A 57671-nucleotide genomic window follows, 5' to 3' on the forward strand; every position below is an offset into this window, starting at 1 on the left:
GGCGACCATAGCGTTGCGGACCCACCTGATCCCATGCCGAACTCAGACGTGAAACGCAGCAGCGCCGATGGTAGTGTGGGGTCTCCCCATGTGAGAGTAGGTCATCGCCAGGCTTTAATTGCCTATCTTGGTTTTTACTTGCATCTTTTGATACTTGCGATGCTCATGTGCTAATGCACACTGCGCTTCTCAGATTCAAAATCTGCATCGCATAACACAAGATATCTTAAACAAAGCATTGTAAGAGTAAGACTTTGTTGGGCAGAAAAATTGAGTGGAGCGGTAGTTCAGTTGGTTAGAATACCGGCCTGTCACGCCGGGGGTCGCGGGTTCGAGTCCCGTCCGCTCCGCCACTTTTTAGAGAAACCCAGTCAGCAATGACTGGGTTTTTTGCTATCTGGCGGTTGCATGCCTCCTTAACCCCAGAGCAACAAGAACAGCTTCGCCAATATCTCGAAGATAGAGCTCATAACCCGCAAGGCGGTAGACTCACGGGTGCCGATATCCATGCATATATTGTCCATAAGTTTGATAAACACTATCACCCTGATTCCATTTACTATTTGCTCGATCATATGGGATTTTCATGGATAACATCCCGCTCAAAACACCCTAAACAATGCCAAGCAACGCAAGAAGCTTTTAAAAAACTTCCTACTGGAAACGATCCGTAACATCCCGGGCCATATCAGCCTTGAGCAAGTGGATGTCTGGTTCCAGGATGAAGCCAGATTTGGCCAGCAGAATACGACAACACGGCTTTGGGCACCGCGTGGAACACGTCCCAGAGCGGTTCGGCAGCAGCAATTCGATTACGCCTATTTGTTTGGCTCTGTTTGCCCAAGCCGAGGAATCGGTGAAGCGATTGTTGTTCCTGGGTCAATAAAGAAATCATGATCGAACACCTCAGGCAAATCTCAAGCGTGACAGAAAAAGACCGACATGCCGTCGTGATCATGGATGGTGCGGGATGGCATACTGATGACATCGCGAATCCATTTGAGAATATCAGCATCATCAAACTGCCTCCCTATTCTCCTGAGCTTAACCCGATAGAGCAGGTATGGAGTTGGTTAAGACAACGCTGTTTAGCCAATCAAAGTTTCAGAGATCATGACGATATTGTTGATAAGGTTTGCGCGGCATGGAACCAATTTCTGCAATGCACTCAGCGAGTCAAAAAGATGTGCTCGCGGCAATGGATTGACCTGACCAGTTAATTTTCCAGAATGGTATTAGAGCAAACCAGTCAGCAATGGCTGGTTTTTGCTACTTGGTATTTACTCCACCGCTTGTAGAGGAAGTTGTCTACTTACTTGCGAGGGGCTGGGCTAGTACCATCAGAAATAGGCCTAGATTACTGGGTGGTGCGTAAACGCATCACTTGTAACGATAAAATGCTTATTGAGGAGCTCAGTCAGGTGAATTTTATATTCTTCATTACGGTGATTTCCAAGTAGCTGAGCAATCTCCTGACCGACAGGAGAAAAGCGGTAATATAGCAAGCTTAAGCCATTTTGGGCAGGCTGGATTTGATACTCATTCCCCTGATAATGAAAAGGCAGGGGCGTACCATTCTGGAGTTTCCCCGACTCTAATTCAGTGTTTAATATCAACCCCAAACCCATTAGCTCCAGCAAATGTGAATACGGTAACTGGTAGTGTCCCAGATTGAGCCTGTCGATGGATGGCTGCTTAAGAAGGAAACCTGTACGATACTTCAGACCTGTTAGCAGCTTTTTGCTGCTATCTTGGCCGAAATGGCAGGCTAACAAGCAGGCTCGCCGAAATAATTGAGCGTCACGCTGCGTCATCTGCTGGAAGGTTATCATCGCTTTTAGTGAAATAGAGCCAGGGGTAATAATTTCTTGACGAAGGATACGGCTCCATAGCTTCTGCATTGAGGGGCTGTAAATATCCTGGGCGATGGTAATGAAATGATGGATCCAGTCAGGATCAGGCTCTCCTGCTGTTTCATCTGAGCAGTTGTCATAACAAAGCCTGAAGATACGCTCTAAATTCTGTTGCTGCCGCTGTCGTATGTTTTGTTGGCGATTTTCACTGCGTTCTTGTAGCGTTTTATCGTGATCTTCGTCGATCTGAGCATTCACGTCATTATGACGAGCTATGGATTGAACCCGAAAGCGGCTACTTTTTATGGCATTCTTTGAATGACTTTTCTTATCTGTTACCGGTACTACATGGCTTGGCTCATTACTGGCCTGACTTTCGGTTTGCATACAAGCTTCACTCTCAACAGTTATACCTATAGTTTTTACATTTGATCGTAATCTTTGGCAAGAGGCGTGACTTTTGTGTTAATAGATGGTTAAATTTATGGGTCGCCCGGTGTGATGAAGCTGTGCTATCAAGGAGGGGCTGATGACGAAAAAATTCAGTAAGCGATTAACAGAGGTGTTATTACTGCTTGGGTATGTCGTGATTTTGGCTTACCTTGCTGCGCATGTGTAAGATAAGCCAAATGTCAGTAAGGTTATTTATCCGGCATCGTCGTATTCTTCAATCTGTGAGCCGTGGAGCAGGTAACCGGTTTCAGCCAGCTCGTGCTCCATGGTTTGTACATTTAACTTTCCTACAACATAGACAACATCCCAGAGTTGCTGAATGGGGGCGCCTTTAGGAAACTTCACATAGATGATTTGGTTCGGTGGTGGAGGTGGTACGTGGATGCAGGCACCAAAATAAGGTACGAGTAAAAATTCGGTAATGGTGTTTTCATCGCCTTCCAGAGGAATGACAAAACCGGGAATTTTCACCAGACTTCCGTCCAGTTCAGTTCGAACTGATCCTATCTGTTGCTGAATAGCCGTTTGATCACCTTGATGATTCGTAACAGGCATGCCTTGCTGATTAAACAGGTTTCTTTCTTTCTCGGGTATTAAATCTAACCAATCCAGCGTGAGTGGTTCCTGGGCTGCAACTGTCAGAGGGAACCAGCAGCATAAAGCAAACAACCAGTATTTCATGTGATCTCCTTAAATGCGAATGGTCATGCCATCGGCTAATGAAAAATGGTATGCACGAAGTGCCGGAATCAGGCTAGTGAGCATGCCTGCCGATAAAATAAGGCCCATCAGAATCCACTCGTAAATGCTCGGTGGACTGAAAGGTAAGAAGAGGCCGAAAGTTTCAAGCAACCAGTCATGGCAGAGCCAAAGGCCGCTATACAGTAACCCCATTCCGGTAACGATCCCTGTTAATGTCAGTACGCTTGCTTCCAGAAAGAGCAACCCTGCTATCCAGCCCGGTCTTGCTCCTGTTGCACGTAAAATAGCCATTTCGCGTCGTCTTTCATTCAGGCTGGTCAGCAAACTGGATAACATGCCAAGTAAACCAGCTATGACAACGAAAACAGACACAACCATCAGTGCCTGCTCCGCAACTGACATCATTCCCCACAGTTCGTGAAGGGCGACTCCTGGCATAATGGCGCTTAAGGGCTCATCTGGGAAATTATTGATGAAGCGCTGCAGTGCGAAAGTATGAATTTTCGAGTTAAGTCCCACCAGAACAGCAGTGATCTGTTTCGGTTCGAAATATTGTTGATCCAGTGCTCCGATTTGGGAGGCATTTGTCAGGCGGGTTCCGGTCCCCCATCCCACATGAATGGCTTCTATGGCACCTAGCGACACATGTACACTACGATCGACCGGGGTGCCGGTTGGCGCCAGTATACCGGTCACCACGAAGGGCAGGTTATCGTGGCGAGTAAAAGCTTTATCACTGATCCCATGCGCAATGATTATCTTGTCACCGAGTTGATACCCCAGTTTTCGCGCAACCTCAGATCCGATCACTGTCTCAAACAGGCCGTGAAACATTTCACCTTGACTAAAAGACAGTGGCTGCTTGCTGCCATAACGATAATGGCGGAAATAATCTTGATTGGTGCCGATAACACGAAAGCCTTGATGAGAGTCCCCCAGTGAAATGGGGATTGTCCATTTCACATTTTTCTGTTCGCTTAGTGTCTGGTAGGTTTTCCAGTCAATATTATTGGTGGCATTACCAATTCGAAAAATGGAATAGAGCAGCAGATTGACCTGCCCTGAGCGTGCGCCAACAATCAGGTCTGTGTCTGAAATGGTTTGTGCAAAACTGGCTTTGGTCTGAGTACGGACTTTTTCTACACCGAGCAGCAAGGTGGTGGAAATGGCGACGGTGAGAATAGTCAGTAACGCTGTGGCCCTGCGGTTAAGCAGGCTTTGCCATGCAAGGAGTATCATGGTTTTCAAGATCTGTCCCCCGGCTTATGCATATTCATATCGGTAAGATCCAGCACACGGTCAAAATCTGTCGTTAGTGTCGGATCATGACTGACAAAAAGCAGACTGGTATTGGCTTGCCGGCACTCTTCCATGAGTAATCGGATGAAGTGATTACGGTTTTCATGATCCAGTGCCGATGTCGGTTCATCCGCTATAAGCAGGGCTGGCTGGCCAATCAAAGCACGGGCGGCGGCAACACGCTGTTGTTGCCCGATACTGAGCTGTGTGACAGGGCGGTCCAGACACTCGGCAGGTAATTGCAGCGCTTGCAGCAAACGGCGCGCTTCCCGGGTGGGGTGCTGAGTCGCCTGCCTGCGGCGTGCTGAAAAATGACAGGGTAGTAATACATTGTCCAGAACGGATAAATAGGGAAGCAAATTAAACTGCTGGAATATATAGCCAATATGATCAGCGCGTTGACGATCCCTTTTCGAAGAAGACAGATTGCTGAAAGGCTGATCCAGCAAGTGAATGGAACCTTGTTGTGGCTTGTGTATCCCCGCCATGACACTGAGCAGAGTGGATTTCCCGCTGCCACTGGGCCCTTTAAGAAAGACTTTCTCCCCTTTTGCCAGAGAAAATGCCGGAATGTTAAGGGTGTCGGTGTCTTGATCTGGCCAGCGAAAACGTATTTTTTCCAAAGACATGACAGTCATGATTGTCTCCGATGCAAGGGAGCCTGCAGACTCCCTTGCTGTAAGCTAACTTAAAAACGAAATACAGGTTGAGCAGCATTCAGGGTTGTGGCTTTTTGGCCCTTATCGCTGATTGCTTGAACCTGGATGTTTTCAGTGGCGGGAAAATGTGAGAACCAGTTCAGTGTCAGCTGCCCTAGCTCTTGAATCTGCTCGCAACGATAAACTGACTGGACACTGAATTCGGCGTGGCCATGATGGTCCTCATGCTCATGCTCATGCTCATGCTCATGCTCGTCATGACCTTCATGTTCATCATCAGAATGTGACGGTAATGTGTGAGTGATATGACTGTCTTGCAGTGAGCATCTGGCCTCCGCCGGCAGAACAAACAGCGAGGCGGGTTGCTTGAGTTGCTGCAGCGCGGTGCTCAGGGCTTGTTGCTCAGCCTCTGTATGGGGTGCATGTTCAAAACCAAGAACATCAGATGCCGGTGCTGTGATTTCCAATAAGAGATCGTTCCCATCCTGAGCAATGTTCAGTTCAACCTGACCGTGCACATGTGCATCATGCTGGGTGTTGGCCCAAGAGGGCAAAGAACAGACAGCTGTAGACGCCAGCAGCCAGGAAGCAGCACGTAACTTGTGAGTATGCATGTAAAACTCCAATAATAAGAATAATGTTGAGGGCTAAATTGCCGGATTATTGGACGTTGACGGGGGGATCTCTGGCTGTTGGAAACGGGCTCAGCCAGTCGGCATGCCAGAGGCTGATAATGCTGTGCTGTATGGGGATCGCAGAATCTGGCAGTAAGCTAGGGGTTGCCGTCGGTAATCCTGCAGGAAATGCGTGGCAGTATGGGCATGGATGTTCTGAGTGTACCGCTGGATTCAGTGCGTTGAAATCGTGCAGGATCTGGATGGGGCTGGCCAGAATGAACAAGCCGAAGACCAATGCCAAAATGCCTTTATGCCATGCCTTATCGACCCGGATATGCACTTCCCTGTTCCTGCCATACGTAAAAGAGGGTGTAATGATATATTATTACACCCTTGCTCGGAAGGCAGATTACAGCAAAGACTGAATTTTTGACATTGCCTGATCAATGTCACTGCGGCTTAACTCGCCTTCTTTCACAAACACCACTTTGCCCGCTGGATCCAGCACGATAATGGCAGAGCTTTCTTCTTTCAGCTCCCAGCGGGAACGAACCTGACCGTTAGCATCAAGGACAATAGATGACCAGGCAAATTCCTTTTTACTGTCTTCTGCTGAAGACTTAACGAAACTGCCGGTCCCCCAAATTGCATCATCCTGATTGATGATGGTAGTGGTCTGGTACTTATCATTGGGCAGGTTGGCGGACTTGATGGTTTCAATAAAAGGGGCATTGAGCGCTTTGGCTGAGCTTCGTCCGGCAATGGCTTGAATCACCCTGACTTTACCGCTCAGCTGGCTGGTTTGCCAAGGCTGATAGACAATGTCGTTGCCTTGCAGAATCAGCTCACCTTTATCAGCAACGCTGGTGCTGGGTAAAGGCTGACCGACTGTCAGATTATGGGCATGAGCCGGTAACGTGAGTGCGGGTAACAATGCGCAAAGTGATAGCAGTGACTTCATGGTCATGAATGTTATTCCTTGTTTATGGTTGTGCTGCCTTATAGTAGTTGAGTTTTCAATAACTGGTAGAACCAGTTTGTTATCCTTGAAGCGTATCACTGTTTTCATCTGTCAGTTGCCAGAAATGTGAGGAGTGAAATACCGCCCTGGCAAAGAAATTGGGCAGATTGAAGCGTCATGTCCTAAAGTTGGGCGAGTCAGTCGCGTCGCATTAAGAACAATAAAATACAACTGGCAGGCGTTTTGCATATTTTTGACACAAACGAGGCAACTTTTTTGTCTATTAAGGGTCACAGGTTCTGTGTATTGAGGGATATTATGCTGAAAATATTTAAACAATATCGTCCAAACCAGATTGCACGTTATGTGAAAAGCTACTTTCGGGGCCGGTTGTTCATCGTAGGTATCGGGGCTTTCGAGTTTGACTGCGGACGTTTACTCCCCCCTGCCAGTCGCAATAAAAAAGCATTGAACGTGTTGTCGGAAGTGAACAAAGAAATTCAGGTACTGGCAGCCGCCAGTTATAGCAGCTAGCGCCAGGGCTGACCTGACGCTGGCTGAGAAATTTACTGAGGAGGCATGCAAACACCGGTTCCGCCCAGGCCGCAGTAGCCCTGCGGATTCTTCTCCAGATACTGCTGGTGGTAATCTTCTGCGTAGTAAAATGCAGCGGCAGGTAAGATTTCAGTGGTGATAGTGGCAACTCGCTGATCTGCCTGCAGGGCCGACTGGTATTTTTCCTTGCTGCTTTCTGCCTGAGCCTGTTGCTCCTGGCTGGTGGTGTAAATAACAGAGCGATACTGGGTACCAATGTCGTTACCCTGACGCATGCCCTGTGTTGGGTCATGGCTTTCCCAAAACTGAGCAAGCAGCTTGTCCAGTGTGGTTTGTGTCGGGTCGAAAATTACGCGGACCACTTCAGTATGTCCCGTTTGTCCGGTACAGACTTCCTGGTAGGTCGAATTGGGGGTAAAGCCGCCACTGTAGCCTACTGCTGTGTTGATGACACCAGGCTGTTTCCAGAACAGGCGTTCCGCGCCCCAGAAACATCCCATCCCCAGCACGATTTCTTCCATACCATCAGGTACAGCAGCATCTATTCGGGTGCCAAAGATGGCGTGAATTTCAGAGGGGATCACTGGCGTTGAACGGCCTGGCAGGGCTGCTTCCGGAGAGATTATCTGCTGTTTATCCATCACACTGTTTTCCTAATTGCACTGTTAATAAGCCTGAAAGTAGAGGATTCACGACTGACAATCAATAGGAGAGTGACTCTGCTCATGTGCAGACCGGCTTTGACATGGTGATTTTCTTTCGTGCGTAAAGGTTGGCACTTCGCTCAGCTCTTGTCACAATAAAGTATGCGCGTAATCTAATAACATTCTAATAAGTGAAGACAAATAAGAATGATAATCTTGTTTCGGCGCTGCTTGTTAGCAGTCGTCGCTTTAGTGGTAACAATGCCAGCTTTGGCAGAGACAGAACTTACCATTGTCGGGCTGAAAGGCAGTCTGAAGAAAAATGTGGATATTTATATTGCTGCCATTGCTAAGGAAGATTACAGCACGTCTTTAAGGTTCAAAGGCCAGGTTGAAAAAGAAATCCGTACCGCACTGAAAGCACTGGGGCGCTATCAGCCTGATATCGTTTTTAGTGTTGAAGAAGACGGCGAGGACAGCACCCTGACTGTCACGGTTGATGCCGGTCCGAGTACCAAAATTGCCAGAAGTGATATTCAGATCAAGGGCGAAGCCGCGGATGATCTGGATTTCTTTGTTCTCAAACGCGACAGCGATTTAGAACTGGGCAGAACCCTTAACCACGGTAAGTACGATTCATTCAAATCCAGCCTGGAAAGCCTGGCGCTGCGCAAAGGCTATTTTGATGCCGAGCTGAAAATCAGCCGGCTGGAAGTGGCACCCGGCCGTAATCAGGCTTTTATTCATATCGAATTTGATTCCGGCAAACGTTATAAGTACGGCGATATCTTCATCACCGGCAGCCAGATCAATGAAGCGAAAGTTCGTTCGTTAGCGCCGTTTGATGAAGGTGACTATTATCTGGTCTCACAAGTGGGGGAGTTTAATCAGCGCCTGTCGACCGTGGGCTGGTTCTCTTCCATTTTCGTCGGCGGGGATGTGAGCGATCTGGAAGGGGATGTGGTGCCTATTCAGGTTAACCTCAGGCCGGAAGTGAGAAATAAAATCGAAACTGGTATCGGCTATTCGACCGATGTCGGTGCGCGTTTGAAATTCAACTGGCGTAAACCCTGGATAAACAGTGAAGGTCATAGTCTGGATGTCCGCACCGAGATCTCTAAAGTGCAGCCGAAAGTTGAAGCGACCTATAAAATTCCGCTCGAAAATGTGCTGGATGATTACTACCAGTTAATCGGGGCGATTCGCTATGTAGACAACCACGACACTATCAGTACCGAGTACCATCTTGGCGTTGAACGTCACTGGAACTTTGATCAGGTCTGGAACGGGGTGGCCTCTGTGCGTTTGCTATACGAGGACTACAATCAGGGCGCTTTTGAGACAGGCTCCGCCTTTATGGTTATTCCCGGCGTCAGCATTGACCGCACCCGGTTGCGCGGTGGCAGCTGGCCGACCTGGGGAGACAAGCAACTGCTGAAACTGGAATATTCCGACCCCGCCCTGGGTTCTGATACCCGCCTGGCAAAGCTGCGCGGACGCAGTGCCTGGATTCGCACCTTTGCTGACGATCACCGGGGGCTGGCCCGTCTGGACGCCGGGGCTATCTGGGCGGAAAGGATAGAAGACATTCCGCCGTCCATGCGTTTTTTCATTGGTGGGGATAACAGCTTGCGTGGCTACAGCTACGAGTCCATTTCTCCCCGTGACAGCGAAGGTCAGCAAATTGGTGGTGAGTTTATGCTGGCGTCTACGCTGGAATATCAGTACCGGCTGACTGGCAACTGGTGGGGAGCTCTGTTCTACGATTACGGCTCGTCCTGGACAGATAACCCGGACTGGCAGGCAGGAGCCGGTGTGGGCATACGCTGGGCGTCGCCGGTTGGCCCGATACGGCTCGACTTCGCCTGGGGGCTGGATAAACCTGACGATCGTTTCCAAATACACTTCGTGCTGGGGCCTGAATTATGATCTGGCTGAAAAGATTGACCATTGGCCTGCTGACGTTCGTATTACTGTTAACACTGGCGCTTTGGGCCCTGTTATATACTCATGTTGGCGTCAGAATTGCTTTATGGGGAGCCCAGAAGGCCGTACCTGCACTCACAGTGCAAGACAGCACCGGCGCCCTGCTGAAAGGATTTACACTCAGTGGTGTTCGCTACAAGGATGATTTGCTGGCGCTCAATAGCGACAGCCTCACCCTGGCTATCAATGATGATTGTCTGCCGATTCCGGTACTTTGCGTGCGAGAGCTGAGCCTGAGTGGCTTGACATTCTCTATGCCCGATTTACCGCCAGGCTCACCGGAGGAAGAAGAACCGGGTGAGCCACTGACAGAAATCGCGTTGCCTGTCCCTGTTCGGTTGGATCGTTTGACGCTGAATGACATCGATCTGAATATTCTGGGTAATAAAGTGCGCTGGCAGCGTTTCAGCTCAGCTGCGCAGATGCAGGGCGGCCACTTGACCCTGAAACCCACAGACTGGGAAGGCATAGTGCTGAACCTGGCACCACCGGCTGAGAAAGAGATTCAGGAGCAGACTGAAGAACAGGCAGAAGATGTCGCAGAAGCCTATACCCAGGAAAAGCGTGAGCGCATAGTGCTGCCTGAGGTGGTGTTGCCGCTGAAAGTTACAGTGGAGCGCTTTACCGTGAAAGACTTTTTGCTGGAAAGTGCAACGCCGCAGAAAGTGAATGAACTGGAGTTGATCGCAGAAGCAGAAAAAAGCACGGTAACACTGACCCGCTTGTTTGTTGATGTACCGCAAGCCACACTTGATGCCGAAGGGAAAGCTGAATTAAGTGGTGAGTACCCGCTGACATTGAAAGCGAAATCTGACATTGCGCTGGAGCCGGTGCAGGGACACCATATCAATCTGTCGGCGTCAGGGTCATTGCAGCATTTGGTGCTGGATATTGCACTGAGTGGAAAACTGGATGCCAAGGTGACGGGAAAACTGTCTCCGCTGGATGCCGACCTTCCTTTTGACTTCAAGGTGGTAAGTAGTCACTTACAGTGGCCGCTTGATGACAAGCCTGATTTCGTTGTCAAAGAGACGGCCATCAATGCAAAAGGGGACTTAGACAGCTTTAGGTTTGACGCCGCAACCAAGGCGGACGGCGAGCCTATGCCGGCCGTCGATGTCAGCCTGAAGGGAACAGGCTCTCTGGCTGATGTTGTACTGGAAAGTCTGACCGTCAATAGCCTGGGTGGTCAGGTTACGGGCAACGCTCAGGCGAGCTGGGCCAAAACCGTGAGCTGGCAGGGCAACCTTTCCTTTAGCGATATTCAACCTGGACTGGAATGGCCCGAAGTGGAAGGTAAGCTGAGTGGTAAGCTCAGTACCTCAGGCGGATTAACGGCGGCAGGTGGCTGGTTTGTCAAATTGCCCGAACTGAATGTGGATGGTGAAGTAATAGGTCAGCCTTTCACTCTGGCAGGCCAGCTTGATGCCCAGGATGTGAGCGGCAAAGGGGATCTGGAGCTGGTGACGCAAGGTCTGGTGCTGAAGCACGGGCCGAATGGGCTGAATGCGACAGGGAGCCTGAAGCAAACCTGGGATCTGTCTGCATTGGTCAATGCACCCGACCTTGCGCAGTCTGTGCCCGGTTTACGCGGCAGGGTCAATGGCGATGTGCGATTAAGCGGCACGCTGGCCGAGCCAACAATCGATCTGAACTTAGTGGGACAGGCACTGGGCTGGCAGGATCTGGCACAGCTAAAAAGCCTGAACCTGACCGGCCGGGTGACGCCACTTCCTGCCCTGACGGCAGATATTACGCTGAGTGCCAGAGAAGGCAGTTACCAGGATGCGGCCAAGCTGGAAGCCTTGGATATCACTTTTCAGGGAACCGAAGCCCAGCACACACTGCGGGTGGACCTGAGTGGTGAACCTGTCAGTACCGCTCTGGCGCTGCAAGGCAGCCTGGACAGACAGCAAGGTTGGCAAGGGATGCTGCAACGCGGCAACCTCGAAACCCCTGTTGGCCCGTGGCGCTTGAATCAACCCACGGCGCTGGCATACAACTTGAGAAAGCAGAGTGTCTCTGTCGCACCGCATTGCTGGCAGCAACAAGACGCCTCTGTGTGTCTGACTCAGCCGTTGGATGCTGGCGCGAGTGGCCAGGCGAGCCTGGCCATCAATAAACTCGGTTTTTCCATCCTGCAGCCATTCCTGCCACCTGAGGTAAAACTGGACGGTGAAGCCAATGCGACAGTTAACGCCGGCTGGTCACCGCAACAAGCGCCTGTTTTGCAGGCTCAGGTAACCCTGCCTGCTGGCGGATTCAGACAACAGGCGGCGGCAGATCAGCCACCGCTGGCGCTTGGCTGGGATAAAATCACCCTCAATGCGGATATGCGCAATGACGTGCTCACGGCAGACTGGCTGGTGGCCGTTAAAGATAACGGAGATTTGTCAGGCAATGCCCGCATTACCCAGTTATCAGGTGAACAGCAGATAGATGCCAAAGTAAAACTGGATACGTTCCGGCTGGATTTTCTGCAACCACTGGTCGCTGATTACGACATTTTTAAAGGTCGGGTGGACACAGATTTGCATTTAACCGGGCCGATTATGCAGCCCCAGGTTAACGGCGTATTCAAAGTTACCGAGCTGAAAGCGATTGGCAGAAAAGTCCCGCTGGATCTTGAACGAGGCGAGATCGTCGCCACGTTCAGTGGCTATAGCGCCATACTGCGCGGTAAGCTGGATACCCCGGATGGGCGCTTGGTGCTGCAAGGTGATGCGAACTGGGCCGATATGGCTAACTGGAGTACCAATCTGAAGGTGAACGGGCGTGAGCTTGAAGTGAACGTACCGCCTATGATTGCCATGAAGGTGTCGCCTAATCTGAAGATCAGTGCAGCACCCCAGGTGGCTGAAATCAGCGGCACAGTCTCAATTCCATGGGGCAGGATCACAGTAGACCGTCTGCCGGAATCTGCGGTACAGGTTTCCGATGATGAAATCCTGCTGACCGATGATCTCAAGCCGGTGGATACTGGCAACAAGGTGCCTTTTGCCATCAAAACCAATGTGATGGTGAAGATTGGCCCGGATGTGCGTTTATCGGCCTTCGGTTTGGATGCCGGGCTGTCAGGGAATCTGAAAGTCAACCAGCAGGACAAAGCCCCGTTAGTCTATGGTGAAATTAGAGTCGACGACGGGACGTACCGGGCCTTTGGTCAGGAGCTGGTGATTCGTAAAGGCCAGATAACCTTCAATGGGCCAGCGGATCAGCCTTACCTGTCGGTGGAAGCAATTCGGAATCCGAACAACATTGAAGACGATGTGACAGCCGGTATCCGGGTTACCGGCCCGGCCGATGAGCCCAAGGTGGATATTTTCTCTGATCCGGCTATGCCGCAACAGAATGCGCTGTCATACGTATTACGCGGTCGGGATCTCGACAGCGAATCGCCGGAAGGGGGCGGTGCGATGACCACGGCGCTGATCAGCATGGGGCTGTCACGCAGCAGCCAGCTGGTCGGCAATGTCGGCGAGGCATTCGGTATTCAGGATTTGGCGCTGGATACGGCGGGTGCCGGCGATGACTCTCAGGTCACTATTAGTGGTTATGTCTATCCTGGACTACAGGTTAAATACGGCGTGGGTATCTTTAGCCCTATCGGTGAGTTTACCGTCAGGTACAAGCTGTTGCAGGATTTGTATATCGAAGCGGTATCGGGGCTCGACAGTGCCGTCGATTTACTGTATCAGTTTGAGTTTAACTAATAAGGATGTTGCTAGCTGTGCACACACGGGTTTTTGTTTACGGCAGTTTGCGTCGCGGCCAGTCTAATCATGGGTTGCTGTGTCGGGCCCATTATCTGGGAGAGTGCCAGCTTGCAGGTTATGCCATGTATGATCTCGGCCCTTACCCTGCCGCGATACAACAGCCAGGGGCTGAGGGCATGCTGTTTGGCGAAGTGTATGACGTGGATGCCGACACTTTCCGCGAACTCGATATTCTGGAAGGGCTGGGAGAAGAATACTGCCGCGAGCAAGTGGAGACACCGTTCGGACTGGCCTGGATCTACCTCTACCTGCAGCCGCTTGACCATGCTTTGTTGATCCCGCGGGGAGACTGGTCGAGTGGGTCTTCACTGTGATGGCTTCGCCCACAAAAAACGCTCCCTCGGGAGCGTTTTTTACTGGATAACAATCACGCCGGATTATTTTTCCTGAGCGCGCTTGTAAGATTCCAGGATTTCAGCTTTAGCGGCTTCAACGTCAGCCCAGCCGTCTACCTTCACCCACTTGCCAGATTCCAGCTCTTTGTAGCGTTCGAAGAAATGAGTGATTTGCGCTTTCAGCAGCTCTGGCAGATCGTTCACATCTTTAATGTGATCGTATTCTTTGGTCAGCTTGCTGTGCGGTACAGCAACCACTTTCGCATCTTCACCTGACTCATCAGTCATCTTCAGAACGCCAACCGGACGACAGCGGATCACGGCACCAGGGTGCAGTGGATACGGCGTCGGAACCAGAACGTCAACCGGGTCACCGTCCAGAGACAGGGTGTGGTTAACATAACCATAGTTGCATGGGTAGAACATAGGCGCAGACATGAAACGGTCTACGAATACCGCGCCAGAGTCTTTATCGACTTCGTATTTGATTGGATCAGCGTTTGCCGGGATTTCGATGACAACGTAGATGTCTTCTGGCAGTTCTTTACCTGCAGGGACGTTGTTCAGGCTCATGATGAATTCCTTAATAGTTTCAGATGATTTTGTCGCCGGGAATTATAACCAGTCGCTGTGAAAAAAACAGCTTCTAACACCAAGAGGGAGAGATGCGGGGTCAGACAGGAAAAATGCCCGGTGCTGAGACCGGGCATAGCAACGGGATTACTCGGCGTCCGGGAAGGCTTCCAGGAAGCTTTCCACTTTGCGAACCATCTTGGTTGAGCCGACAAAGAAAGGCACGCGCTGGTGCAGTTCAGTCGGTTTGATTTCCATGATGCGATTTTTACCGTCAGAGGCAATACCGCCCGCCTGCTCGATCAAAAATGCCATCGGGTTGCATTCGTATAACAGGCGCAGCTTACCGTTAGGGTGGGTCGCTGTGCTTGGATACAAATAAATGCCGCCTTTCAGCAAGTTGCGGTGGAAGTCGGCGACCAGCGAACCAATATAGCGCGAGGTGTAAGGGCGGTTATCTTCCGGCTCGTTCTCCTGGCAAAACTTGATGTACTTTTTCACGCCTTGCGGGAAGCGGAAATAGTTACCTTCATTGATGGAGTAGATTTGGCCATCATCCGGGATCGTCATATTTTCGTGCGACAGGCAAAATACCCCCAGTGACGGATCATAGGTGAAACCATGAACGCCATTGCCTGTGGTGTACACCAGCATGGTGGATGAACCATAAATGATGTAACCCGCCGCCACTTGTTTGTCACCAGGCTGCAGGAAGTCTTCAATCTCAGCCGGGCCGCCAACCGGAGTTACGCGGCGGTAAATGGAGAAAATCGTCCCGACGGAAACGTTTACGTCAATATTCGAAGAACCATCCAGTGGGTCCATCAATACCACGTACTTTGCTTCGCGGTTCAGTTCTTTATTGAATACTACGAGTTCATCTTCTTCTTCACTGGCCACACCGCAGACCTGACCACGGGCTTCCAGTGCAGCTTTGAATTTCTCGTTGGCATACACATCAAGTTTCTTTTGGGCTTCACCTTGGACATTCTCGCTGCCAACGTCACCAATGATATCAACCAAGCCTGCTTTGTTGATTTCACGGTTTACGATTTTGGCCGCCAGTTTAATGGAACCCAATAGAGAAGACAGTTCACCGCTGGCATGGGGGAAGTCATGCTGATTCTCGACAATGAACTCGCCAAGGGTTCTAATATCGGACATATACAATCCTTGCATCGTGTTGTCATGGGGGGATAAATATTCGGTACAATGCCTCTTTTCGGGCAATTGAACTGTACCCTTGGCCATTGGCCAGTTATTGTTTGATGCAATTGTATCTAAAGATCTTTTTTATGGTAACGAAGTAACACTGAAGCGTGGTCGTGACCAATATTTATTTTGTGAGCTGACAGTTATGCATATCCATATTCTCGGAATCTGCGGCACTTTTATGGGCGGAGCCGCCATGCTGGCACAGCAGCTTGGCCATAGAGTGACCGGCAGTGATGCCAATGTATATCCGCCGATGAGCACAATGCTGGAGTCACAAGGCATTGAAATTATTCAGGGATATGATCCTTCGCAGCTAGAGCCAGCACCGGATTTGGTGGTGATTGGCAATGCCATGAGCCGGGGCAACCCATGCGTTGAGTATGTGCTGAATAAAAACCTGCGTTATACCTCAGGCCCGCAATGGTTACAGGAATTTTTGTTACATGACCGCTGGGTACTGGCGGTGGCGGGTACCCATGGTAAGACCACGACAGCCAGCATGCTGACCTGGATCCTGGAAGACTGTGGTTACCAGCCCGGTTTTCTGGTGGGTGGTGTGCTGGGAAACTTCGGTGTTTCCGCACGTTTAGGCGAGAGTTGTTTCTTTGTTGTTGAGGCGGACGAATACGACAGTGCTTTTTTCGATAAGCGTTCTAAGTTTGTTCATTATCGACCACGTACCTTGTTAATGAACAATCTGGAGTTCGATCACGCAGATATTTTTTCGGATCTGGCCGCCATTCAGCGCCAGTTTCATCATTTAGTCCGTACTGTGCCGGGGGAAGGTAAGATTCTGGCTCCACACGGCGTGCCTGCCATTGATGAAACGCTGGCGATGGGCTGCTGGAGCGAGCTGGAATACAGCGGTGAAAACGGTGACTGGCAAGCGAAAAAGCACAAGCCGGACGGCAGTGAATTTGATGTGATTTTTGCCGGTAAAACCGTGGGCACTGTGCGCTGGGATCTGATAGGGGATCACAACGTCAGCAACGCCCTGATGGCGATCGCCGCCGCGCGGCATGTCGGCGTGATCCCTGAGCTGGCTTGCGAGGCGCTGGCGCGTTTTGTCAATACCAAGCGCCGGCTGGAGCTGAAAGGTGAGCAGAATGGCATTAAAGTGTATGACGATTTCGCCCATCACCCGACAGCCGTGGAACTGACTCTGGGCGGATTACGTGCCAAGGTGGGGGATTCGCGCATTCTGGCGGTGTTGGAGCCGCGCTCAAACACCATGAAACTGGGTGTGCATAAAACCGATTTGGCCCCGGCACTGTCAGCAGCGGATGCAGTTTTCCTGTTTCAGCCGGACACGATTCCCTGGTCGGTACAGGACATCGCTGATCTTTGCCCGCAGCCGTCGGTGTGCGACGCCGACATTGATGCTTTAGTCGGACACATAGTGGCTGCCGCCCGTTCTGGCGATACTATCCTGGTAATGAGCAATGGTGGCTTCGGCGGTATTCATGACAAGCTGCTTGCCGCGCTGGCACAGGGAGACCAATATGCAGGATAAGCGCATTACACTGGCCTGGACAGGGGCATCCGGTGCACCTTACGGGTTGCGTTTGCTGGAGTGCCTGCTCGCGGCTGATTACCAGGTTTACCTGCTGATATCCTCAGCGGCCAGAGTAGTTCTGGCTACCGAGCATGGCCTGAAACTGCCTGCAGGCCCCGAAGCGGCACAGGCGGTACTGACAGAGCACCTGAATTACCAGGGCGATAAACTGACGGTCTGCGGAAAAGAAGACTGGTTTTCTCCGGTGGCGTCCGGCTCTGCCGCGCCGAAAAAAATGGTGGTCTGCCCGTGTTCTGCGGGTACTCTGGCCTCGGTAGCTCACGGCCTGTCGGATAATCTGCTGGAACGCGCCGCGGATGTGGTGCTGAAAGAGCGCGGTCAGCTGCTGATGGTGGTCAGGGAAACCCCGTTTTCTTCCCTGCATCTGGAAAATATGCTTAAGCTCTCCAACCTGGGAGCAACCATCATGCCTGCTGCCCCCGGCTTTTATCATCAGCCGAAGTCTATCGACGATCTGGTCGATTTCATGGTGGCGCGGATATTGGATCATCTTGGCGTCGGGCAAGGACTGGTTCCGCGCTGGGGCTATGATCATCGCCCGTCCTGAATCATAACCCTTCTGGTTTGATGATCAGGATATTGCCGGGCGCATTTTCCACCACTTTGGCCGCCACTGAACCCAGTACCAGTTTATCTATCGTGGAGCGCTGGTGGCTGGGCATAATGATCAGATCCGCTTTTACCTGGCGGGCATGATCAACTATGGTGGACCAGATTTTTCCTTCCGACACGGTTTCAATATGACGGACATCGGCGGGAATATGTTGTTCGGCGAAGTGTTTCAGGTTCTGCTGGGTGTCCTGCAGCATTTTGCGCGCGGCATCTTTGGGGAAATAGTTAGACACCATTGCGAGATGAATGCCCGGCAGAACGTTGAGTAAGTGAATAACAGCGTCTGACTGGCGGGCATGCCAGACGGCAAGCTCAACTGCTTTGTCACCAAAGCCTTCCTCGTTGAGATCGACAGGCACCAGAATGTGGGTGTACATGGCATCCTCTCTGTCAGGCAGCCACAGGCCGGTGTTGGCACCTGTGGCTGAATTTCTGTGCTGACTAGAGTTTAGCCTTGTTCCGCATTTTTGTGTGTTTCACCTTTGACGGCAGCGTCAAGTTTGGCTTTTCGCCGCTGATTCCAGCCCAGTAAAGCCAGCAGAGCCAGCGTTGGTACGAAGACCCACTCTTTCATTGGTCTGGCCGCCGGCAGGCTGACAGTGACAATCTCCCAGCCAAAATCAATACCCGCCTGCTCGGCCGGGCTACCAAACTCAACCAATTCAACCATCATTTTCTCGCCCTCCTGCTTGAGCATCAGTCCGGTCGAGGCAATTTTCTCATTCGGATCGACAGCCTGCTTATCAAACGGCAGCAGTACATGCTTGGTCACTTGATCGCCCATCAAATCCATCCCTGTCGCCTGGACTTCCAGCGGCTCACCAATGGCCAGTTTATCGGCGGCATCGACAATCAGGCTTCCCGGCATTTCGTGTTTGGGCGGATAGACCATGTCCCACCAGAAACCGGGGCGGAACAGCGAGAAAGTGATCAACAGCAGCAGGATGGACTCCCACCATTTGACTTTGGTGAACCACCATCCCTGGGTCGCCGAAGAGAAGGTGAGCATGGCAATGACAGCGGACGCTACGGTCAGGAACAGGTGCCACCAGGTATCAATGTCCATCAGCAAGAGCTGGGTATTGAAAATGAACATGAAGGGCAGGATGGCGGTGCGGATATCATAGGTGAAACCCTGAATACCGGTACGGATAGGATCGCTTTTCGCAATCGCGGCGGCCGCAAATGCAGCCAGACCGACCGGCGGGGTATCATCAGCCAGAATACCGAAATAGAACACGAACAGATGTACGGCCAGAAGCGGAATGATCAGGCCGTTTTCAGCCCCCAGGGTGACAATAACCGGCGCCATCAGGGTCGACACCACTATGTAGTTCGCCGTGGTGGGCAGCCCCATACCGAGGATCAGGCTGATCACGGCGGTAAACAGCAGCATCAGCATGATGTTGCCGCCTGAGATGAATTCGACGAAGTCGGTCATCACCAGGCCTACGCCTGTCAGTGTCACCACGCCCACGATAATACCGGCGGCGGCAGTGGCGACACCGATACCTATCATATTACGCCCGCCGGTGACCAGACTTTCCAGCAGATCGTGCCAGCCTTGTTGACCTGCTTCTGTCAGCGTCTGCTCTTTGGTAAAGATAGCCATGAGCGGACGCTGGGTCAGCAGGATGAAAATCATAAACACCGTTGCCCAGAAAGCTGATAAGCCTGGCGAGAAACGCTCAACGGTCAGACACCAGACCAGCACAACGATGGGCAGCAGGAAGTACAAACCGGATTTCACTGTCGGGCCGGGATCAGGTACTTCGGTTAGTGCCTGATCAGGATCTTCCAGCAGATGATCCTGATAGTTGGCCGCCAGACGAACCAGAGCGACATAAGCAATCAGGATCACAACCGCTATGATAGGTGTGGCAGCAGCGCCAAACACGTCTTTGGTCCAGCCGATGCCGTAATACACTATGGCACTGAGCACCATCAGGCCGACTATGGTACCAACAAAAGAGGTCAGTTTTTGCGCCAGGGTAGGCTGATAATGACGGGGCAGACCTGTCATACCGGCTTTACATGCTTCCAAATGGACGATGTAAAGCAGGGCAATATAAGAGATCAGGGCCGGCAGAATAGCAGCCTTAATTACTTCGACATAAGAGACGCCGACATACTCCACCATCAAAAATGCCGCTGCACCCATGATGGGCGGCGTGAGCTGGCCGTTGGTTGAGGCCGCAACCTCAACAGCTCCGGCTTTGTAGCCAGGGAAGCCCACCCGTTTCATCAGCGGAATAGTAAAGGTGCCCGTGGTGACCACGTTAGCAATGGACGAGCCGGATACCAGGCCAGACAAGCCGGATGCGACCACGGCCGCTTTTGCTGGACCGCCGCGCATATGACCAAGTAACGAAAAGGCAACTTTGATGAAATAGGCGCCAGCACCCGCCCGTTCGAGCATCGAGCCGAACAGCACAAACAGAAAAACAAAGGCGGTAGAGACACCCAGTGCAACCCCGAAGACGCCTTCAGTGGTCAGCCACAAGTGCGACATCGCTTTATTAAGGCTGGCACCTTTGTGCGCAATGACATCCGGCATGTAAGGGCCGGCGAAGGTATACAGCAGGAAAACAGAGGCGACCACCATCAGTGGAGGGCCCAGTGCCCGTCGCGTTGCCTCAAGAAGCAACAGCATCCCTAGCACAGATATGACGACATCCAGCGTGGTTGGCGCGCCGGAACGCCCGGATAAGACTTCGTAAAACAGGTAGATATAGGCGGCAGAAAAACTCGCCAGCAGCGCCAGGATCCAATCTTGCAGTGGAATGTGATCCCTGGGTGAACCCTTCAGGGCAGGGAAGGCAGTAAAGGCCAAAAAAGTGGCAAATGCCAAATGGATTGAACGTGCTTCGGTATCGTTGAAGATGCCGACATTAAATATAAAAGGGAGCGGAGAGGCATACCAAAGCTGGAACAATGACCAGCAAAGTGCGGCAACCCACAGAACTTGTCCCTGCACCCCTTTGGGGCTGCGTGCGCCGGTATCCGCCTGTGCCACCATGTTCTGGACATCGTCATGGTTGGTTTTTGTCATGCTACTTCCTTATTTCAGGAGCGATCCGTTATTAACTGTTTGAGGTTTCAGTTTTTATTGTAGTCTGGCTAATTGATCTGACAGGGGACATTTTTGTGCTCTGACAGACAAAAAGTGCACCGTCAAGACGGTGCACTTTGCAGGATGAACAGCTGTTGGCTTATTTGATCAAACCCACTTCTTTGTAGTATTTCTCTGCGCCCGGATGTAATGGGATGGAAATACCGGCTTTGATCATGTCTTCTTTCTTCAGGTTGGCGAAGCTTGGGTGCAGGCGAGTGAAAACATGGAAGTTCTCAAACACGGCTTTGACCAGCGCATACACCGCATCATCCGATACTTTGGTTGAAGAAACTAACGTCGCGGCAACACCAAAGCTGTTGACGTCGCTGTCGGTACCACGGTACATGCCGCCCGGTACGGTCGATTTTGCATAGTAAGGATTGTCGGCCACCAGTTTGTCGATAGCAGCACCTGTAGCCGGAATCAGTTTGGCATCACAAGAAGTGGTTGCTTCTTTGATTGAACCGTTCGGATGGCCAACTACGTAAACAAAGGCGTCGATCTTGTTATCACACAAGGCCTGAGAGCGCTCAGAGCCCTTCAGCTCGGCCGCCAGTTTGAAGTCATCTTTACTCCAGCCCATGGTAGTCATCACTACTTCCATGGTGGCACGGTCACCAGAGCCCGGGTTACCAATATTGACGCGTTTGCCTTTCAGATCATCCAGGTTATTAATGCCTGAATCTGTACGGGCAATAATGTTGAACGGTTCTGTGTGCAGTGAGAAAACAGCACGCATTTCTTTATACGGACCTAACTCTTTAAACTCACTGGTACCGTTATAGCCGTGATATTGCCAGTCAGACTGCACCACGCCGAAATCCAGTTCACCGGCTCGCATAGTGTTCACGTTGTATACAGACCCGCCGGTTGATTCGACAGAGCAGCGAATGCCATTGGTTTTACGATCGTTGTTCACCAGCTTACAGATAGCACCGCCGGTAGGATAATACACACCGGTGACAGAACCTGTACCAATAGTGATGAACTCTTCCGCTTGCGCCAATCCTGAGGCAAGAACGGTGGCAGATAATGCGCTGACTTTTAACAGTTTTGTAAACGCCATTGTGATCCCTTCCTGTTGTGTTATTTCTTATCAGTGCTGCAGGTACACGGCCCGCAATGCTTTAAACAAATCAAAGAGATAATAGCAAACGATCGGCGTATTATTGAAATAATGTAAAAACCTTTTTGTGAAAAAGTAATGAGATTGCGACAACTGACCATATTTCAGAGCATAACTATCCACTGTAAAGCAGGGTAACCAAGCGGGAAAAGACGGGGCGGGGAAGGGGGAAGAAGCCCGCCCTCTCAGGGTAAACGGAGAGGGCGTTGCCTGAAGATTGACTTACTTACTGTAATCAAACAGCGAGCAGACAGAGTCGAAGAGCTCTTCAGCGGTTGTGGTCAGGGTTGGTGTGATGAAAATCGTGTCATCCCCCGCTACAACACCCAAGATACCTTCGGCGCGGCCCAGTGAGTCAAGCAAACGGGCGATCACTTGCGCCGCGCCCGGACCAGTGTGAATCACGACCATGGCATGGTTATAACCCACTTCCATGACCAGTTCTTTCAACGGACTGCTGATGGTCGGTACGCCCAGCTCTACGGGCAGGCAATACACCATTTCCATTTTAGCGTTGCGGGTACGTACCGCGCCGAATTTGGTCAGCATCCGTGACACTTTCGACTGGTTAATGTTATCGAAGCCCTGCGCTTTCAAGGCATCGACTATCTCACCTTGAGAGCTGAATTTTTCTTCCTTGAGTATGGATTTGAATGCTTTTATCAAGCGTTCTTGTTTATCAGAACTACGCATAAGTAAATTTCATGTACAGGGAGAGGGTCCATATTTTGTCACAACCTGTTAGTAGGTAGCAAACAATGTTCATTCGAACTTGGAACTAGGTTACTGTTAATAGCTTAGCCGACTGCATAACTATTAAATAAATCCACTATTGAGACAGTTTTTGTCTTTTTCGGTGGAAGAAAAAACAATCCTGGCCCCTGCGCAACTTCGCAAAGCTGAGGGGGCATGATTGTTTTTCTTTTAGGCTTGCTATACCGTCTTGGTGCCCGAGAAACTGAGAGACATTAGTAAGGGTTTGAAACATTGGGTATACGGCCTGAATTCTATCTGAAGGGGTCTGTCTGATGAACCCTGACTTCTATCGTAAAGGAGAACGAAAATGAAAGTTGCTGTTATTGGTGCGGCTGGTGGTATCGGCCAGGCTTTGGCTCTGCTACTGAAGAATGAACTGCCTGCCGGCTCTGACCTGGCACTTTATGATATTGCCCCTGTTACCCCTGGTGTTGCTGCTGACCTGAGCCACATCCCAACTCCTGTTTCTATCAAAGGTTATGCTGGTGAAGATCCAACCCCTGCACTTGAAGGTGCGGATGTGGTGCTGATTTCTGCTGGCGTTGCCCGTAAACCAGGGATGGACCGTGCGGATCTGTTCAACGTCAATGCTGGTATTGTGAAATCACTGGCTGAAAAAATTGCGGTTGTCTGTCCAAATGCCTGTATCGGTATCATCACTAACCCGGTTAACACGACTGTGGCTATCGCAGCAGACGTTCTGAAAAAAGCCGGCGTCTATGACAAGCGCAAGCTGTTCGGTGTGACTACGCTGGATATCATCCGTTCAGAAACCTTTGTTGGTGAGCTGAAAGGCCTGAACCCGCGTGACGTGAATGTGCCTGTCATCGGCGGCCACTCAGGCGTGACTATCCTGCCTCTGCTGTCTCAGGTTGAAGGTGTTGAGTTCACTGAAGAAGAAGTGAAAGCACTGACTCCTCGCATCCAGAACGCGGGTACGGAAGTGGTTGAAGCCAAAGCGGGCGGCGGTTCTGCCACTCTGTCTATGGGTCAGGCGGCTTGCCGTTTTGGTCTGGCACTGGTGCGTGCCATGCAGGGTGAGCAAAATGTGGTTGAATGCGCTTACGTGGAAGGCAACGGCAAGCACGCTCGCTTCTTTGCTCAGCCAGTTCGTCTGGGTAAAGACGGCGTGGAAGAAGTGCTGGATTACGGCAGCCTGAGCGCGTTCGAGCAGAATGCCTTGGACAGCATGCTGGACACCCTGAAAGGCGATATCGCTCTGGGTGAAGAGTTCGCGGCGAAATAAGCCGGTATCCGACACCAGGCCGTCATGGCCTGACGACAATGAACAAAGCGGCCCTCCGGCCGCTTTGTTGTTTCTGGCATTGGCATATAAGGGAGATTGCTCAGTAATAGTCGCCGCAGCCGCTGTGCAGCTGAGGCTCGTCGGTCAGTTCACTGCACGGGATATGGATCCTTTTATGATCCTTCAGATTCTCGATCAATGCAGTGTCATGATCCGGATCTATCTCGAACACTTCAGCGATCCCTTGCGGGTATTCTACCCACATTCCTTTTTTCAGTTGATTGGCTTGCATGCGTCACCTCCGTCTTGGGAAGAAACGGTCAGGGCACAGGTATCCCTTTACCTTGTATAACTATAGCGTAAAGAGAATTTGAACTCAGTGCAGAGCCATTCCGTGAGTGAAAATCGTGTCGAACAGCTTGGCTGCCGGGGCTGTGTAGCAAGAGAGCGCAACAAAAAACGGCCTGGACAGGAGTCAGGCCGTTTTCGCGGAAGGGGCGGGTTTATTTGGTGCGATTGACCGACAGCCGGGCGACCGCGATCAGCGCATCTTTATACTCGCTTTCGGCCAGTACCGACAGGGCGGCAATGGCTTTATCTGCTTCTTCTTCAGCGCGTTGCTGAGTGTAAGCCAGAGAGCCGTGCTCTTCCATACAGGCCAGAATCGGTTGCAGTTTATCCAGCCCGTTGCCTTGCTCTATCGCGGCGCGAATCATGGCGGTTTGCTCTGGGTTACCGTGGTGCATGGCGTGAAGCAGCGGCAGGGTGGGTTTGCCTTCCGCCAGATCATCCCCCACGTTTTTGCCCATCTCCTCGCCATCGGCGTTGTAATCAAGCACATCGTCAATCAGCTGGAAGGCGGTCCCAAGATAACGGCCATAGTCTTGCAGCGCTTGCTCTACCGATTCTGGCGCATCTGAAAGAATGGCTGCCACCTGGGTTGCCGCTTCAAACAGTCGCGCCGTTTTGGAGTAGATCACCTGCATATAGCTGGCTTCGGTAGTGTCAGGATCATTGCAGTTCATTAACTGCTGGACTTCACCTTCGGCGATCACATTGGTTGCTTCGCTCATGATGTCCAGGATCTTCAGGGATCTCAGGCTGGTCATCATCTGGAAGGAGCGGGTGTAGATATAATCACCGACCAGTACGCTGGCCGCATTGCCGAATGCGGCATTGGCTGTTGCTTTCCCGCGCCGCATATCGGATTCGTCCACCACATCGTCATGGAGCAAAGTGGCGGTGTGAATAAATTCGATAAATGCCGCAGCGGTGATGTGTTTTTCACCCTGGTAACCAAGAGCCCGGGCGGCCAGAATTGCCAGAATGGGGCGCAAACGCTTGCCACCGCTGCTGACAATGTAAAATCCCAGTTGGTTGATCAGGGCGACGTCTGAAGTGAGTTGGGCCTGAATCTTTGCGTCAACCGCCGCCATGTCGTCAGCGGTGAGTGCTTGGATAGCTTTGAAATCCATGATACATCCAGCAAAATTGTTAGCCGTATCGGCGCAATCAAAATAAGAATTATGCACGCATACTACACTAAAATCTTCCCGGCTTCCTAACCTACATTGCAGCTATTTAGGCGACTTTTTCTGTTGAGCAGCTTTTCACCAATTTTCTTTAGCCAACGGCTTGCCATGTTCGGCGTTTTCCAGTAATATTCGCGCCCTATTGATGACAAGATTAAGCGCATACCCATTGCCCAATTTTGCCGTGGCAAATGGCCTATGCGGATAAGCGGAGTAAGACATGTACGCTGTTTTCCAAAGTGGTGGTAAGCAACACCGAGTAAGCGAAGGCCAAACCTTACGCTTGGAAAAACTGGACGTTGAAACTGGTGCGAACGTTGAATTTGACAAAGTTCTGCTGGTTGCTAACGGTGAAGAAGTAACAGTTGGTGCACCATTCGTTGCGGGTGGTAAAGTGACTGCTGAAGTTGTTACGCACGGTCGCGGCGATAAAGTAAAAATCGTTAAGTTCCGTCGTCGTAAGCATTCTCGTAAGCAAATGGGCCACCGTCAGTGGTTCACTGAAGTCAAAATTACTGGCATCAGCGCTTAATAATAGGAGAGTTTAGAGATGGCACACAAAAAAGCTGGCGGTTCTACTCGTAACGGCCGTGACTCAGAAAGTAAACGCCTAGGTGTTAAGCGTTTCGGTGGCGAATCTGTACTGGCAGGTAACATCATCGTTCGTCAACGTGGCACTAAGTTCCACGCTGGTAACAACGTAGGTTTGGGTAAAGACCACACTCTGTTCGCTCTGACTGATGGCAAAGTGAAATTCGAAGTGAAAGGTCCTAAAAACCGTAAATTCGTTTCTATCGAATCTGCTGAATAAATTCAGTTTCGTTAAGAACGTGAAAGCCCTGCCTATTGGCGGGGCTTTTTGTTATGGCACAGGACAATATCAGTTTGAGTGCCTGCGGGTGTAAAGCCCTGAGAATTATTCCGATTGGTATTACAATAAAGACAGTCAGGTGGTGACTATCCCTGGCTGGCGAAGTGAACGCCAGAGTGCGGAGAATAAGATGAAATTTGTAGATGAAGCGGTAATCCGGGTGGATGCAGGTGATGGCGGCAACGGTACTGTCAGCTTCCGCCGTGAAAAATATGTCCCCAAAGGTGGGCCTGATGGCGGTGACGGCGGTGACGGCGGTGATGTATACCTGCTGGCCGATGAAAACCTCAACACGCTGATCGATTACCGTTTCGAACGTTTTCATGCAGCTGAGCGCGGCGAAAACGGCCGCGGCGGTAACTGTACCGGTAAGCGAGGCGATGACCAGGTACTGTCTGTCCCTGTGGGTACGCGTGCCGTGGACGAAGAAACCGGTGAAGTGATCGCCGATCTGACCCAGCACGGTATGAAGATCATGGTAGCCAAAGGTGGTTTCCACGGTTTGGGTAACACCCGGTTCAAGTCCTCGGTCAACCGTGCGCCACGTCAGAAGACTATGGGCACCAAAGGTGAGATTCGTCACCTGCGTCTGGAGCTGCTGCTGCTGGCGGATGTCGGCATGCTGGGTTTGCCGAATGCAGGTAAATCGACCTTTATCCGCGCTGTATCGGCCGCTAAGCCAAAAGTAGCGGATTACCCGTTTACTACCTTAGTGCCTAGCCTGGGTGTAGTACGGGTCGATAGCGAGCGCAGTTTCGTGGTCGCTGATATTCCCGGTCTGATCGAAGGTGCTGCCGACGGTGCCGGCCTGGGTATTCGCTTCCTGAAACACCTGGAGCGTTGCCGTGTGCTGCTGCACATGATCGATCTGCTGCCGGCAGACGGCTCGGATCCGGTGGAAAACGCCTTCACTATCCTTAATGAGCTGGAGCAGTACAGCGAGAAGCTGGTGAACAAGCCGCGTTGGATCATCTTTAACAAAGTTGATCTGCTGCAGGAAGAGGAAGCTCAGGCGAAGATCCAGGAAGTGCTGGAAGCACTGGCATGGGATGAGAAGTACTTCTGTATTTCTGCGCTGAACCGTACCGGTATCAAGCCATTGACCTATGAGCTGATGGATTTGATTGACTCCATTCCTCAGGCTCTGATTGAAGAAGACGAAACTGAAGAAACCAAAGTCGATTTCAAGTGGGACGATTACCACGAGCAGCAGCTGAAGAAAAGTGCTGCGAAAAGTGATGACGATGACGACGATGACGACTGGGATGATTGGAACGAAGACGATTACGACGTCGAAATCATTTACAAGCCGTAACTGGCCGTTTGATGTGAAAAACCGCTCTTTGGAGCGGTTTTTTTTGTGCCTCATCAAATTGGTCTTTCTCATAGCGGAGATAATGATCAACAGAAAAGCTCTGAAGGAGTCAGGATGCAGCCGGTTACAGTTAAAACGGAACGGGAGATTGCCCGGATAGTCGCTCAGGTTGGTCAGCGGCTGTTACAGCATGGCGCGGAATCTGCGGTGGTGGTGGATGTCAGCCAGCGTGTCGGCCTGGCACTGGGGGTGGATGAGGTCAACATTGCGTTGACCGCCAATGCCATTGTGGTCACTGTGCATGTGGAAGATCATTGTCTGACGACCACGCGCCGCTGCTGGGATCATGGGATCAATATGGCGATTGTTACCCGGATCCATCATCTGTGCATCATGGCGGAAAAGGGGCTGCTGGATCCTGCGGCTATGACGAAGCGTCTGTTAGCCCTTCAGCCCCAGCGCTATCCGCCGCTGCTGGTGATCCTGATGATCGGCCTGTCCTGTGCCGCATTCTGTCTTCTGGCCGGCGGCGATCTGACGGTGGCCCTGATTACCTTGTTCGCCGCATCTGCCGCCATGGCGCTGCGTCTGATGATGGCGCATCATCATTTCAATCCGCTGCTGACTTTTGCTGCTGCCGCGTTTGTCGCGACGGCTGTCTCCGCGTCTGCCCCTTTGTTCGAGCTGGGTAATCAGCCCTTTCTGGCGATGGCATCATCGGTATTATTGCTGGTGCCGGGGTTTCCGCTGATTAATGCTGTCGCCGATATGGTGTCAGGTTTCGTGAATCTGGGTATTTCCCGCTGGGTGATGGCCAGTCTGCTGACCTTGTCGACCAGCCTGGGCATAGTGGCGGCGATGAACCTGTTTAATGTCTGGGGGTGGCTGACATGACGTTCTGGCAATGGCTGTACACACTGTCTGCAGATATGATGCTGGCCGCGATTCCGGCTGTCGGGTTTGCTATGGTATTTAATGTGCCGGTCAGGGCGTTGAAGTACTGCGCCATGGCGGGGGCGCTCGGTCACGGTTGCCGTTTTGTACTCATGTATCAGGGCATGCCGATTGAATGGGCGAGCTTCTTTGCCGCTTTGCTGGTCGGGATGACAGGAATCATCGGGTCGCGCCGGCTGCTGGCGCCACCTCATGTGTTCACCGTGGCGGCCGTGATCCCCATGGTGCCCGGTGTTTATGCTTTTAAGACCATGATTGCGCTGGTGGATCTCAATCAGCATGGTTTTTCTCCTGAGATCTGGCAGCGTATGGCCGAAAACGGGATCACCGCAGCCTTTACCGTGGCAGCGCTGGCCATAGGACTGGCAATGCCCGGCTTAATGTTTTATCGTCGCCGACCAGTGATTTAAAAGGGAGTCGACGTGTGAAGATCAGTATGGTTGCCGCCATGGCAAAAGATCGTGTGATTGGCAAAGACAACGCCATGCCCTGGCACTTGCCAGCCGATTTTGCCTGGTTTAAAAAAGTCACCATGGGCAAACCTGTTGTCATGGGACGCAAAACGTTTGAATCCATTGGCCGGCCTTTGCCGGGACGCCACAATATTGTGATCAGCCGTAACCCGGACTTTGCCGCCGACGGCGTGACGGTGGTGGCCGATCTCCCTGCTGCTCAGGTGGCTGCAGGGCAGGTCGATGAATTGATGATCATAGGTGGCGGCAGCGTGTACGCAGAATGTCTGCCGGTCGCAGACTGTCTCTATCTGACCTTTATCGATCTCAGTGTCGAGGGAGATACTTGCTTCCCGGACTGGGGAGACGGCTGGCGGCAGACGCACAGCGAGCACTACGCGGCCGATGAGAAAAATGCCCACCACATGGAATTTGTGATACTGGAGCGCCAGTAAACCTGCCTGCCGCTGTTTTTTTGCTTCCGGTTTTAGCCGTTACCATGCCAACAGTTGGCATGGTAACGTGTGCCAGCTAGCCGGCCATCGGCGATAAGGCCAGCGATCCCCCTAATAACATCAGTATGCTGCCAATGGTTCGGTTAATCGGCCCTTGTTTGCTCAACATTTTATGTCTCAGTGCTTGCTGGGAGAAGAACAAGGCAACCAGGCTGAACCAGATCCAGTGCGCCAGAGACATGAATAAGCCATAGCCGCTTTGCAGCAAGAGTGAGGTGTCCGGACTGACAATCTGGGTGAAAGTGCTCAGCACAAAAAGCGTGGTTTTGGGGTTCAGGGCATTGGTCAGTAATCCTTGTCTGAACGAAGCAAAGCCGGATAAAACCGCGATATTGTCAGTGGCCAGCGTGAGTTCAGTCTTGCTGTGCAGAGTACAGAAACCGATGTAAACCAGATACAAAGCCCCGACATACTTGATGACGGTGAACAGGGCTGGGGAGGTGGCGATAAGAACCCCTACCCCCAGCATGGTGTAGCCCACATGGATGAGCACCCCCAGCGCAATGCCCAGCGCGGCATACAGACCTGCACGACGACCGTGCAGATAGCTGTTTCGTGTCACCATTGCAAAATCAGCGCCCGGGCTGATCACCGCGAGAATTGTAATTAACGCGACAGCAAAAAGTTCGGCCATGTGTATATTTCCCTGAATAATGATGAGTAACGGATGGATGAATTGGTTACTATTGTTGATGAAATACAACCCATTGAATATTGATAAGTTGTCATCGAAATCCATGCGAAAAAGTCATCGATTATGAATCTGCCATCGTTAAATACATTGCGGGTGTTTGAAGCTGCAGCCCGTCATCAGAGCCTGGTAAAAGCCGCGGATGAATTGTGTGTGACCCAGTCAGCGGTGAGCCGTCAGATCAAGCAATTGGAGAGTGCCCTTGGCGTCATTTTGTTTGAGCGACGTAACCGCGGGATCTTTTTGACCTCAGAGGGACAGAAGCTCAAAACAGCTTGCCATGAAATGCTGTCGATTCTGAAAAACACCCTCAGAGAGTTGAAAGCGGAGGAAAGCCAGTCGCCTCTGGTGATTTCCTGTGAACCGACCATCATGATGAAATGGCTGATCCCCCGACTGGCTGATTTCAAGGCCGCCCATCCTGATATTCAGCTGCACCTTAACGCATCGGGTGGTCCGATCGACTTTGTGAAAAGCCAAACGGATGTCGCCATTCGTCGCAATGACTTCAGTTGGAAGCAGGGTTATCATGCCGAGCCGATAGGCCCTGAGTATGTCGGGCCCGTGGTGCTGGCTGAGCAGCATGCGCAAGGAGAGGCGTTGACTTCGCCGACCACTCTGCTGCATACCAAAAGCCGGCCTGCGGCCTGCGGCCTGGGCTGACTGGCAGCATCAGGCTAACCAGGCGGTGAATGTGGCAGAAGATGTCTGGTTCGAGCATTTCTATATCATGCTGGAAGCGGTTCAGGCAGGCGGTGGCTACGGGTTAAGTTCGGTGTATATGGTGGGTAACGACATCAGACATCGCCGTCTGGTCGCCCCTGCCGGCTTTATTGCGGACGGCTCATCTTACTATCTGTTATCACCTATCGCGATCGAGGCCGATAACAGGGTGGTAGCACTGCTCAACTGGTTACGTCAGGAAATGACGGCAACCCGTCAGGCGGTCTTCGCGGCTCTCAAGGGTTAAGCGGCGAGCTGAGCACTGAGTGTGCGGAGAAAAAACCTTGGCCCTGTCAGAGCCTGTCTTGCTTAAACCATTGCTGGTCTTCCCAGCGCAGCATAGTGAGCTGATGGCCCCAGACACACCCGGTGTCCAGTCCGATAGCATTTTCATCCTGATAACCCATCAGAGAGGCCCAGTGGCCGAAAATAATGGTTTTTCCCAGCGGCTGCGAGCGCGCAAACTGGAACCAGGGCAGCAAATGCTCGGTGCCCGGTTCGCCCGGTGGCTGCTTGCAATGCATCTCCAGCCGGCCATCGGGATACAGATAGCGCATCCGGGTCAGCGCGTTGATGGTGTAGCGTAACCGATCCAGTCCCGCCAATGCAGGATCCCACTGTTCAGGCTCATTACCGTACATATTGCTCAGCAGCCATTGCTGCTGCTCGCTTTGTAACATGGCCTCGACGTCACGTGCACAGCGGCGGGCATCGTCGAGTTGCCATTGTGGCGGGATACCGGCATGGACCATGACAACAGGGTGTGTGGGGTGTTCGGCCAGCAGAGGCTGGCGGCTGAGCCAATCGAGTAATGCTTCACCGTCGCTGGCCTGCAAAATCTGATCAATCCGATCTTTCTGCTTGGCCTTGCCTATGCCCCGGGCCACGGCCAGTAAGTGCAAATCGTGGTTACCCAGCACGCAGGTGGCACTGTTACCCAGTGATTTCACCAGACGCAGGGTGGCCAGAGAATCCGGCCCGCGGGCAACCAGATCGCCGGCCAGCCAGAGTTCATCGTGCTGTTCACTGAAGCCTGCACGCTCGAGAAGCGTGCAGAGTTCACGGTAACAGCCCTGAATATCACCGACCAGATAGGTTGCCATGATCGACCCTGTTTAGTGAAGAATATTGGGGATAGCCAAACGGAAAGGCACGATTTCGGCATTGAACTCGTTACCATTGTCGTCAATCATGACGTAATGGCCTTCCATCACACCCAGTGGCGTTTCTATGATGGTGCCGCTGGTATAGGTGTATTCATCATTGGGGGCTATGGTAGGTTGTTCACCGACGACACCTTCACCTTCAACTACCAGTTTCTTGCCATTGGCATCTGTGATCAGCCAGCGGCGGCGAAGCAGTTGTGCGTTGCCCTGGCCCAGGTTGCAAATGGTAATGGTGTACGAAAAGACGTAGCGGTTCTGCTCAGGCTCAGACTGATCATCAATGTAATGGGTGATGACCCGGCATTTGATGGTAGGGATAACTTTGTTGTTCACCTTGCTGCTTCCTTTCTGATACGACAATGCCTTTGTGCAAGGCAGTTGCCGGGCGCCATGGCCCGGCATATTACTTAGTGGCTGTGGTTGGCATCCAGCCAGTTAGCCATAGATACAAACTGTTCAAGTGTCAGGTTTTCCGGACGCGAGCCAGGGTTAATGCCCAGGCTTTCCAGCGTGTCCACATCCATGATGGCTTTAAAGCAGTTACGCACCGTTTTACGGCGCTGGTTAAAGCCATCCCGGCAAACACGGTCCAGCCATTTCAGGTTAGTACAAGGATGCGGTAATGTTTCATACGGCGCCAGTCGAACCACAGCAGAATCTACTTTAGGTGCGGGTTTGAAGGCGCTGGGCGGCACTTCAAGCACTGGCATCACTTTGCAGTAATATTGTGCCATCACGGTCAGGCGGCCATAGGTTTTGGTGCCCGGGCCGGCAGCCAGACGATTGACCACTTCTTTTTGCAACATGAAATGCATATCTTCAATATGCTGATGGAAACTGAACAGGTGGAACATCAGCGGCGTTGAAATGTTGTAAGGCAGGTTGCCAAAAATCCGCAGTTTGTTGTTTTCCCTGATCAGCTGAGTGAAGTCGAAACGCATGGCATCGCCTTCATGGATAGTCAGCTTACCGGACAGATCCGGGTGATTGCGTAACCGCTCGGCCAGATCGCGGTCAAGTTCAATCACCGTAAATTTATCGACTTGTTTACCGACTGGCTCGGTCAGAGCGCCCAAACCAGGACCGATTTCAACCAGATTCTGGCCCGGTCTCGGGTTAATTGAGGCGACAATGTTGTCGATGATGTATTCGTCGTGCAAGAAGTTCTGGCCAAAGCGCTTACGGGCGCGGTGGCCTAAATGGACCTGATCACTGCTCATTGTTTTTTATCTACCATTTCGATGGCGTGGGTAAGCGCTGTCCAGAGGCTCCCTGTGTCCGCCTGTCCGGTACCGGCGAGTTCCAATGCGGTACCATGATCAACTGATGTTCGGATAAAAGGTAATCCCAGAGTGATATTGACGGCATTACCGAATCCTTTGAATTTCAGCACTGGCAGACCCTGATCGTGGTACATTGCCAGTACGGCATCGGCTTCGGCCAGGTACTTATCCTGGAAAATCGTATCGGCTGGCAGCGGGCCAACCAGATCCATACCGTCCTGCTCTCTCAGAACATTCAAGGCCGGAGTGATCACTTCGATCTCTTCACGGCCCAAGTGGCCATCTTCACCGGCATGCGGGTTGAGGCCACAAACATAAATTTTCGGTTGTTTGATGCCAAACTTGCTGATCAGATCGGCATGCAGCACCCGAATCACCTGATGAATACGATCTTCAGTCACCGCTTTGGCCACATAAGCCAGCGGAATGTGGGTGGTCACCAGCGCCACACGCAACCCTTCGGTTGCCAGCATCATCACCACCTGGTTGGATTGTGCCTGCTGGGCGAAAAATTCTGTGTGTCCGCTGAATGATACGCCCGCACGGTTAATGATGCCCTTATGCACCGGCCCGGTGACCAGTGCGGCAAATTCGCCGTCCATATTGCCTTCGGCAGCACGGCGGAGGGTGTCCAGCACATAATGTCCGTTGTGCTCGTCAAGCTGGCCTGGGGTCACACTGGCTTTCAGTTGGTGGCTGTCCACCACCAGAGTGCCTGCACGATGTGGCTGAGCCGGACGGCTTGGATCATAGCTGATGATTTCCAGCGGTAAGCCCAGCAGGGCCGCACGTTCTGCCATAAGTTCGGCGTTGGCACAAACTACCAGCTCGTGCGGCCACGGCTGTTGTGCCAGCGCCACGACGAGATCCGGGCCAATACCCGCCGGTTCTCCCGGCGTGATGGCAATACGTTTAACCTTGTTCATCATCAAATCCTGGTTGTTCTATATAGGCGCCGGCCCGCAGTTCCTGCAGCCACGCCTGGGCTTCCTCGTTAAATTTACGGCTGAAGAGAATCCGGTAAGCACGGTTCTTCGCGGCCGCATCGGTGCGGTCAACCTGACGGCGATCCAGCACTTCCACAATATGCCAGCCGTGTACCGTCTGGAACGGTTCACTGATGGTGCCTGCAGGCAGGGTTTCAACCTGCTGTTTGAATTCAGGGACGTAAATATCTGGCGTCTGCCAGCCCAGTTCACCGCCATTGGCCGCAGAGCCCGGATCGGCACTCAGTGCCTGGGCTGCATCAGCAAAGCTGCGCTGACCGGCGATAATGTCCTGGCGAACCTGCTCGAGCTGTTTCTTCGCTCCTTCATCGCTAAGGATGACAGAAGTTTTCAGCAGGATGTGGCGGGCATTGATTTCAGTGACTGAGACAGTCTCCTGGCCTTTCACATCATTGATTTTGAGAATGTGGTAACCCACACCGCTGCGGAATGGCCCTATGATAGCACCTTTCCCCTGACCTTGGATCTGATCGGCAAAGATAGTCGGCATTTCTTCCGGGCTCATCCAGCCCCAGGCACCCCCCTGCAGAGCTTTGGGACCATTTGACGCACTGTAGGCCAGGTTGGTGAAATCAGCCCCCTGATTCAATTGCGCCAGCAGTTCGTTGGCTTTGCGCTCGGCCGTCTGGCGCTCAGACTGACTGGCACCTTCGCCCAGGCGGATCAGGATATGGCTGACATTGTATTGCACGCTTTCCTGCTGCTGCTGGCCCAGTTGGGTCACCAGACTGTCCACTTCCTGCGGCAGAATGTTGATCCGGCGGCGCACCATAATGGTACGGGCTTCGCTGGCAGTCAGGTCACGGCGGATTTGTTCGCGGAAAATCGGGTAGCTGATGCCACCGGCTGCCAGCTCCTGCTGCAGATGGGCCACGGACATGTTTTGCTCGGCTGCAATCTGGCTGATCGCCTGATCCAGGCGGTTGTCATCAATACGGATACCAAATTGTTCTGCCTGTTGCAGCTGCAGGGTTTCCATGATGAGCTTTTCCATCACCTGATTGACCAGAATGCTGTCATCCGGCAGAGGTTGGCCCTGACGCGCCGCATTGAGGTGGACGGTTTTCAGCATCGCATCGACGTCGCTTTGCAGGATAACGCTGTCGTTAACAATAGTGACCACTTTGTCCAGTGGCTGCAGGGCGGCCAGTGAACCGGTTGTCAGGCCCAGAAGAGTCAGGCCGAGAATAAAAGACTTCCACATTTTCATATCCGTATCCAGGGCGCTTCAATGCGCGGTTGGTTAGGACGGGCCTTGGCCCGGCCTGTTAATTGTTCAGGTAGAAAGGTCGTCCGTATGCAATGGCATTGCCACTGGCTGACGACGCGCCGACGGCGGAAACCCCTGCCAGGCCAAGTAGTGAGAACGAGATACTGAAGTTCTGTTCGTACTCAACCGGCTGGGTGTTGACGTTGCTGCGCGCCACCATGTACTGGTTGTAGCCCAGCGTGATCATCCAGCAGTCGGAGCGGTAATTGAGTGAGACCTGGCCTTCCACCATCTGGTTTTCCGTTACATCGTGGTAGTAATCCCCCCGTACACTCAGTCCGGCGTGAATCGGGAATCCGGTTGAGAAGCCAATCTGAGAAATACCTTCTTGGGTGTAATTATCTATCTGGTTGTTATCCGGCAGGCTCTGCTGGATGTATTCTTTTGACACGTAGCGGTAGTTCAGCTGGCTGAACAGGCCGCCTTCGCGGTATTCCAGTGCGGCGTTGGCAAACTGCATGTCTCTTTCACTGGCATCATATTGCAGGCCGCCGTGAAAGAAGAGCCAGTCATTAAAGTTGAAATCAGACTCAAACGCCGAGGCCGAATAATTCGGCTGAGATTCGCCTTCTTCCTGCAAATTCCGGCCGGAATCGTTGAGGTAGAAAATCTGGCCAAAGGCGAGGTTGAAGCGCTCTTTCAGATTATTGTCGAAAAAGCGGGTGGTGGCACCGACAGTAAACTGGTTGGCGGCGGCAATGCGGTCGACGCTGGAGTAACGGCGATCACGGAACAAACCGTAATAATCGGTTTGCAGGATAGTGGTGTCGTATGAGCCGTAAATGTCGCTCTGTTCCACATCCTTGATGTACAGGTACTGGAGTTGCGGCTCCAGACTCTGGACATAAGCATCACCGAACAGGTCAGTATCCCGCTCGAAATACAAGCCTGTCAGCATTCGCAGACTGGGCACAGTCCGGGACGCCGTTTCTTCCAGATCTTCCAGACCGGCGATTGTGGGATCAAACTCCTGATTGTAGTAGGTGTACATCAGCTTGGCTTCCGTGGTCATTGACCACCAGGGAGTCGCGAACGGCAGCGTCAGAGACGGCTCTAAATGGACACGGTCGGCGGATGGTTTCGTCGAATCGTCATTTTCAAACCGGCTGATATGGCTCAGGAAGCCAAAGTCCAGATCATAGCCCAGTTCAGGCTCGTAGTAGTTGAAGGTCAGCTGCGGCATCAAACGGTAGTTGGATGACACACCCGGCGTCAGCGGCTGGAAGTTCCTGACCCGTAAAGTCGAGTTCCATTTTTCTTCCTGGTAGGTCACTTCGCCGGTTTGCAGCAGGTTGTTGTCTTCCCGGCGGCCGATCTCTGAATCGACATCCGAGAAATAGGTCACGTCGCTGACCTTGCTGTAATCAATGTTGAACAGCCAGTTATCCTGATACCGGCCGCTGTGGGACCAGTTGTAGGCCCAGCGTGCATCGTCAGTATCGGAGGCTTCATCGCTGCCGAGATATTCCCCTTTCAGGCTGCCTTGTCCCAGATCAGTGAGATAACGGAACTGGCTGTTGAGCTGCAAGCCGCGGTTACTCATGTATTTCGGAGTAAAGGTCAGATCGTAGTTGGGGGCAATATTCCAGTAAAACGGGGTTTCCAGCTCAAAACCGTCACGAGAGCCGTAACTCACGGTTGGATAGAGAAAACCGGTCAGCCGCTCGTCACCAACAGGTACACGCAGGTAAGGCATGTAGAACACCGGCACTTCAAGTATTTCGAACCGGGCGTTATACAGGTCAGCAAACGGTGAATCAGCTTCACGTTCAATGCTGGTGGCAGTAAATTGCCAGCTTTTATCACCGGGCGGGCAGGTAGTGTAAGTGCCGTTGCGCAGGCGATAGTAGGTCATGCCCTGCTTTTCAATTTTAGTGGCTTCACCCCGGCCGGCTTCACAGGTCAGGCTATAGACGGCGTTGTTGATTTCTGCATCGTCGGTATCCAGGTTGTTGTGCATGTTGTCAGCATAAACTTCAATGCTGCCATCGTGGAAATACACGTTGCCTTTGGCACTGACAGTATTATTTTGCTGGTTCATGGTGGCGACATCGGCCGCCACTGTCCGGTTGGATTGCCGAACCACCACATCGCCGGAGTAGGTCACACTGGCGTCGCTGTCCGCCTCTGCCTTATCGGCGGTGATTCTGATCGGGGCATTATTGGGATCACCGTCACTGGGATCCGGGGCCAGGCACATGCCTTTGACCAGAGCAAGCTCTTCCTCTGCCGTCGGGCTGGCTTCATTCTCAATGAGGGCATCATTGGCGAAAGCTGACGGGCCATATAAAGCTATGCTGATCATGGTCGCCAATAAGCTGCGAGAAGTGAATGACATTGAGATTTAATTTCCTGTGTTCATGATATAGCGCAAAGGTGTCCAGACCGGCCCTGCCGTCCCCGCAATAAAGGCTGCTATGATAAAGCAATTTCTGCTTATCGGCATCTCTATGGGGCTCTGTAATCATCGGACCGGATAAATTCATTATTGTTTTTTCTGCTATTATGCCGCGAGGTCTTTATCGGACGGCGCTGTGCTTTATGACAGCAAGTCACGCTGACAGACCTATCTCTTTTCGTAAGACTAGACGGCATTCGTGGGCACAATTTAGCAAATTACCAGAGAGTATAACATGCAGGTGTTGGGCAAGATTTTAGGGGCATTTTTTGGTTTCCTTCTTGGTGGACCTATCGGGTTGTTATTAGGCATCTTTTTGGGTCATAAGTTCGATCGGGCGCGTGCCGGTGTTTATCAGGGCGGCAGTTTTGGTCGTTTTAGCCAGGGTCAGGCAGATCAGCATGAACGTCAGGCGGCGTTTTTTCATGCGGCGTTTGCTGTGATGGGTCATATGGCCAAGGCGAAAGGCCGGGTGACCCAGGATGAAATCCGCGTCGCCAGCGCGATTATGGACCGAATGCAGCTGCATGGTGATGCCCGCCGGCTGGCTCAGGAAGCTTTTCGTGACGGCAAATCAGAAGATTTCCCCCTTCAGGAAGTGCTGGCCAGGGTGCGTCAGCAAGGGACGGGGCGGCTTGATTTGTTGCAGTTTTTTCTCGAATTGCAGATCCAGGCCGCGTTTGCCGACGGCAGCCTGCATCCGAAAGAACGTCAGTTACTGTTCGTGATTGGCCGTGCCCTGGGTTTTTCCGATCAGCAGCTGGAAAGGCGGCTGCATATGCAAGAAGCGGCGTTTCGCTTTCAGCAGGGCGGGGGCTTTTATCGCCAGCAGTCACAGCAACAGCAGGGCGGTTTTCGACAGGCACCAACCCGGGATCAGCTCAGTGATGCGTATGAACTGCTGGGCGTCGAACAACAGGCCAGTCCGAAAGATCTGAAACGGGCTTACCGCAAACTGATGAACGAGCACCATCCTGACAAACTGGCGGCCAAAGGTTTACCGCCAGAGATGATGGAGCTGGCAAAGCAGAAAGCCCAGGAACTGACGGCAGCTTACGAGCTGATAAAAAAAGAAAAAGGCTTTAAGTAAGTGGCCAGACCCCTCAGACACAGTGCTGAGGGTGGCCGGCGACAAAGCCTTCCAGATTGTCGATCAGCTGATTGGCCAGCGCCTGAATGGCCGAGTCCGCTCCCCAGGCCACATGGGGTGTCAGCAGCAGGTTTGGCAACGCTGCGTTTGCCAGCAGCGGGTTAGATTCGTCGGCGGGCTCCTGGGTAAACACATCGCACCCGGCACCGCCCAGGTGGCCGGATCGCAGTGCTTCAACCAGATCCTCTTCGTTAACCAGTCCGCCGCGGCCGGTATTGATCAGCAGGCTGCCGGGCTTCATTTGTGCCAGTTCCGGTGCCGCAATCAAATTGGTTGTTTCCTCACTGAGCGGACAGTGCAGCGTAATTGTATCGGCGGTTTGCAGCACCTGCTCAAAAGGCAGGTAACCGTCGCGGCATGATGCTGCGCCTTTGCGTTCAGCAAATACCACCTTCATACCAAGGGCTGAGGCCAGTTTAGCGACCGCCTGTCCCAGACTGCCGCTGCCGATCACCCCCAGTGTGCTGCCGGCCACATCGCCAATCGGGTGGCTGAAAAAGCAAAATTGTTTCTTCTCCTGCCAGACGCCGGCCTGAATATCTCTGTGGTACGCGAACAGGTTGCGTTTGAGCGCAAACAGCATGGCAATGACGTGCTCTGGCACCGAGCCGGTGGCATAACCGCGAATGTTACTGACCACTATGCCGTGTCCGCGGCAGTAGTCCAGATCGACATTATTGGTGCCTGTGGCGGCAATGGCGATCATTTTCAGCTGCGGCAACTGACGCAGAGTGTCAGCATTGAGCACGACTTTATTGGTGATGGCTATGGTGGCCTGTTGCAGCCGTTCAGCAACCTGCGCCGAAGAGGTGATCGGGTATTCCTGCCAGTGGTGCGCAAAGGCCGGGCGGGGCAGGGTGATCTGATGGGGGATGGTATCGCGGTCGAGAAAAACTATCTGGTGCATCACTCTGGCTCCCTGCTGATGCGTGTGGTTGATGGCACACAGTAAACACCAGCGGGTGGCAGGCTGCAAGTTGGGCAAACAAGTCTGCCGACTCAGAGGTCGGCAGCTAAGGCCGGTTGTACTTTACAGCGTCCGCTCGGGCGCGTCGGAATAGAATTCGCACGGTGCGAACACATGACGTGCTTCGTTGCTGTAGGGGTGGAAAAAGCTCAGTTCCGCCGCGTGCAGTTGCAGGCGGGGGGCCAGTGCTTTGGCCTGATCGTGGGCATAGAAACCATCGCCCAGGATCGGGTGGCCCAGCGCCAGCATGTGAACGCGAAGCTGATGAGATCGTCCTGTGACCGGGCGCAGTCTGACTAAGCTGCTCTGGCCGTCACTGGCAATCACCTCATAATGGGTCACCGAGGGTTTGCCGTCGTTAAAGCAGACTTTCTGTATCGGGCGGTTGGGCCAGTCGCAAATCAGCGGCAGATCTATGGTGCCGCTTGGCTGCTCTGGCGTGCCCCAGACCCGGGCGTAATAGACTTTTTCGGTCTGACGATCACGGAACTGGGCTTTGAGGTGCCGTTCGGCATCCTTGTTGAGCGACAGTATGATCAGGCCGGAAGTGGCCATGTCCAGACGATGCACAATCTGCGCTTTGGGATGCTCGGCCAGCACGCGGTTAAACACGCTGTCGGCATGAGCCGGATCGCGGCCGGGATTTGACAGCAAACCGGAAGGCTTGTTGACGGCTATGATATCGCGGTCGACATACAGAACATCCAGCCAGGGATCGGTAGGCGGGTTATAGTCCAGCGGTGGTAAGGGGTTCATGTTCGGGCTATCTCAGGTTGTACGCACAGGCAGCGGCGAAATGGTAACACAGGGCGGCAGGGAGTACCTACCGCCCGGATATTGCCGTATCAGTTATGGCTGACGGCGATGACACGCAGCGAATCGAGCTGAATCTGGGCTTTGCTGATGTAAGCGGTCAGATCCTGAATCTGGCTTTGCAGCAACTCCAGCTCATCGTCCCGGATGTTAGGGTTAACGGACTTCAGGGCCTGCAGACGGGCCAGCTCTGCCCCTAAGGTGTTTTCCATATCCTGTTGCGCGGCCTGGCGCACTTTGGCCAGCTCAGGTTCGATCAGCTGATCGCCAGCGGCAATCAGGGCATGGATGTCTCTCTGGACCGAATTCACCAGTTTGCTGCCCAGATGACGGTTGACCGGACTCAGCTGGCGGTTGAAGCCTTCGAACTCGACTTTATCCGACAGATTATTGCCTTTGGCATCCAGCAGGATACGGATAGGCGTGTGCGGCAGGAAGCGGCCGATGCCGGATTGTTTCGGTGCCTGGGCATCGACCACGTACACCAGCTCCAGCAACAGTGTGCCGGCGGGCAGTGCCTTGTTCTTGAGCAAAGACACCGCAGTGGTGCCGACACCTTCCGACAGCAGCAGATCAATCCCGCCCTGAATCATAGGGTGTTCCCAGCTGATAAAGTGCATGTCTTCACGCGACAGCGCGGTATCACGGTCAAAGGTAATGGTGCAGCCATCCTGCGGCAAACCCGGGAAACTCGATACCAGCATGTGCTCAGACGGGGTGATAACCAGGGCATTTTCGCCTCTGTCATCCTGATTGAGGCCCACAGTGTCAAACAGCCCCAGCGCGAAGGTCACCAGATTGGTATCGCCGTCTTTGGCGGCAATCTGCTCGACCAGCTCACGGGCGGCATCGCCACCGTTGGAATGGATCTCCAGCAGACGGTCGCGGCCCTGTTCCATTTTGCTCTTCAGCTCAGTGTGCATGCGGGCGCTGTCGGCAATCAGCGAGTCCAGCGCCTCAGCGCTATGGTTTTCACTGGCCAGCAGAGTGATCAACTGCGGCTGAATGGCTTCATACACAGCACGGCCTGTCGGGCAGGTTTCTTCAAAGGCATTGAGGCCCTCGTTATACCAGTGCGCCAGCAGCGCTTGCGAGGTGCCCTGCAGGTGCGGCACATGGATCTCGATATCCCTTTGCTGGCCGATGCGGTCCAGACGGCCGATACGCTGTTCCAGCAGATCCGGGTTGTTCGGCAGGTCGAACATTACCAGCTGGTTGGCAAACTGGAAATTGCGGCCTTCAGAGCCGATTTCAGAGCACAGCAGCACCTGCGCGCCGTCTTCTGTCTGAGCGAAGTAAGCGGCCGCTTTGTCGCGGTCGAGAATTGACATGCCTTCGTGGAACACAGTGGCCCGGATGCCTTCTTTTTCGCGCAGTGCCTGCTCCAGATTGAGCGCGGTTTGCGCGCGGGAGCAGATCACCAGCACTTTTTCATTGCGGTTGGCTTTGAGGAAATCCAGCAGCCAGCTCACCCGCGGGTCGAAGTTCCACCAGGTGGCCGATTCGCCTTCAAATTCCTGATAAATATCTTCCGGGTACAGCAGCTTGAGCACTTTTTCTTCTTCGCTGATTTTCCCCATCATCATGCCGGCGACACGCATGGCCGTGCTGTACTGAGACGGCATCGCCAGCGGGTACAGATTGAGGTGACGCTGAGGAAAGCCCTGCACCGCTGCACGGGTGTTACGGAACAGCACGCGACCGGTACCGTGGCGGTCCATCAGGTTGTCGACCAGCTCCTGTCGCGCGGCATGCTGGGCGTGTTCGTCGCCCTGCGTGGTCAGTGTGTCCAGCAGCGGGGCAATGTCCTGCTCTGGCAGCAGATTGATCAGTGTCGCGCGGCTGTCGTCGTCCAGTTTTTTGCCGGCCAGCAGGTCTGACACGGCATCGGCGACCGGGGCGTACTGGCGCTCTTCATCGAGAAAGGCATCGTAGTCGTAGAAGCGATCCGGGTCGAGCAGGCGCAGGCGGGCGAAGTGGCTCTGATGGCCCAGCTGATCCGGCGTGGCCGTCAGCAGCAGGCAGCCCGGGGTTTTCTCGGCCAGGGCTTCCACCACCTGGTACTCACGGCTTGGCGCCTCTTCACTCCACACCAGGTGGTGGGCTTCATCGACTACCAGCAGATCCCAGTCGGCGTCCAGCGCCTGTTCGAAACGGCGGCGGCTCTTGCGCAGAAAATCCAGTGAGCACAGCACGTATTGCGCGGTATCAAACGGATTGGCCGCATCGGCAATGGCCTCGACACAGCGCTCTTCATCGAAGATAGAAAAATACAGGTTGAAGCGGCGCATCATCTCAACCAGCCACTGATGCTGCAGGGTTTCCGGCACCAGGATCAGAATACGCTCAGCGCGTCCCGCCAGCACCTGCTGGTGGATGATCATCCCGGCTTCAATGGTTTTACCCAGGCCCACTTCGTCGGCCAGCAGGACACGGGGGGCAAAACGGCGGCCCACTTCATGGGCGATGAACAGCTGGTGCGGGATCAGGCCGGCACGCATCCCGCACAAGCCGCGCAGCGGGCTCTTGTGCTGCTGGTGCTGGTTTTTCAGGGCACGGTAGCGCAGGGCGAAACGGTCCATGCGGTCAATCTGACCGGCGAACAGCTTGTCCTGCGGCTTGTTAAAACGAATCTGGTTGCTGAGGAAGATTTCGCGCAACGATACATTTTCTTCCCCGGTATCGGTACGGGTGCCGACATAGGTCAGCACCCCTTGTTGTTCTTCCACTTGCTCGACCCTGAGCGACCAGCCTTCCTGACTCTCAGTCACATCACCGGCGTTGAACATCACGCGGGTGACAGGGGCATCATGGCGGGCATACACGCGATTCTCTTCGCTGGCGGCAAACATAAGGGTGACAGTACGCGCATCCATGGCGGCCACAGTTCCTAACCCTAAATCACTTTCCGTGTCACTGATCCAGCGTTGACCCAAAGCAAATGGCATAGTGGAAAAAACCTTCTAAATATTTGAAATCAAGGAGAATTGGATCCCGGCGACGATGAATAAATCAACTACACTGAAATTAAGTGTAAGCCACAAATGGCGCCGGCAAAAAAGGGGGCTAATGGTACTGCATGATGGGAGCCAGGTCACGGGCTAAGTGATGGACCCATCAAGTGAGAAAATTGTCACAATATTTTCATTTTTTGCGGTCATTAATGAAAAGCGGGTTTAGGCTTATTAATGATAGCCTTTGCCAATGGCTATTTCAGGTGAACAAGGAGACGTCTATGGACGATGCTGATAGGAAAGTCTTTGTACTTGATACCAACATCCTGTTACATGAACCCCTCGCCATCTACTCTTTCAAAGAGCACGACGTAGTGATTCCCATGACGGTCCTGGAAGAACTCGACCGGATCAAAGACAGCAAACGCGACGTTGCCCGCGATGCCCGTGTTGCTATCCGCGCCCTCGAAGATATCTTCCACGATGCCACGCCGGAACAAATCTCAGCCGGGATCCCCCTGACTGAGCAAGGTGATCACAAAGGCCGTATCGCGATTTTCGCCGATTACGAAATCCACGAAACTGTGCATGCCTTTGCCGACAAGGCCGGTGACAACCGTATTCTCAATGGGGTGCTCTACCTCCAGAATCATTATGCGCCGCGCAAGGTGGTGCTGATCACTAAAGACATCAATATGCGCCTGCGTGCCAAAGGCGCCGGGGTGTTTTACGTCGACGATTACCGGTCAGATCAGCTGATTGATGATGTCAGCCTGCTGACCAAAGGGTTCCACCGCTATCCGGCCAGTTTCTGGGAGCGTGTGGGTGAGTGCCATTCTGAAAAACGCGGCCGTTCGACCTTGCATACGCTGCCGCAAGAGCTGTTTGATTCGCCTTTCGTCAACCAGTACCTGATTGATGAAGATACCGATTTCGCTGCCCGGATTCAGAGTCTGGACGGGGAAATGGTCACCCTGAAAGATCTGGGGCATGAGCGCCTGATGCACCGCCAGGCATGGGGTATTCATCCGAAGAACATTTATCAGGGAATGGCGATGGACGCGCTGCTCGATCCTGATATCGATCTGGTGATCCTGACCGGCCCGGCCGGGTGTGGTAAGACGATCCTCGCGATGGCTGCCGCACTGGAGCTGGTGATAGAAAAAGGCATGTACGACAAGATCATTGTCACCCGCAATACCCCGGACATTGCTGAATCTATCGGTTTCCTGCCGGGCACGGAAGAAGAGAAAATGATGCCCTGGCTGGCGGCAGTGACAGACACCATGGAGGCCTTGCATAAGCACGATGTCTGCACTGACGGTTCGATGAAATATATCTTCGAAAAAGCCAATATCCAGTTCAAATCGATTAACTTTATGCGCGGCCGCTCTATCCAGAACGCTTTCGTGTTGCTGGATGAGTGTCAGAACCTGACCGCGTCGCAAATCAAGACCATCATCACCCGCTGTGGTGAGGGCACTAAGCTGGTCTGTTCCGGTAATCTGGCGCAGATCGATTCCACTTACCTGTCGCCTGTGACATCAGGCTTAACCTATATCGTTGAACGATTTAAGAATTTCGAGGGCAGCGCCAACATTTACCTCAATGGTGTGGTGCGCAGCCGTCTGGCGGAATTTGCTGAAGAAAATCTGTAATTCACTGGGCGGGATCCGCTGAGCGGATCTTAAGCATTCATCGCCCGAGGTACTTCCTTAATCTTTCATCTTCCGGCTCCCCCAGCACTTGCTGGGTGGGGCCGCATACCCGGATTTCACCCTGCTCGACAAAGGCACAGTGATCGGCAATCTTCAGCGCATCGTCCGGACTGTGGGTGATCATCAGCACAGTGATCCCGGCTTCCTTGGCCAGACTGGCGATCAGATCCAGCATTTCCTGCCGCAGCGCCGGATCCAGTGCGGAAAACGGCTCATCGAGCAACAGCAGAGGTCGGTGTCTGACCAGGCTGCGTGCCACGGCCACCCGCTGTTTCTGGCCGCCGGACAGCTGCTCAGGCAGGCGATCCAGATAATGAGCGATGCCGACCCGCGCTGCCGCATCTTTGACCTGAGCCTGATCAGCGGTGCTGAGGCGCAGCCCGGGATGGATACCCAGAGCAATATTGTCAAACACGCTCAGATGCGGAAACAGGTTGTGATCCTGAAACAGGATCGACAGCGGCCGCTCGGCCGGATTCTGCCTGTCGATCACTTCACCGTTGATCCTCAGTTCGCCGCTGTCCGGCTTGAGAAAACCGGCGATCATCGCCAGCAGGGTACTTTTGCCCGCCCCGCTGGGGCCGATCACCGCCAGAATATCTCCCTGCGCGACCGACAAATCAAAGCTGAGCTGCATAGACTCCTGATTTTGGTGACGGTAGCAATGGCTCAGTTGAGATAAAGAGAGCATAGGTGAGATCATAAGTTATCCGTTAGCAGTGCGGTCAGACGAGGGATGTCGGGACAATAACAGGCTTTCCACCACAGTGAAAATACCCAGGCTGAGCAAGAGCAGCAGCAGGGCGGCAACGGCGGCAGCATCCATCTGATAGCTGTCCATCAGCTGGAATAGGTACAGGGGCAGGGTCTGAAAATCCTGGCTGCCGAACAGCGCAATGGCACCCAGATCGCCCAGTGACAACACGAAGCTGATCGCCATCGCCTGGGCCATAGGTTTGCGCAGTGCCCGCCATTCCACCAGATACAGGCGCGACAGGCCGCGCATGCCCAAACTCTGGCACAGCGGGTTGTATTGCTGCGCGAGATGCAGCATTGGCTGGCTCAGGGTTTTGATGACATAAGGCAGTGCCATCAGGGCATTGACGGCCACTACCACCCAGAAGGCCGAGGCAAAGACGTCGGTGAATTCGCGCAGCAGCAGAAACAGACCTGTGCTGATCACCAGCCCGGGTGTGACCAGAATAATGGTACCGATCAGCTCCAGCCCGTCGGCAGAGAGGCGGTAGCGCTGCAGCCGCCAGTAACGGCTGGCACAGAGTATGGCGATACCGCTGATCAGTGCCAGCAGGCAGGCCAGCAGCGCGATTTGCAATGAATGGCTGATCGCCTGCCACAGGGCGGGGGTGCTCAGCAGCTGTGGCAGCTGGTCATTGAGCCCGGCGCTCAGTACTGCCAGCATAGGCGGCAGTACCAGCAGCAGTACTAAGCCAATCCAGCATCCGTCCCATATCCTTGCTGTGCGACTGTCGAGATAATTCGGATGCCCCTGGCGGACCCGGCCGCTGAGTGTGGACAGCGGTTTGGCAAAGCGCTGGCTGAACAACACCATCGAGCAGCACAGTAGCATCTGCCATAATGCCAGCATGGCACCAGCGGCTAAATCAAAGTCGTATCTCAGCGCCTGATAGATGGCCAGCTCAATCGTGGTGGCTTTCGGGCCGCCGCCCAGCGACATAATCACCGCAAAGCTGGTAAAGCACAGCATGAACACCAGCCCGGCGATCTGAGGCAGTTGCTGACGCAGCCGCGGCCAGGCAACCAGCCGGAACAGTGGCCAGCCTTTCATGCCCAGGTGGGCTGCAAGCTGATGCTGTTCGGCCGGAATACTTTCCAGGCTTTGCAACAGCAACCGGCTCGCCAGCGGCAGGTTGAGAAAGACATGAGCGAGCAGAATGCCGTTCAGACCGTAGATGCTGAACGGCAGGGTCATGTCCAGCCTTGCCAGTGCTTGTGCCAGCAAACCGCTGTTGCCATAGATAGCCAGCAAACCAAACACCGCCACCAGTACCGGCAGCACCACCGTCATGGCAAACAACCTGAGTAATACAGTCCGGCCCGGAAAACGCCGCCGGGACAGGGCGTAAGCAACAGGGATTGCCGGAATCACACTGAGCAGAGTTGATAACAGGGCCTGTTTAAAGCTGAAGACCGTGACATGACGCAGGTAAGGATCCTGCCACAAGCTGAGCGGTTGCAGTTCGGTGGCCTGACTCAGCAGCGCGCTGAGCGCTCCGCCGACCACAAGCAGTATCAGCCCGGCGCTTAACAGGCCGGGCAGGCTGGAACGGGAGAGTAACAAGAGCTGTCCTATTGCACTACAGTTGCATTACTGGGTCAGGGCCGTCTGCCACTCGCGAATCCAGCTTTTACGCTCTTTCGCGACTTCATCGGCGGAAAATTCCAGCGACTTGGCAGGCAAGGTCAGGCTGCTGAACCCTTCAGGCAGCTCCTGGCCGGTGACCGGATACATCCAGTTGCCCGTTGGAATGTGTGACTGGAAGCCCGGCGTCAGGATGAAGTTAAGAAACTGCTCGGCCAGCTCACTGTTGCGGCTGTTTTTGAGCTTAGCGGCAACTTCCACCTGCATATAGTGGCCTTCGCTGAAGTTGGCGGCTTTGTACTTGTCTTCTTGTTCGGCAATCAGGTGGTAGGCCGGTGATGTGGTGTAAGAGAGCACCAGATCGGCTTCGCCGTTGAGGAACATGCTGTAAGCCTCTGACCAGCCTTTGGTCACAGTCACGGTTTTTTTCGCCAGTTGCTGCCAGGCAGTGGCGGCTTGGTCACCATAGACAGATTTCACCCACAGCATCAGACCCTGTCCCGGCGTTGAGGTACGGGGATCCTGGTAAATCATCGTCAGATCGTCGCGCTCAACCAGCGCTTTCAGGCTGTCTGGCGGGTTATTCAGTTTCTTGCTGTCATAAATGAAAGCGAAGTAACCGTAATCGAAAGGGACAAAGGTGTCATCTTGCCAGCCGCCCGGAATAGTGACCGCCGCGGTATCCACCTGGTGAGTGGTCAGCAGCCCGGTTTTTTTGGCTTCCGTCATCAGGTTGTTATCCAGCCCTAACAGCAGGTCGGCTTTGCTGCTTTTGCCTTCCAGACGGACACGGTTGAGGATGGATACACCATCGTCCAGGGCGACAAACTGCAGATCGCAGCCGCACTCTTTCTCAAACGCGGTTTCGATGGCCGGACCCGGTCCCCAATCCGCGGTAAAAGAGCTGTAGGTGTAAACCGTCAAGGTCGGTTGAGCGGCGGCGGCAGACGTGGCGGCAGCCAGCAGGGGTAAGGTTAACAGTAAGTGTTTCACAAAGCGCTCCTGAGTTCCTGTAAGACAGGGAATTCCGATTTCTTCAAGGCGCGGGGTTGAGTGAGAGGGAAGGTTTCCGGAAAGGCACGAACCGGGGATAAAGGTGTGCTTTCTTGTCTCTCAGTTTTTCTCAATTCCTCCGCCAGCATGATCTGGTTCAGGTTCAATGGGTCCCGTACGCAGTACGATCTCAGCCCTAAGGCTCCCCATGAGAACGGCTCTCATTGTAAACGCGGCCGACACAGGTTGCCAGCCACAATTGCGGCTGGCTGTGATTCCTGAGCTGCAAGTTAAATTGTCAGGCGAGGCTATTTGATCTCATTGAGCCGCCAGTCGTAATCGTAACTGGGCGATACCAGCGTCACCGGCCGGTTGAGGTAAGTGTTCAGATGTTTTTGCAGCTCAGCCAGAGTACCGAAATCACTCTGATACCAGTCATAAATTGACGACAGACGGACACTCTGGCCGCGCACATCAACCCCTTTTTCGCTGTTGATAAAGCGCTTGGCAGCTTCATCCAGCTGCTCGTTCAGCTTATCGGCCTGCATGACCTCAGGGAGCAGATCCGGGCAGCCCAAGCTGGCACAGTTCACCACATAGTGAATACGCTCGTCCTGCCAGATAGGGCGCAGGATCCTGTGTTCAATATCATTGAGCGACAATTTTTGTCCGCGGATAGTGATCAGTTTTTCATCCCAGGGACCGAAGTTGAATATGCCGCCGAGTTTGGTGATCGAGCTGACCGGATAGTTGTCCAGAATCACTCTGACGGTCAGAGCGTTATACAAATTTACCCAGTAGGCAAATTGTTCATTGCGGTTGTAGCGGCGCGGATCCAGCGCGGTGAGTTCACTCAGATAGCGTGCCAGAGCCGCTTTATCCTGCTGGCTGACCGCGGCATAACGAAAGCGGGTCTGTTTGGGGGCGACCAGCAGATAGTCGTTGAGCAGGCCCTGCCAGAGAGTGTGGTCAATTTTTGCGGTATTGCTGGGGTTGCTGGCTTGCCACAAAGGCCAGAGATCGGCTTTGGGGGCGGCCAGTGCCGTTGAAGACAGGCTGAGCAATGTCATCAGGAGCAAGACGGTCAGGGTTTGGCGTAGCGGATACATGTGAACACCTCTGTAAAAAGATTGATATTCAACAGACCGAAGCAAGGGGGTGTTTCTTTCCGGTGCAGGCGCTTAACAAAACACCCTGCCGGAGCAGGGTGTCTGAGCCAGTCAGCAATGACAGTATAGATCAGGCCAGAAAGGCCGGGATCTTACTTTCATATTCAGCGATTTTATCTTCGTGCTGCAGGGTCAGGCCGATGTTGTCCAGACCGTTCAGCAGGCAGTGGCGGCGGAACTCGTCAATCTCGAAGCTGTAGGACTTGCCGTTGGCGCTGACCGTCATGCTTACCAGATCTACTGTCACTTCGGCGCCCTGGTTGGCGTCGACAAACTGGAAGATCTCATCAACTTCGGCATCTGTCAGGCGCACAGGTACCATCTGGTTGTTGATCGCGTTGCCATAGAAAATATCGGCAAAGCTCGGCGCAATGATGATGTTGATACCGTAATCAGCCAGCGCCCAGGGCGCGTGCTCGCGTGATGAACCACAGCCGAAGTTTTCACGGGCCAGCAGGATACTGGCACCCTGATAGCGCGGGTGGTTCAGAACGAACTCAGGATTAGGCTGTTCGCCGGCGTCATCAAGAAAGCGCCAGTCGTGAAACAGGTGCTTACCGAAACCGGTACGGTTTACTTTCTGCAAAAACTGCTTTGGAATGATGGCGTCAGTGTCGACGTTCGCGGCATCCAGTGGCACCACCAGTCCTGTGTGTTGTTTGATTCCTGCCATGGTTGTTCCCTCTTAAATTAGGCGGTGGCGACGGTGGCTTTGTCCAGCTCGCGGATGTCGACGAAGTGGCCGGCACAGGCAGCGGCGGCGGCCATCGCCGGGCTGACCAGATGGGTGCGGCCATCGCGGCCCTGACGGCCTTCAAAGTTACGGTTACTGGTCGAAGCGCAGCGCTCACCCGGACCTAAGCGATCGTTGTTCATCGCCAGACACATAGAGCAGCCAGGCAGGCGCCATTCAAAACCGGCTTCGATGAAGATCTTGTCCAGCCCTTCCTGCTCGGCCTGCGCTTTGACCTGCTCAGAACCGGGAACCACCAGCGCCTGAACATTGGGGGCCACTTTGCGGCCTTTGGCGACAGCGGCGGCAGCTCGCATATCTTCAATACGTGAGTTGGTGCAAGAACCGATGAAGACTTTATCAATCGGGAAATCCACCAGTTTTTTACCCGCTTCCAGGCCCATGTAAGCCAGTGCTTTGGCGGCAGAAGAGCGCTCAACGGCATCGCTGAAGCTGTCTGGTGCCGGAATCGGCTCATCAATGGCAATTACCTGACCCGGGTTGGTGCCCCAGGTAACCTGTGGTTTGATGTCTTTGGCATCCAGGGTCACCACGTGGTCGAACTGTGCACCGGGATCGGATTTCATTGTCTGCCAGTATGCAACGGCAGCTTCAAAGTCGGCGCCGGTCGGGGCAAAGTTACGGCCCTGGATGTAATCAAAGGTGGTCTGATCCGGTGCGATCAGGCCCGCTTTGGCACCCAGCTCAATCGCCATGTTACAGACCGTCATCCGGCCTTCCATGCTCAGATCCGTGATAGCTTCTCCACAGAATTCCACTACATAGCCGGTACCGCCGGCGGCTGTGGTTTTGCCGATGATCGCCAGGATGATGTCTTTGGCTGTGATGCCAGGGGCCACTTTGCCTCTGACTTCAATTTTCATGGTTTTGGCGCGGGCTTGTTTCAGGGTCTGGGTGGCCAGAACGTGCTCAACCTCAGACGTACCGATACCGAAGGCCAGCGCGCCGAACGCCCCATGGGTGGCGGTGTGGGAATCGCCACACACGATAGTCATGCCCGGCAGGGTAATACCCAGCTCAGGCCCCATGACATGGACTATGCCCTGATATTTATGGTTCAGATCATACAGGGTGACGCCAAAATCTTTACAGTTCTTAGCCAGAGTTTCCATCTGGATACGGGCCATCTCACCCGATGCATTGATGTCTTTGGTCTGCGTCGAGACGTTGTGGTCCATAGTGGCGAAGGTCTTGCCGGTCTGGCGAACCTGACGGCCTTTTTCACGCAAACCGTCAAAGGCCTGCGGCGAAGTGACTTCGTGCACCAGGTGGCGGTCGATATACAGGATCGGGTTTTCACCTTCGGCGGCTACCACGACGTGGGCATCATAGACTTTTTCGTACAGCGTTTTGGCTGTGTGTGTTGTGTTTGACATTGCTCGTTTGCTCCTCGTCGTTCGGCTTACGCCTGGCGGATGTAGGCGGCGATTTTATCGCCCATGGCGTCGGTAGACAGGGCTGGGCGGCTGCCGGCCAGATCGGCGGTCAGCTCACCGGCTTCCAGTGCCTGGGAGACGGCTTGCTCAATGGCGCGTGCCGCTTCTTCTTGTTCCAGACTGTAGCGCAGCATCAGGGCCGCCGACAGGATTTGTGCCACCGGGTTGGCGATGTTTTTACCGGCGATATCCGGCGCTGAACCGCCTGCCGGCTCATACATGCCGAACTTGTCCTGGTTCAGGCTGGCCGAAGGCAGCATGCCCATAGAGCCGGTGATCATGGCGCATTCGTCAGAAATAATGTCACCGAAGATGTTGGAACACAGCATGACGTCAAACTGCGACGGATCTTTGATCAGCTGCATGGTGGCGTTGTCTATATACATGTGGCTCAGTTCGACATCCGGGTAATCTTTGGCGATACCTTCCACCACTTCGCGCCACAGGATAGAGCTTTGCAGCACGTTGGCTTTGTCGATGGAGCAGACTTTCTTGCGGCGCAGACGGGCAGATTCAAAGGCGATACGGGCGATACGCTCGATTTCATAGCGATGATAGATCTCGGTATCATAGGCCTTTTCCATCGCGCCTTCCCCTTCGCGGCCTTTTGGCTGACCGAAGTAGATGCCGCCGGTCAGCTCACGCACCACTACTATGTCAAAACCACGCTCGGAGATGTCGGCACGCAACGGAGAAAAGGCTTCCAGACCATTGTGGATCTGCGCCGGACGCAGGTTACAGAACAGCTGGAAGTGTTTGCGCAGCGGCAACAGCGCACCGCGTTCCGGTTGTTCATTGGCGGGCAGGTGTTCCCATTTCGGGCCGCCCACCGAGCCGAACAGCACTGCATCGGCAGCTTCACAGCCTTTCAGAGTGTGGTCCGGTAACGGCGAGCCGTGATTGTCGATGGCAATACCACCCACATCATATTCTTCACGGTCCAGGGTGAAGCCAAAACGGGCTTCAATGGCGTCCAGCACTTTGTGTGCCTGACGCATGACTTCCGGACCAATCCCGTCGCCGGATAACACGGCAATTTTATAGCGTTGACCTGCCATGGTTATACTGTCTCCATTTTTGTTTTCTGTTTAATTTCTGCAATTTGCTCGGCGCGGTGAATGCTGTTGATCACATGCAGCAGAGCCTGTCCGGACGCTTCAACAATGTCGGTTGCCAGACCGGTACCGTGGTATTTACGGCCTTTGTAATTGGCAATGATATCCGCCTGACCCAGGCCGTCTTCCCCTTCGCCTTTGGCGGTCAGGTCAAACTTATCCAGGGCGATCTCATAGCCGGTTAAGCGGTAGATACACTGGTACAGCGCATCCACCGGACCATTACCGACTGCCGCTTCACATTTCTCTTCGTCACCGCACAGCAGCTTGATGCTGGTGGTGGCCATGACGCTGCCCGATTGCACGCTCAGGTAGTTCAGCTTGAAGTAATCGTCTTCCTCGCGCATGTTGGCGAAGTACATCAGAGCTTCCAGATCGTAATCGAACACCTGGCCTTTGCGGTCGGCCAGCTTCAGGAAGTCGGCGTACAGGGTGTCCAGGTTGTACTCGTTGTCGTTGTAACCCATGCTGTCCATGTGGCTCTTGACGGCCGCGCGGCCGGAGCGGCTGGTCAGGTTCAGCGCCTGGTTCTTCAGGCCGATAGATTCCGGCGTCATGATCTCGTACGTGTTCTTGTTCTTCAGTACGCCGTCCTGGTGGATACCCGACGAGTGGCTGAAGGCATTGGCACCGACAATGGCTTTATTGGACTGAATCGGCATGTTGCACAGCTGGCTGACCATCTTGCTGGTGCGGGAAATTTCTTCGTGTTTGATATTGGTGCTGACACCCAGCAGCTCGGCGCGGGTTTTGATGATCATGGCGATCTCTTCCAGCGCGCAGTTACCGGCACGCTCGCCAATCCCGTTAATCGTTCCCTCTACCTGGCGGGCACCGGCCTGAATGGCGGCCATGGAGTTGGCGACCGACATGCCCAAATCATCGTGGCAGTGTACCGAAATGACTGCTTTGTCTATGTTTGGCACCCGGTTAAACAGCTGACTGATAATGCCGCCAAATTCGCTGGGCAGGGTGTAGCCTACGGTATCGGGGATGTTAACTGTGGTCGCACCGGCCTTGATGGCGGCTTCGACCATGCGGCACAGATTATCTATCGGGGTACGGCCGGCATCTTCGCAGGAAAACTCCACATCGTCCGTATACTTGCGGGCACGGGTAACGGCAGCCACCGCCATGTCGATAACATCATCGTAGCTGCGGCGCAGTTTGTCCTGAACATGGATGGTGGAGGTGGAGATGAAAGTGTGGATTCGGAAGGCTTCGGCAACTTTTAACGACTCGGCAGCGACATCAATGTCGTTCGCCACGGCACGGGACAAGGCACAGACGCGGCTGTTCTTGATGTGCCTGGCGATGGTCTGCACCGATTCAAAATCGCCCGGCGAGGACACCGGGAAGCCAGCTTCAATGATATCTACACCCAGACGCTCCAGTGCGTAGGCAATCTGCAGCTTCTCTTTCACGGTTAAGCTCGCGGACAGGGCCTGTTCGCCGTCGCGCAAGGTGGTGTCGAATATAATGACCTGATCGTTCATGATTGCTTCCTTTTTAGTTGGCCTGCCTGTCTATGATGGCTGGGTCGCGTCCTGTACGCCGGGCCTTTATACGAAAAACCCGCGCTTGGGCGCGGGTTAATCTGAATTTTTAGCGGTGAATTTCACCCATCAGCTACCCACGCGACTGGTCACGAGAAGGAGTAGGCTGAGGAGAAGGGTGAATTGTGTTTGCATTGTTTTTTTGATCCGCTGTGTTGTTGACCAAAGGAATATCAAATTGTACAGACTAGCGTCAAGCGATAATTGTATCTTTATGCATTTTCGATAGGAGAGCGGAGGCGTCTGACTCCTTTTGGCGATAGCGCAACAGTGGCCGGCACCATCCGGTAGCGCAAAGACGGCGATTGTCATTATCCCTCCTCGAAATCGTCACCCGCATGTCATATCTGCTTCTTAATCTGGCTGCACAGGTTAAGAGGAGAATAGTGCTATGGCAGTGACTGTATTGGTACCTATCCAGCGCTTTGATTACGCCTTTTCCAGTTTATGTCTGTGTCACCGCTTTAATCAGCCGGTGGCGACACTGAGCCGGATGGTCTCCCGTTCCGGGGACGGGCCTTTATACTTACTGTTCGGCTTGCTGGCCTGGGTATTTGACCGGCAACAGGGCGGGCAGGTATTAGGCTTGGGATTACTGGCATTTCTGTTGGAATTGCCTGTCTACCTGCTGTTGAAAAACACCTTCAAACGAGATCGTCCGGCGCAGCTACCCAGTTTTATTCAACCTTCTGACAAATACAGCCTGCCATCCGGACACACCGCCGCTGCTTTTCTGATGGCGTCGTTAATTTCTACCTTTTACCCGGCAGCAGCCTGGCTGGTCTGGCCCTGGGCGATACTGATCGGATTCTCCCGTGTGCTGCTGGGTGTGCATTTCATTACCGACATTGTGGCGGGCGCTTTGCTGGGCATGATGTGCTTTGATGTCGTCAAGGGGGCGATATGAAGATACTTTACGGCGTACAAGGAACCGGTAACGGCCATATTTCCCGGGCCAGGGAAATGGCCAGAGCCTTTTCCCAGCTTGGCGTGACCGTCGATTTCCATTTCTCCGGCCGCCAGGCTGAACACTATTTTGATATGGAGTGCTTCGGCGATTATCACACCTCCCGCGGGCTGACTTTTATCACAGAGCGCGGCAGGGTGAACCAATGGCAAACCTTCAGGCAGAATTCGTTGCTGGATTTCTGGCGGGAGGTTAAGGCCATGGATCTGTCCGGTTATGATCTGGTGCTCAATGATTTTGAGCCAGTGTCTGCCTGGGCAGCTCGCCGGCAAGGGATCCCCAGTCTGGGGCTCAGTCACCAGAGCGCGTTTTTGTATGATGTGCCGAAAGAAGGAGAAAGCTGGCTGGACAGAAAGCTGATCCGTTATTTTGCACCGACGGATCAACAACTGGGCCTGCACTGGTACCATTTCGGCGCTCCGATCCTGCCACCGGTTGTGCCTCAGCAAACTGATTCCCCGGCGCAATCTGACGGGTCAGTGCTGGTATACCTGCCGTTTGAAGGGCTGGATAAGGTGCTGGAGATGCTGTCCCGTTTTTCAGCGGTGACCTTTTATTGTTATCACCCCGATGTGCGCCAGAGCTATCAGCAAGACAATGTCCATGTCTGCGCGCTGAGCAGGACTGGCTTTCATCAGCGGTTAGCCGTATGTGGCGGCGTCATTGCTAATGGAGGTTTTGAGCTGCCGTCAGAAGCTATCGCATTGGGCAAGAAATTGTTGCTCAAACCGCTGCAAGGCCAGTATGAGCAACTGAGCAATGTGGCAACGCTGGAGCTGATGGGGCTGGCGGTTGGTATGCATTCGCTGGATGCGGCCGCGATACGCAACTGGCTCGACAGCCATTCGCCGGGACAGGTTATCTGGCCGGATGTGGCGCTGGCCGTTGCCCGCTGGCTACAGGAAGAAAACCGTCCATCAGTGGAGGCGCTGTGTCAGTCACTCTGGGAACCTGTCAGCTTCCCGGAGCCTGTTCTTGAAACCGTGGCGGATTTCGGCTCAGAGGCTGGGATCTCCAGTAAGCGATCATTAATCACCGGGACTTATTGATCACCTCCTTTTCCTGACGTGGCTGGCACGTCAGGAGTCTGACTTCCTTCTAAGTGCTTGAAATTCATTTCTAGTCATATTGTTTTATATCTTTTTAGATATTTTTATAACGAATTTATCTGCTTGTTTTTGTTTGGACTATCGTTCAATATTGACCCATATCATACTGTTAGAACCAGGTTGGGTACTCTCAGGGTATTGGTGTCATCATTCTTTTGAATAATACTGATTACCCCCAATTTTCTAATGGGTATGTGAGGGTGTTGTGCCCTGGTTAGCGGGAGCAAGACTCTCCGGATTATTCGAAGAAGAGGTCAGAAATGGCGCGTAGAGGTATGTCTTTCCAAGCAGCAGAAAATCTCTCCATGGGCTTGAGCCTGCGGAATGTAGATCTGAATTTGCTGACAGTATTCGATGCGGTGATGCAGGAGCAGAATATCACCCGAGCAGCAC

The 57671-nt window shown here is 53.3% G+C and carries 53 protein-coding genes, 1 tRNA gene, 1 rRNA gene, 2 pseudogenes and 1 riboswitch (1 of these 58 running past the window's edge); of the genes and pseudogenes, 23 read left to right on the forward strand and 34 right to left on the reverse strand.

Annotation, left to right across the window (positions count from 1 at the left end; translation table 11 throughout):
- The 4 genes and pseudogenes from rrf to IFO68_RS07800 form a co-directional block, all read left to right on the forward strand.
- Positions 1-113 (forward strand): 5S ribosomal RNA (gene rrf, locus IFO68_RS07785); the annotation flags it as partial.
- A 163-nt stretch (positions 114-276) separates the two neighbouring features.
- Positions 277-353 (forward strand) — tRNA-Asp (locus IFO68_RS07790).
- Positions 354-377: 24 nt separating this feature from the next.
- A complete protein-coding gene (locus IFO68_RS07795) occupies positions 378-674 on the forward strand; it encodes a helix-turn-helix domain-containing protein (protein ID WP_192015387.1) in 297 nt (98 codons plus the stop codon).
- 207 nt (positions 675-881) lie between these two features.
- Positions 882-1220: pseudogene (locus IFO68_RS07800) on the forward strand (transposase); the annotation flags it as partial.
- Positions 1221-1352: 132 nt separating this feature from the next.
- On the opposite strand, the gene IFO68_RS07805 reads toward IFO68_RS07800, so the two are convergent.
- From IFO68_RS07805 to IFO68_RS07835, 7 genes are all read right to left on the reverse strand, one after another.
- Positions 1353-2240 (reverse strand): TIGR03899 family protein, encoded by an 888-nt coding sequence (locus IFO68_RS07805; protein WP_192015389.1) that lies wholly within the window; start codon positions 2238-2240, stop codon positions 1353-1355.
- A gap of 258 nt (positions 2241-2498) precedes the next feature.
- Entirely contained in the window at positions 2499-2987 is a 489-nt protein-coding gene (locus tag IFO68_RS07810) for a DUF3299 domain-containing protein (RefSeq protein ID WP_192015390.1), read from the reverse strand.
- A gap of 9 nt (positions 2988-2996) precedes the next feature.
- Entirely contained in the window at positions 2997-4247 is a 1251-nt protein-coding gene (locus tag IFO68_RS07815; RefSeq protein ID WP_375713916.1) for an ABC transporter permease, read from the reverse strand.
- 5 nt (positions 4248-4252) lie between these two features.
- Positions 4253-4945, reverse strand: a complete 693-nt coding sequence (locus IFO68_RS07820; RefSeq protein ID WP_192015392.1) for an ABC transporter ATP-binding protein — start codon at positions 4943-4945, stop codon at positions 4253-4255.
- 50 nt (positions 4946-4995) lie between these two features.
- Positions 4996-5580: a zinc uptake protein ZrgA gene (gene zrgA, locus IFO68_RS07825; RefSeq protein ID WP_192015393.1), complete on the reverse strand. Its 585-nt coding sequence runs from the start codon at positions 5578-5580 to the stop codon at positions 4996-4998.
- A gap of 46 nt (positions 5581-5626) precedes the next feature.
- A complete protein-coding gene (locus IFO68_RS07830; RefSeq protein ID WP_192015394.1) occupies positions 5627-5923 on the reverse strand; it encodes a hypothetical protein in 297 nt (98 codons plus the stop codon).
- Positions 5924-5992: 69 nt separating this feature from the next.
- Complete coding sequence (locus IFO68_RS07835; RefSeq protein WP_192015395.1) at positions 5993-6550, reverse strand: YtfJ family protein; 558 nt, start codon at positions 6548-6550, stop codon at positions 5993-5995.
- Positions 6551-6862: 312 nt separating this feature from the next.
- On the opposite strand from IFO68_RS07835, the gene IFO68_RS07840 reads away from it, so the two are divergent.
- Positions 6863-7078 carry a DUF1107 domain-containing protein gene (locus IFO68_RS07840; RefSeq protein WP_192015396.1) on the forward strand — a complete coding sequence of 72 codons (216 nt, stop codon included), beginning with the start codon at positions 6863-6865 and terminating at the stop codon, positions 7076-7078.
- 32 nt (positions 7079-7110) lie between these two features.
- On the opposite strand, the gene msrA is transcribed toward IFO68_RS07840, so the two are convergent.
- The gene (gene msrA / locus IFO68_RS07845) at positions 7111-7743 is read right to left on the reverse strand and encodes a peptide-methionine (S)-S-oxide reductase MsrA (RefSeq protein ID WP_192015397.1); all 633 of its coding nucleotides are present in this window, start codon (positions 7741-7743) and stop codon (positions 7111-7113) included.
- Between the two features lie 261 nt (positions 7744-8004).
- Between msrA and tamA the strand changes: the two genes are divergently transcribed.
- From tamA to IFO68_RS07860, 3 genes are read left to right on the forward strand one after another with little or no spacing between them, the layout of a single operon-like run.
- Complete coding sequence (tamA, locus tag IFO68_RS07850) at positions 8005-9672, forward strand: autotransporter assembly complex protein TamA (RefSeq protein WP_225445128.1); 1668 nt, start codon at positions 8005-8007, stop codon at positions 9670-9672.
- Positions 9669-13442, forward strand: coding sequence for an autotransporter assembly complex protein TamB (tamB, locus tag IFO68_RS07855; RefSeq protein WP_192015399.1), 3774 nt, complete (start codon positions 9669-9671; stop codon positions 13440-13442). Before tamA ends, tamB begins: the two co-directional genes overlap by 4 nt.
- Before the next feature lie 17 nt (positions 13443-13459).
- Positions 13460-13819 carry a gamma-glutamylcyclotransferase family protein gene (locus IFO68_RS07860; protein WP_237793727.1) on the forward strand — a complete coding sequence of 120 codons (360 nt, stop codon included), beginning with the start codon at positions 13460-13462 and terminating at the stop codon, positions 13817-13819.
- Positions 13820-13882: 63 nt separating this feature from the next.
- Here IFO68_RS07860 and ppa read toward each other — a convergent pair whose 3' ends face one another.
- Positions 13883-14413: an inorganic diphosphatase gene (gene ppa / locus IFO68_RS07865; RefSeq protein ID WP_027251823.1), complete on the reverse strand. Its 531-nt coding sequence runs from the start codon at positions 14411-14413 to the stop codon at positions 13883-13885.
- Between the two features lie 147 nt (positions 14414-14560).
- The gene (gene fbp / locus IFO68_RS07870) at positions 14561-15577 is read right to left on the reverse strand and encodes a class 1 fructose-bisphosphatase (RefSeq protein ID WP_192015401.1); all 1017 of its coding nucleotides are present in this window, start codon (positions 15575-15577) and stop codon (positions 14561-14563) included.
- A gap of 193 nt (positions 15578-15770) precedes the next feature.
- Between fbp and mpl the strand changes: the two genes are divergently transcribed.
- Both mpl and IFO68_RS07880 read left to right on the forward strand, forming a co-directional pair.
- Positions 15771-17141: a UDP-N-acetylmuramate:L-alanyl-gamma-D-glutamyl-meso-diaminopimelate ligase gene (gene mpl, locus IFO68_RS07875; RefSeq protein WP_192015402.1), complete on the forward strand. Its 1371-nt coding sequence runs from the start codon at positions 15771-15773 to the stop codon at positions 17139-17141.
- Positions 17131-17751: a flavin prenyltransferase UbiX gene (locus tag IFO68_RS07880; RefSeq protein WP_192015403.1), complete on the forward strand. Its 621-nt coding sequence runs from the start codon at positions 17131-17133 to the stop codon at positions 17749-17751. Before mpl ends, IFO68_RS07880 begins: the two co-directional genes overlap by 11 nt.
- A gap of 1 nt (position 17752) precedes the next feature.
- Here the strand turns inward: IFO68_RS07880 and IFO68_RS07885 are convergent, their stop codons facing one another.
- The 4 genes from IFO68_RS07885 to argR all read right to left on the reverse strand — a co-directional run bounded on the left by IFO68_RS07885 (position 17753) and on the right by argR (position 22750).
- Complete coding sequence (locus tag IFO68_RS07885) at positions 17753-18193, reverse strand: universal stress protein (RefSeq protein WP_192015404.1); 441 nt, start codon at positions 18191-18193, stop codon at positions 17753-17755.
- 71 nt (positions 18194-18264) lie between these two features.
- Positions 18265-20868: a TRAP transporter permease gene (locus IFO68_RS07890; RefSeq protein ID WP_192015405.1), complete on the reverse strand. Its 2604-nt coding sequence runs from the start codon at positions 20866-20868 to the stop codon at positions 18265-18267.
- A gap of 160 nt (positions 20869-21028) precedes the next feature.
- Positions 21029-21997 carry a TAXI family TRAP transporter solute-binding subunit gene (locus IFO68_RS07895; RefSeq protein WP_192015406.1) on the reverse strand — a complete coding sequence of 323 codons (969 nt, stop codon included), beginning with the start codon at positions 21995-21997 and terminating at the stop codon, positions 21029-21031.
- A gap of 282 nt (positions 21998-22279) precedes the next feature.
- Positions 22280-22750, reverse strand: a complete 471-nt coding sequence (argR, locus tag IFO68_RS07900; protein ID WP_027251817.1) for a transcriptional regulator ArgR — start codon at positions 22748-22750, stop codon at positions 22280-22282.
- 370 nt (positions 22751-23120) lie between these two features.
- Here argR and mdh point away from each other — a divergent pair, with 370 nt between their 5' ends.
- Entirely contained in the window at positions 23121-24059 is a 939-nt protein-coding gene (gene mdh / locus IFO68_RS07905) for a malate dehydrogenase (RefSeq protein ID WP_192015407.1), read from the forward strand.
- A 100-nt stretch (positions 24060-24159) separates the two neighbouring features.
- Here mdh and IFO68_RS07910 read toward each other — a convergent pair whose 3' ends face one another.
- Together IFO68_RS07910 and ispB are read right to left on the reverse strand one after the other, a co-directional pair.
- Complete coding sequence (locus IFO68_RS07910) at positions 24160-24351, reverse strand: hypothetical protein (RefSeq protein WP_192015408.1); 192 nt, start codon at positions 24349-24351, stop codon at positions 24160-24162.
- Between the two features lie 211 nt (positions 24352-24562).
- Positions 24563-25534 carry an octaprenyl diphosphate synthase gene (gene ispB, locus IFO68_RS07915; protein ID WP_192015409.1) on the reverse strand — a complete coding sequence of 324 codons (972 nt, stop codon included), beginning with the start codon at positions 25532-25534 and terminating at the stop codon, positions 24563-24565.
- Positions 25535-25811: 277 nt separating this feature from the next.
- Between ispB and rplU the strand changes: the two genes are divergently transcribed.
- The 6 genes from rplU to folA all read left to right on the forward strand — a co-directional run bounded on the left by rplU (position 25812) and on the right by folA (position 29638).
- Entirely contained in the window at positions 25812-26123 is a 312-nt protein-coding gene (rplU, locus tag IFO68_RS07920; protein ID WP_027251813.1) for a 50S ribosomal protein L21, read from the forward strand.
- 18 nt (positions 26124-26141) lie between these two features.
- Positions 26142-26402, forward strand: coding sequence for a 50S ribosomal protein L27 (gene rpmA, locus IFO68_RS07925; protein WP_027251812.1), 261 nt, complete (start codon positions 26142-26144; stop codon positions 26400-26402).
- A 190-nt stretch (positions 26403-26592) separates the two neighbouring features.
- Entirely contained in the window at positions 26593-27777 is a 1185-nt protein-coding gene (gene cgtA / locus IFO68_RS07930) for an Obg family GTPase CgtA (protein WP_192015410.1), read from the forward strand.
- A gap of 114 nt (positions 27778-27891) precedes the next feature.
- Positions 27892-28671, forward strand: a complete 780-nt coding sequence (locus IFO68_RS07935) for a threonine/serine exporter family protein (RefSeq protein WP_192015411.1) — start codon at positions 27892-27894, stop codon at positions 28669-28671.
- Positions 28668-29141 carry a threonine/serine exporter family protein gene (locus tag IFO68_RS07940; RefSeq protein ID WP_225445129.1) on the forward strand — a complete coding sequence of 158 codons (474 nt, stop codon included), beginning with the start codon at positions 28668-28670 and terminating at the stop codon, positions 29139-29141. Before IFO68_RS07935 ends, IFO68_RS07940 begins: the two co-directional genes overlap by 4 nt.
- A 14-nt stretch (positions 29142-29155) precedes the next feature.
- Positions 29156-29638 carry a type 3 dihydrofolate reductase gene (gene folA / locus IFO68_RS07945; RefSeq protein ID WP_192015412.1) on the forward strand — a complete coding sequence of 161 codons (483 nt, stop codon included), beginning with the start codon at positions 29156-29158 and terminating at the stop codon, positions 29636-29638.
- Positions 29639-29714: 76 nt separating this feature from the next.
- On the opposite strand, the gene IFO68_RS07950 is transcribed toward folA, so the two are convergent.
- Positions 29715-30332: a LysE family transporter gene (locus IFO68_RS07950; protein ID WP_192015413.1), complete on the reverse strand. Its 618-nt coding sequence runs from the start codon at positions 30330-30332 to the stop codon at positions 29715-29717.
- Positions 30333-30455: 123 nt separating this feature from the next.
- Here IFO68_RS07950 and IFO68_RS07955 point away from each other — a divergent pair.
- Positions 30456-31359, forward strand: a pseudogene (locus IFO68_RS07955) (LysR family transcriptional regulator).
- Between the two features lie 46 nt (positions 31360-31405).
- On the opposite strand, the gene IFO68_RS07960 reads toward IFO68_RS07955, so the two are convergent.
- The 6 genes from IFO68_RS07960 to lptD form a co-directional block, all read right to left on the reverse strand.
- Entirely contained in the window at positions 31406-32215 is an 810-nt protein-coding gene (locus IFO68_RS07960; protein WP_192015414.1) for a symmetrical bis(5'-nucleosyl)-tetraphosphatase, read from the reverse strand.
- 12 nt (positions 32216-32227) lie between these two features.
- A complete protein-coding gene (gene apaG / locus IFO68_RS07965) occupies positions 32228-32611 on the reverse strand; it encodes a Co2+/Mg2+ efflux protein ApaG (protein ID WP_303459140.1) in 384 nt (127 codons plus the stop codon).
- A gap of 74 nt (positions 32612-32685) precedes the next feature.
- Entirely contained in the window at positions 32686-33498 is an 813-nt protein-coding gene (gene rsmA, locus IFO68_RS07970; protein WP_192015416.1) for a 16S rRNA (adenine(1518)-N(6)/adenine(1519)-N(6))-dimethyltransferase RsmA, read from the reverse strand.
- Positions 33495-34487 carry a 4-hydroxythreonine-4-phosphate dehydrogenase PdxA gene (pdxA, locus tag IFO68_RS07975; protein ID WP_192015417.1) on the reverse strand — a complete coding sequence of 331 codons (993 nt, stop codon included), beginning with the start codon at positions 34485-34487 and terminating at the stop codon, positions 33495-33497. Before pdxA ends, rsmA begins: the two co-directional genes overlap by 4 nt.
- Positions 34474-35778 (reverse strand): peptidylprolyl isomerase SurA, encoded by a 1305-nt coding sequence (surA, locus tag IFO68_RS07980; protein WP_192015418.1) that lies wholly within the window; start codon positions 35776-35778, stop codon positions 34474-34476. The genes pdxA and surA overlap by 14 nt, the downstream gene beginning before the upstream one ends.
- A 58-nt stretch (positions 35779-35836) precedes the next feature.
- Positions 35837-38176, reverse strand: coding sequence for an LPS assembly protein LptD (lptD, locus tag IFO68_RS07985; RefSeq protein ID WP_192015419.1), 2340 nt, complete (start codon positions 38174-38176; stop codon positions 35837-35839).
- A gap of 295 nt (positions 38177-38471) precedes the next feature.
- On the opposite strand from lptD, the gene djlA reads away from it, so the two are divergent.
- A complete protein-coding gene (gene djlA / locus IFO68_RS07990; protein ID WP_192015420.1) occupies positions 38472-39326 on the forward strand; it encodes a co-chaperone DjlA in 855 nt (284 codons plus the stop codon).
- 13 nt (positions 39327-39339) lie between these two features.
- Here djlA and IFO68_RS07995 read toward each other — a convergent pair whose 3' ends face one another.
- The 3 genes from IFO68_RS07995 to rapA form a co-directional block, all read right to left on the reverse strand.
- The gene (locus IFO68_RS07995; protein ID WP_192015668.1) at positions 39340-40293 is read right to left on the reverse strand and encodes a D-2-hydroxyacid dehydrogenase; all 954 of its coding nucleotides are present in this window, start codon (positions 40291-40293) and stop codon (positions 39340-39342) included.
- Positions 40294-40416: 123 nt separating this feature from the next.
- On the reverse strand, positions 40417-41109 hold the full coding sequence (gene rluA, locus IFO68_RS08000; RefSeq protein WP_192015421.1) for a bifunctional tRNA pseudouridine(32) synthase/23S rRNA pseudouridine(746) synthase RluA: 693 nt from the start codon (positions 41107-41109) through the stop codon (positions 40417-40419).
- 89 nt (positions 41110-41198) lie between these two features.
- Entirely contained in the window at positions 41199-44114 is a 2916-nt protein-coding gene (gene rapA, locus IFO68_RS08005; RefSeq protein ID WP_192015422.1) for an RNA polymerase-associated protein RapA, read from the reverse strand.
- Between the two features lie 287 nt (positions 44115-44401).
- Between rapA and IFO68_RS08010 the strand changes: the two genes are divergently transcribed.
- Positions 44402-45778 carry a PhoH family protein gene (locus IFO68_RS08010; RefSeq protein WP_192015423.1) on the forward strand — a complete coding sequence of 459 codons (1377 nt, stop codon included), beginning with the start codon at positions 44402-44404 and terminating at the stop codon, positions 45776-45778.
- A gap of 37 nt (positions 45779-45815) precedes the next feature.
- On the opposite strand, the gene thiQ is transcribed toward IFO68_RS08010, so the two are convergent.
- From thiQ to leuA, 8 genes are all read right to left on the reverse strand, one after another.
- Positions 45816-46529, reverse strand: a complete 714-nt coding sequence (gene thiQ, locus IFO68_RS08015) for a thiamine ABC transporter ATP-binding protein (RefSeq protein WP_192015669.1) — start codon at positions 46527-46529, stop codon at positions 45816-45818.
- 15 nt (positions 46530-46544) lie between these two features.
- A complete protein-coding gene (gene thiP / locus IFO68_RS08020; protein ID WP_192015424.1) occupies positions 46545-48158 on the reverse strand; it encodes a thiamine/thiamine pyrophosphate ABC transporter permease ThiP in 1614 nt (537 codons plus the stop codon).
- Between the two features lie 27 nt (positions 48159-48185).
- The gene (thiB, locus tag IFO68_RS08025) at positions 48186-49172 is read right to left on the reverse strand and encodes a thiamine ABC transporter substrate binding subunit (RefSeq protein WP_192015425.1); all 987 of its coding nucleotides are present in this window, start codon (positions 49170-49172) and stop codon (positions 48186-48188) included.
- A 116-nt stretch (positions 49173-49288) separates the two neighbouring features.
- Positions 49289-49391, reverse strand: a riboswitch (TPP riboswitch).
- Between the two features lie 89 nt (positions 49392-49480).
- A complete protein-coding gene (locus IFO68_RS08030; protein ID WP_370630666.1) occupies positions 49481-50260 on the reverse strand; it encodes a DUF547 domain-containing protein in 780 nt (259 codons plus the stop codon).
- A 151-nt stretch (positions 50261-50411) separates the two neighbouring features.
- Complete coding sequence (leuD, locus tag IFO68_RS08035) at positions 50412-51014, reverse strand: 3-isopropylmalate dehydratase small subunit (protein WP_192015426.1); 603 nt, start codon at positions 51012-51014, stop codon at positions 50412-50414.
- A 17-nt stretch (positions 51015-51031) separates the two neighbouring features.
- Positions 51032-52471, reverse strand: a complete 1440-nt coding sequence (gene leuC, locus IFO68_RS08040) for a 3-isopropylmalate dehydratase large subunit (RefSeq protein WP_192015427.1) — start codon at positions 52469-52471, stop codon at positions 51032-51034.
- A 26-nt stretch (positions 52472-52497) separates the two neighbouring features.
- Entirely contained in the window at positions 52498-53589 is a 1092-nt protein-coding gene (gene leuB, locus IFO68_RS08045) for a 3-isopropylmalate dehydrogenase (RefSeq protein WP_027251791.1), read from the reverse strand.
- A gap of 2 nt (positions 53590-53591) precedes the next feature.
- Complete coding sequence (gene leuA, locus IFO68_RS08050) at positions 53592-55142, reverse strand: 2-isopropylmalate synthase (RefSeq protein ID WP_192015428.1); 1551 nt, start codon at positions 55140-55142, stop codon at positions 53592-53594.
- Between the two features lie 451 nt (positions 55143-55593).
- On the opposite strand from leuA, the gene IFO68_RS08055 reads away from it, so the two are divergent.
- The 3 genes from IFO68_RS08055 to leuO all read left to right on the forward strand — a co-directional run.
- Positions 55594-56109 (forward strand): phosphatase PAP2 family protein, encoded by a 516-nt coding sequence (locus tag IFO68_RS08055; RefSeq protein ID WP_192015429.1) that lies wholly within the window; start codon positions 55594-55596, stop codon positions 56107-56109.
- A complete protein-coding gene (locus IFO68_RS08060; protein ID WP_192015430.1) occupies positions 56106-57218 on the forward strand; it encodes an MJ1255/VC2487 family glycosyltransferase in 1113 nt (370 codons plus the stop codon). Before IFO68_RS08055 ends, IFO68_RS08060 begins: the two co-directional genes overlap by 4 nt.
- A 320-nt stretch (positions 57219-57538) precedes the next feature.
- Positions 57539-57671: the 5' portion of a transcriptional regulator LeuO gene (gene leuO, locus IFO68_RS08065; RefSeq protein ID WP_192015431.1), read on the forward strand. The gene runs 824 nt beyond the window's last position; the window shows 133 of its 957 coding nt (coding positions 1-133); its start codon is at positions 57539-57541; its stop codon lies beyond the right edge, outside the window.

Origin of the sequence: Photobacterium arenosum (genome assembly GCF_014841115.1) — a bacterium.
Taxonomy (GTDB): domain Bacteria; phylum Pseudomonadota; class Gammaproteobacteria; order Enterobacterales; family Vibrionaceae; genus Photobacterium; species Photobacterium arenosum.

Bases quoted from the DNA above. Each gene is read 5' to 3' on its own strand.
- IFO68_RS07795 (WP_192015387.1), top strand. From the start codon at position 378: ATGACTGGGTTTTTTGCTATCTGGCGGTTGCATGCCTCCTTAACCCCA.
- IFO68_RS07805 (WP_192015389.1), bottom strand. From the start codon at position 2,240: ATGCAAACCGAAAGTCAGGCCAGTAATGAGCCAAGCCATGTAGTACCG.
- IFO68_RS07810 (WP_192015390.1), bottom strand. From the start codon at position 2,987: ATGAAATACTGGTTGTTTGCTTTATGCTGCTGGTTCCCTCTGACAGTT.
- IFO68_RS07815 (WP_375713916.1), bottom strand. From the start codon at position 4,247: ATGATACTCCTTGCATGGCAAAGCCTGCTTAACCGCAGGGCCACAGCG.
- IFO68_RS07820 (WP_192015392.1), bottom strand. From the start codon at position 4,945: ATGACTGTCATGTCTTTGGAAAAAATACGTTTTCGCTGGCCAGATCAA.
- zrgA (WP_192015393.1), bottom strand. From the start codon at position 5,580: ATGCATACTCACAAGTTACGTGCTGCTTCCTGGCTGCTGGCGTCTACA.
- IFO68_RS07835 (WP_192015395.1), bottom strand. From the start codon at position 6,550: ATGACCATGAAGTCACTGCTATCACTTTGCGCATTGTTACCCGCACTC.
- IFO68_RS07840 (WP_192015396.1), top strand. From the start codon at position 6,863: ATGCTGAAAATATTTAAACAATATCGTCCAAACCAGATTGCACGTTAT.
- tamA (WP_225445128.1), top strand. From the start codon at position 8,005: ATGCCAGCTTTGGCAGAGACAGAACTTACCATTGTCGGGCTGAAAGGC.
- tamB (WP_192015399.1), top strand. From the start codon at position 9,669: ATGATCTGGCTGAAAAGATTGACCATTGGCCTGCTGACGTTCGTATTA.
- ppa (WP_027251823.1), bottom strand. From the start codon at position 14,413: ATGAGCCTGAACAACGTCCCTGCAGGTAAAGAACTGCCAGAAGACATC.
- fbp (WP_192015401.1), bottom strand. From the start codon at position 15,577: ATGTCCGATATTAGAACCCTTGGCGAGTTCATTGTCGAGAATCAGCAT.
- mpl (WP_192015402.1), top strand. From the start codon at position 15,771: ATGCATATCCATATTCTCGGAATCTGCGGCACTTTTATGGGCGGAGCC.
- IFO68_RS07880 (WP_192015403.1), top strand. From the start codon at position 17,131: ATGCAGGATAAGCGCATTACACTGGCCTGGACAGGGGCATCCGGTGCA.
- IFO68_RS07885 (WP_192015404.1), bottom strand. From the start codon at position 18,193: ATGTACACCCACATTCTGGTGCCTGTCGATCTCAACGAGGAAGGCTTT.
- IFO68_RS07890 (WP_192015405.1), bottom strand. From the start codon at position 20,868: ATGACAAAAACCAACCATGACGATGTCCAGAACATGGTGGCACAGGCG.
- IFO68_RS07895 (WP_192015406.1), bottom strand. From the start codon at position 21,997: ATGGCGTTTACAAAACTGTTAAAAGTCAGCGCATTATCTGCCACCGTT.
- argR (WP_027251817.1), bottom strand. From the start codon at position 22,750: ATGCGTAGTTCTGATAAACAAGAACGCTTGATAAAAGCATTCAAATCC.
- mdh (WP_192015407.1), top strand. From the start codon at position 23,121: ATGAAAGTTGCTGTTATTGGTGCGGCTGGTGGTATCGGCCAGGCTTTG.
- IFO68_RS07910 (WP_192015408.1), bottom strand. From the start codon at position 24,351: ATGCAAGCCAATCAACTGAAAAAAGGAATGTGGGTAGAATACCCGCAA.
- ispB (WP_192015409.1), bottom strand. From the start codon at position 25,534: ATGGATTTCAAAGCTATCCAAGCACTCACCGCTGACGACATGGCGGCG.
- rplU (WP_027251813.1), top strand. From the start codon at position 25,812: ATGTACGCTGTTTTCCAAAGTGGTGGTAAGCAACACCGAGTAAGCGAA.
- rpmA (WP_027251812.1), top strand. From the start codon at position 26,142: ATGGCACACAAAAAAGCTGGCGGTTCTACTCGTAACGGCCGTGACTCA.
- cgtA (WP_192015410.1), top strand. From the start codon at position 26,593: ATGAAATTTGTAGATGAAGCGGTAATCCGGGTGGATGCAGGTGATGGC.
- IFO68_RS07935 (WP_192015411.1), top strand. From the start codon at position 27,892: ATGCAGCCGGTTACAGTTAAAACGGAACGGGAGATTGCCCGGATAGTC.
- IFO68_RS07940 (WP_225445129.1), top strand. From the start codon at position 28,668: ATGACGTTCTGGCAATGGCTGTACACACTGTCTGCAGATATGATGCTG.
- IFO68_RS07950 (WP_192015413.1), bottom strand. From the start codon at position 30,332: ATGGCCGAACTTTTTGCTGTCGCGTTAATTACAATTCTCGCGGTGATC.
- IFO68_RS07960 (WP_192015414.1), bottom strand. From the start codon at position 32,215: ATGGCAACCTATCTGGTCGGTGATATTCAGGGCTGTTACCGTGAACTC.
- rsmA (WP_192015416.1), bottom strand. From the start codon at position 33,498: ATGAGCAGTGATCAGGTCCATTTAGGCCACCGCGCCCGTAAGCGCTTT.
- pdxA (WP_192015417.1), bottom strand. From the start codon at position 34,487: ATGAACAAGGTTAAACGTATTGCCATCACGCCGGGAGAACCGGCGGGT.
- surA (WP_192015418.1), bottom strand. From the start codon at position 35,778: ATGAAAATGTGGAAGTCTTTTATTCTCGGCCTGACTCTTCTGGGCCTG.
- lptD (WP_192015419.1), bottom strand. From the start codon at position 38,176: ATGTCATTCACTTCTCGCAGCTTATTGGCGACCATGATCAGCATAGCT.
- djlA (WP_192015420.1), top strand. From the start codon at position 38,472: ATGCAGGTGTTGGGCAAGATTTTAGGGGCATTTTTTGGTTTCCTTCTT.
- IFO68_RS07995 (WP_192015668.1), bottom strand. From the start codon at position 40,293: ATGCACCAGATAGTTTTTCTCGACCGCGATACCATCCCCCATCAGATC.
- rluA (WP_192015421.1), bottom strand. From the start codon at position 41,109: ATGAACCCCTTACCACCGCTGGACTATAACCCGCCTACCGATCCCTGG.
- rapA (WP_192015422.1), bottom strand. From the start codon at position 44,114: ATGCCATTTGCTTTGGGTCAACGCTGGATCAGTGACACGGAAAGTGAT.
- IFO68_RS08010 (WP_192015423.1), top strand. From the start codon at position 44,402: ATGGACGATGCTGATAGGAAAGTCTTTGTACTTGATACCAACATCCTG.
- thiQ (WP_192015669.1), bottom strand. From the start codon at position 46,529: ATGCTCTCTTTATCTCAACTGAGCCATTGCTACCGTCACCAAAATCAG.
- leuD (WP_192015426.1), bottom strand. From the start codon at position 51,014: ATGGCAGGAATCAAACAACACACAGGACTGGTGGTGCCACTGGATGCC.
- leuC (WP_192015427.1), bottom strand. From the start codon at position 52,471: ATGTCAAACACAACACACACAGCCAAAACGCTGTACGAAAAAGTCTAT.
- leuB (WP_027251791.1), bottom strand. From the start codon at position 53,589: ATGGCAGGTCAACGCTATAAAATTGCCGTGTTATCCGGCGACGGGATT.
- leuA (WP_192015428.1), bottom strand. From the start codon at position 55,142: ATGAACGATCAGGTCATTATATTCGACACCACCTTGCGCGACGGCGAA.
- IFO68_RS08055 (WP_192015429.1), top strand. From the start codon at position 55,594: ATGGCAGTGACTGTATTGGTACCTATCCAGCGCTTTGATTACGCCTTT.
- IFO68_RS08060 (WP_192015430.1), top strand. From the start codon at position 56,106: ATGAAGATACTTTACGGCGTACAAGGAACCGGTAACGGCCATATTTCC.